This is a genomic window from Aeromonas sp. LsrichE-8G (genome assembly GCF_022869435.1).
GTDB classification, from domain to species: domain Bacteria; phylum Pseudomonadota; class Gammaproteobacteria; order Enterobacterales; family Aeromonadaceae; genus Aeromonas; species Aeromonas caviae.
In genome coordinates, this window is the sequence record NZ_JALIHH010000064.1 from 1 (window position 1) to 55,961 (window position 55,961).

Consider the following 55,961-nt stretch of genomic DNA (forward strand, 5'->3'; position numbering starts at 1 on the left):
TGTTGGGGTATCGCCAAGCGGTAAGGCAGCGGGTTTTGATCTCGCCATCCCTAGGTTCGAATCCTAGTACCCCAGCCATTTTTATGTTCTCTTCCACCTATGTGGTTGACAACAAACGGCTATGTAGCTCAGTTGGTTAGAGCATCGCACTCATAATGCGGGGGTCACAGGTTCGAATCCCGTCATAGCCACCATGTTTGAAAAACGTTCCTTCAATCATCCGATTGCAAAGAACACTGTTGGGGCATCGCCAAGCGGTAAGGCAGCGGGTTTTGATCTCGCCATACCTAGGTTCGAATCCTAGTGCCCCAGCCATTTTTGCTTGTATTCGACGCAAGTCGTGCACAAGACGGCTATGTAGCTCAGTTGGTTAGAGCATCGCACTCATAATGCGGGGGTCACAGGTTCGAATCCCGTCATAGCCACCATTATTCTTGCGGAAGTGGCGAAATTGGTAGACGCACCAGATTTAGGTTCTGGCGCCCTAGGCGTGAGAGTTCGAGTCTCTCCTTCCGCACCATCGAAAGCAGTACCAAACAGACCAGCTCAGGCTGGTTTTTTTGTATCCGGCGTTTGCCGCTCTTCTTCCCCTCTCCACGCCATCGCACGCCTGCAACGCCACCTCATGTCTCAACGGCTGAGCCTTGTGCTCTCCTCTGCGACGGCGCTATGTCCTGCTCCGGCGTGATGCCGCCCTTTTCATCTCGCAGAGCGCTGCGGGCAATAAAAAGGCGGCCCGCAGGCCGCCATATCGTTTGCTGTCGTCAGAACGGGAAGAACCAGGGGATGGCGATGACGCTGACCACCATCACCAGCAAGGTGAAGGGCACGCCGATGCGCACGAAATCCATGAACTTGTAGTTGCCCGGGCCCAGCACCAGGGTGTTGACCGGCGACGAGACCGGCGTCATGAAGGCTGCCGAGGCGGCGATGGCGATGGTCATGGCAAAGGGATAAGGCGAGACCCCCATCTGATGGGCCGTCCCCAGCGCGATGGGCGCCATCAGCACCGCCGTCGCCGTGTTGGAGATGAAGAGCCCGATGACGGCACAGAGCGCGAAGAGGCTGGCCAGCATCACCCTGGGGCCCATCTCCCCCACTGCCGAGATGAGCGCGCCGACGATGAGATCCACCCCGCCGGTCTGCTGCAATGCAAGGGCAAAGGGCAACATGCCCACGATGAGGATCAAGGTCGGCCAGTGGATGGACTTGTAGGCACTCTCCAGATCGATGCAGCGGAACTTGCCCATCAGCAGGCAGGCGATGAGCGCCGCGATGACGTTGGGCACGGGATCCGTCACCATCAGCACTATCATGACCCCGAGGGCAATCAGGGCGTGGATGGCCTGGCTGCGGGCCGGCGCCATCTCGTCCACTTCCGCAGGCAGGCCCAGCAGCAGAAAATCGCGATGATGGGTCTGCAACTGACGAATGAGGCTCCAGTTCCCCACCACCAGCAGGGTATCCCCCATCTGCAGCGCCTCGTCCACCAGCTTGCCGGTCAGCGCCTCTCCATCCCGGCGGATCCCCACCACACTCAGACCGTAACGGGAACGGAAGGTCACCTCGCGGATGCTCTTGCCGAGCAGCCGGGAGCCGGGGATGAGGGAGACCTCCGCCATGCCCACCTCCCGCGCCTGATCGGAGAAATACTCCCCGCGCAATATCATGGGCTCGAGCCGCGCCTCGCTGCAAAACTCCCGCACATCCACCTCGGGATCCGACATGTCGATGAGCAGCACGTCCTTGGCCTGGAACTCGGTCACCCCGGTGACACTGACCATCACCCGCCTGAACTTGCGCCAGCGCTCCATCCCGATGACGTTGGCCCCGAAGCGGGCACGCAATTGCAGCTCGTCCAGGGTCTGGCCGATCAGGGGGGAGTCGGGCCGGATCGCCAGTCGGCGTGCTCGCCCGGCCAGCCGGTAGTCACGGATGAGATCTCGCATGGTGCTGCGTCCCATCTGCTTGCCCTTGCCCTCTTCCCCTTCACGCACCAGACGGTTGCGCATCAGCAGCATGTAGAGGATCCCCATCCCCAGAATGATGACACCCATGGGAGTGAAGCCGAAGAAGCCGAACCCCTGGATGTCGTGGCGCATCAGTTCACTGTTCACCACCATGTTGGGAGGGGTTGCCACCAGCGTTATCATGCCGCTGATAAGGCCGGCAAAGCCGAGCGGCATCATCAGTCTGCCCGCCGGGATCCCCATCCGGTTCGCCACGCTCAGCACCACGGGGATGAAGATGGCCACCACCCCGGTCGAACTCATCACGGCCCCCAGGGTCGCCACCGCCACCATCAGCAGCACCAGCATGCGGGTTTCGCTGCTGCCGGCCACCTTCACCAGGGCATCTCCCACCTGATAGGCGATGCCGGTACGCACCAGCCCCTCCCCCACCACGAACAGGGCGGCAATCAGAATGACGTTGGGATCGCTGAATCCTGCCAGCGCCTGCGGCAGGGTCAGGGTGCCGCTCAACACGAACAGGATGATGATCAACAAGGCGACCACGTCCATGCGTACCTTGTTGGTAATAAACAGGAGAATGGCACCCACCAGCATGCTGAGCACCCAGATCAACTCGGAATTCACACTTGCTCCTTTTGTTCAACGTCAACCACGGCCCCGGACGCCATCAGACCACAGAGCCCGCCCCCCCTGATTTGTTACATATCAAGAAAGAGGAGACCGCATCATCTCACATTCAGGTTCAGTTGCGGCCATTTTACCGGTCCGTGAACGCAGTCGGTCGCCCTTCACATGTCGGGGTAAAAAGTGCTGCACGCTCCCCCCGCCCCTCCTAAAATGGGCCCGCCGCGGCCTGAGCCGCCCTCTCACCCCTTGCCCTTCGGAGACGACATGACCCAGCACACCCCGGCCTACCCGGCATTCACCTTCTTCAGCCGCTTTGTCGCCGACATCCAGGCTGGCCGAAAGACCATCACCATCCGCGACGAGAGCGAGGCAAACTGGCGGCCCGGCCAGCGCCTGGCCCTGTTCACCAACCCGGAACACCAGCCTTTTGGCACCATTGAAGTCATCTCGGTCAAGGCGGTCGCCTTTGAGGCGCTGAGCGACGAGCACGCCCGTCAGGAGAACATGACCCTCCCCGAGCTTAAAGATGTGATCCGCGATATCTACCCCACACTGCCCCCCCTCTATGTGATTGAATTCGTGCTGATTGAGGCCTGATTTTGTGAGCTGCCTCAGCTAACGCCGGTTGCGCTCACAGGCCAAAAGCGCACAATGACTGTTTTTATATACAGTCATTGGTGTCTTATGGAAAAACAACTCGAACCGGCCATCGCAGCCATGGTGGCAGACTTCATCGCCGCAGGTCGTCCCAAGGCGAGCCAGCTGAGCTGGCAGGCGCGCCGTGACGGCTACCTAGCCTCTGCCCTGTTGGGCGGTGAGCGGGAAGAGGTGGGCGCCATCGAAGAGTGGCAGGCCGATCACCACGCCATCCGCTGCTATCGGCCCGCAGACAAACCGGACCCCGCATATCCGGTGCTGATCTATTTTCACGGCGGCTGTTTTGTCAGCGGGGATTTCGAGACCCACGATCGCCAGATGCGGATGCTGTGCAACCGGGCCAGCGCCCTGATCTTCGCCGTACACACCCGCCTCGCCCCGGAACACACCTATCCTGCGGCTCACGACGATGCGCTGGCCGCCACACGGGCCATCATGGCCGAGGTGGAGAAATGGCATGGGGATCCGGCACGTCTCGCCATTGCCGGCGACAGCGCAGGGGGTCATCTCGCCCTGATCACCACCTTGCGGCTCAAGGCTGCCAACGCCCCCTTGCCCAAGGCCCTGCTGCTTCTCTATCCCATGCTGGATGCCCTCTGCGAGAGCCAAAGCTACCGCGATCTCGGTGACGACTACCTCATCACCCGGGACATGCTCGCAAGCGGTTTTCACGCCTACCTTGGCAGCCTGCCCCCCTGCCATCCCGAAGCCAGCCCGCTCCACCATCCCGCCCTGTCAGGATTACCGCCGACCCATATCGTCACGGCGGAATATGATCCGCTGCGCGACGAAGGGGAAGCCCTGTATGGCAAGCTGGTGCAGGCTGGCGTCGATGCCACTTGCCAGCGGCAGCATGGCATCATTCATGGCTACTTCCAACTGGCGGCCATCAGCCCTGCCGCTCGTCAGCTCATCGACCAGATAGCCATGATGCTCAGAAGACTCTGAGTTGGAACCGGCCCCCAAGCCGTGTTAAAAGTGTCTCTTTTGAATCATGGAGGTAACCCGAGTGTTCGAGATAGCGAGCCTGAAAGAGGGCATGATGCACGGGGTGGAGCTGTTCCAGCTGCTGCTGGAGATCATCTCCATCGCCTGCGTGGTCATCGGCCTTGGCAAGACCCTCTGGCTGGCGGCCAGAGTGCGGGATCACGAGCCCGGCTTTCCCCGTATCCGCCTCTGCTTCGGCAGCTGGCTTATCCTGGCGCTGGAGTTCCAGCTCGCCGCCGACATCCTGGCCACCACGGTGGCACCGAGCAAGGAGGAGCTGGTGCGCCTCGCCATCATCGCGGTCATCCGCACCTTCCTGAACTACTTCCTCGGCAAGGAACTCGATGCACAGGCCGAGCGCCAGCAACCCGAGCCTGTCAGGTCACCTTCCCGCCCCGACGCTCGATGAGCGGGCTGAGTGGCACAAGGCCACGACACGGAAGGAAAGGCACCAGCCTGATCCCATGAAGAGGGCTCCCCGCGGGGAGCCCTCTTTGTATCCGATAGCAACCATCAGGCGTGCTTGCTGGCCAGCTCGTGGCGCTTCAATGCCAGCAAGGTGACCAGCAGGGCGGCGGTGGCGATCAGCGCCATGCCGATATAGGTGGCGCTGAAACCGGGTGCCAGTTCGGCCGGGCTCAGGCTGGCCAGATTGGGGCTGCTGCCTGCCGGCAGGGCGGCATGGAACAACACGGCGCAGATGGCGACACCGACCGCCCCACCCAGCTCCCGGCCGAAGTTGAACAGGGACATGCCGATGCCGCGATCTTCCCGCGGCAGGGCATTTTGCACCACCACAGAGAGGGCCGGCAGCACCAGACCCAGCCCCAATCCGGCAAACCCCAGTCCCAGTCTGGCCCAGACGTCGAAGTGGATCTGCCACAGGGCCAGCGCTGCCAGGGCAAAACCTGCCACCACGAAACGCTTGTAGTGACCGGTGCGACCGATGAGCTTGCCGCCGACGAAGGCCCCCGCCGTGATGCAGACCATGAAGATCACCATGATCTCGCCACTGTCACTGGCGCTCATCCCCTTTTGCCACTGCATCTGCAACGGCAGGTAGACCAGCACGGCAAACATCAGCAACTGCGAGGCCAGCGCCAGCAGCACGCTCACCAGATAACCCGGCAGGCGCACCAGGTGGGCTGGCAGTATGGGGTCGTGCGCACGCCGCTCAGCCAGGACGAGCAGCAACAGGGCAACCCCCAGCGCAGCCGCGAGCCAGACGGCGGGCAAGGCCGCTTCCGGCGAGAGCAGCAACAGGGTGAGGGTGGTGACCGTAATGAGCAGTGCCGCTCCCTTCCAGTCGAAGCGGCTGTGGCGACGCACATTGAGGTGACCCAGATTGCGGTTCACCAGCCAGAGGGCGATGGCACCGAGAGGCAGATTGATCCAGAAGATCCAGCGCCAGCTGAGCTGCTCGGTAAAATAGCCACCGAGCAGCGGGCCTGCGATGCTGGAGACCGCATAGACCGCCGAGATATACCCCTGATACTTGCCCACCTCCCGTGGCGGAATACAGTCGGCGATGACGGTGAAGGCGAGCGCGATCAGCCCCCCGCCCCCCGCCCCCCAACCCTTGCAGTACGCGGGCGGCCAGCAGGGTTGGCAGATCCTGGGCCAGGGCGCAGGCCACTGATCCAGCCAGAAACAGGCCGATACCGATGTTGAGCATGCGTACCCGGCCGAACATGTCGCTCAACTTGCCATAGATGGGCAGGGCCGCAGTGGCCGCCAGCAGATAGGCGGTCACTACCCAGGTGAGGGCGGCACCGGCGTTCAGCTCAACCCCTATGATGGGCAAGGGCGTGGTGACGATGCTCTTTTCCAGTGAGCCCAGGGCGATCACCAGGGCCACGCTCGAGAAGACGGTTTTGGGGGACATAGGCAGGCTCGCTCATGTGAGATATCGGCACAGGGGGTGCAAGGCACATTATTGTCTCATAAATCATTAGCCGATGGTCAAAACCACTGCCAACCATGATGAAGGTCGCGACATCTGCGCGCTGGATCTGCTAGGGTGAGTCTTTGCCGAAGAGGACGCCCCCATGCCCCAGTCATCCCCCTGCGATCATCACCAGAGTGAACAGCCCCGATTCGACGAGTACGACGCCCTGATCTTCGACATGGATGGCACCCTGGTGGACTCCATGCCTCTGCACCTGGATGCCTGGGAAATCACCAGTGCCGAGTTCGGCCTGCCGTTTGATCGGGCACAGCTCAACGAGTACGGCGGCATCCCCACCCGCAAGATAGTGACCATGCTGGCAGAGCGGCACGGGATGACCATCGACGTGGAAGCCTTTGCCCGGCGCAAGGTCGCCCTCTACCTGGCACGGATCGACGACGTCCGGGTGTTTCCCGCCATGTGGGAGCTGGTCAGGCAGTACCACGACAAGGTGCCCATGGGCATAGGTACCGGCTCAACCCGGGAACATGCGGCGCACATCCTGCGTCAGACCGGGCTCGATGCCTTCATCTCCGTGCTGGTGAGTGCCGATGATGTGGTCAATCACAAGCCCCACCCGGACACCTTCCTGAAAGTGGCCGAGCAGCTCGGCGCCAACCCGGCCAACTGCCTGGTGTTTGAAGACACCCGGATAGGCATTCAGGCGGGCAAGGCCGCCGGCATGACCACCTTGCTGGCCACCGAAGGGACGCTGCAACGGGTGTGAGCGGTGCGGGACCATCCTAACCGACGGGCCCGCACCAGCTTACTCGGCCTCATTCTCCCCCTCCTTCCCACCTGCCGGTACCGGGCCGTCCGGCCGCTCAAATTCCAGATCTGACATGCAGTTGTCAAATTCCGACTCCCCCGGTTTGCCATGCTCCTTGCAGTTCTCAAACGCCGCTTTCATCTCGACCGACAGCTCGTGCGGAGGCTTGGGCGGGGTACGGCTGCCCTGATCGCCCGCTGCGGCGGTCAGAGTAGTGAGGGAAAACAGCAAAGGCAGAACAATCTTCATGGCATGACTCCAAAACGGGTGGCATACACCGGCACGGTGCGGCGATGGCCCACGGCAGCGGGCGGTATCATGCTAGCGAATCGCCGCGAACTGATGGGTTAAGGGGAGGTAAAGAGGTGTCAGGTCGGCGTAAATCCATAAAAAAACGCCCCAGGCGGGGCGTTGTTTTCATGGCGGCCATTACATGGCGTTGGTGGATTCGAAGATCTTGTCGGCCGACGCTTCGACGAAGCCAGGGTAGAGCACGCCGTCGGCCTGCGGGTAGCGCAGGGCAAACTCGTAGAAGCAGCTCGGGATGGTGCGCACGCCGTCGCTGAAGGGCACCTCGGCCTTGTCTGCCATGGTGGAGGATTGCTCCAGCATAACCTCGGGATCGCCCTTCACCTCGCCGCCAACGGTGTTGAGCACGAAGCCTGCCGCCTTGAGCGCCGCATTCACCTGCTGGATGGTGTCGAAGTCCTTCAGGCGGTTGATGTTGACGGTGAAGTGGTTGGCACGATAACCCCAGGCGGCCATCCAGGCGGCATACTCGCTCTCTGCCAGCAGGGTCTGGTAGTCGGTGTGAGAGACCTGCCAGGGCGCGCCGGCGTAGAGGAAGGCCGGGGTGTCGGTGAGGTGATCGGGTACCTGATCCACCAGCTTGTGGATGATGGCCTGGGCAACTTCGGAGAGCTCTTCCACCTTCAGCTCGCTGATGAACACCTTGGGCGCATCAGGATCTTTATGCTCGAAGTGTTTGGCATAGAGCTTCTTGGCCTTGAACACATACTCGCCCTTCTCTTCGTACCCCAGGGCGCGGAAGTGGGCCGCCAGTTTCTCGAGACCAAGCTTGGGCAGGTTGTAGGTCCGAAACGCCACGTGATCGTTGATGATGGGGGCACCGCCGCCCAGCAGTTGATGAACCTTGTGAGCACTGGGGGTGACCTGAATGTAGTTGTCCCACAGATGGCCAAACAGGGTGTCGATATCCTTTTGCATCTCTCTTTCCTTTGATTGCGGGTACAGACAGGGGCACCTGTTCAGTACCCCTCTTTTATTTTCTTGTTATCAGAAGGTCAGACCGGGAGACAGCTGATCCGGCATAGCAGCCTTGCTGTCTTCGACGGAGGCGACCGGGTAAGCACAGTAGTCGGCGGCGTAGTAGGCGCTCGCCCTGTGGTTGCCGGAGGCACCGATGCCGCCAAAGGGGGCGGCACTGGAGGCGCCGGTGATGGGCTTGTTCCAGTTGACGATACCGGCACGGATCCGCTTGAAGAAGTGGTTCCAGTCCGCTTCATTGTCACCGAGCAGGCCGGCCGAGAGACCGAAACTGGTGGCGTTCGCCTTCTCGATGGCCGCATCGAAGTCGTCGTAGCGAATGAGCTGCAGCAGCGGGCCGAAGTACTCTTCATCCGGCAGCGCGCTGACCGCGGTCACGTCTATGATGCCCGGGGAGACAAAGCCTGTGCCCGCTTCCAGGTGCTTGAGGGCAAGCAGGCTTTCACCACCGAGGCGCTGCAGGTTTGCTTGCGCCTCGACCATGCCCAGTGCGGCCTTCTCGCTGATCATGGCGCCCATGAACGGCTGCTCGGCGGCGTCATAGAGGCCGACCTTGATCTGGCCGACCACCTCCACCAGCCGCTTGACCAGGGCATCGCCCTGGGCGCCGCGCTCGACAAACAGGCGGCGCGAGCAGGTGCAGCGCTGGCCGGAGGTAATGAAGGCGGACTGCACGATGGCATGGACGGCGCCGTCGATGTCGCTCACGTCTTTCACGATCAGCGGGTTGTTACCACCCATCTCCAGTGCCAGGATCTTGCCCGGCTGGCCGGCAAACTGCTGATGCAGGAAGTGGCCGGTACGGGAGGAGCCGGTGAAGAAGAGGCCGTCGATGTCCGGATTGCCGGCCAGCGCCTTGCCGGTGTCGACCTCCCCCTGCACCAGGTTGAGCACCCCCTTGGGCAGCCCCGCCTCCTGCCACACCTTGACCATGGCTTCAGCCACCATGGGGGTCAGCTCGGAAGGCTTGAACACGACCGCATTGCCGGCGATGAGCGCTGGCACAATGTGGCCGTTGGGCAGGTGGCCCGGGAAGTTGTAGGGGCCGAACACGGCCACGACGCCATGGGGCTTGTGGCGCACGAACGCCTTGGCGCCCGGCATGGGGTTTTCCACCGTGCCGGTGCGCTCGTCATGGGCGCGGATGGAGATGGCAATCTTGCCCTGCATGGCCGCCACTTCGGTGCGGGTCTCCCACAGCGGCTTGCCGGTTTCACGGGCGATGGTCAGGGCCAGCGCCTCCTTGTGCTCGCCGAGCAGGTCGGCATAGCGGCGCACGATGGCAAGCCGCTCTTCAAGGGCCAGATCGGACCAATGGTAGAAGGCCGTGCGGGCCGCCTTGACGGCCGCATCCACCTGGGACTGGCTTGCCGCCTCACCACGCCAGATCACCTCGTTTTTGGCCGGGTCGATGGATTCGAACGGCTTGCCTTCACCGGCCAGCCACTGGCCATCGATAAACTGGACTAAAGACATCATCAATTCACTCCCTGTGGGTACGCAGGCCGCCTCGGCAGCCTGTCTCAATGCTGTGCTGCGGGGCGGGTCAATCCAGATCGACGACGCGCACCATGTCGCCATTTTCCACCTTGAGGGCGGCCGCCATCTTGGGCGGAATGATGGCTTCGTGCTTGTTCAGATCGACCCGGATGTTGCCGTAGCAGGCGCGGTATTGCTCGAACCTGGTGTTGCAGATGAGGTAGGTATGGCCGCCGATGGGCTCACCCACCAGCACCGCCAGCTTCTGGCTGCGGCGCACGCTGCGAATGTTCTTCACCTCGCATTCGACGGTGGGGCCGGCGTCGAAGATGTCGACATAACCGCGATTCACGAACCCCTCATCCTGCAGCATCTTGAGGGCAGGCCGGGTCTTTTCGTGGGTCTTGCCGATGACGGCGCGCGCCTCGTTGCTCAGCAGATTGACATAGATGGGGTACTTGGGCATCAGCTCGGCGATGAAGCGCTTCTTGCCGATGCCGGTCAGATAGTCGACGGTGGGAAAATCCATCGAGAAGAAATGTTTTTGCAGCCACTCGTAGAAGGGGCTGTGGCCGTTGCCATCGGAGACACCACGCATCTCGGCAAAGACGGTACTGTCAAACAGCTCGGGGTGTTCGGCCATGAACAGGAAACGGTGCTTGGAGAGCAGACGACCGTTGAGCCCCTCGCGGGCGCATTCACGCAGAAACAGGGTGCAGAGCTCGGAATTGCCGGTGTAGTCGTTGGAGAGGGTGAGGGTTTCCACGACATTGTAGATGCCGAGCTTGGGGGAGGAGTGCACCACCTTGCCGATGTGATAGTTGTAGAACGCCTGGGACAGGCCGACCGCCGCGTCGATGGCGCAGGTACCGACCATCTCCCCGCTCTCCAGATCCTCGGCCACGAAGAAATAGAGGCACTCGCCCTTGCCGGCGGGCTTGTCCAGGAAGGTCTGGGTCGAGGCATCGATCTTGCGTTGCAGCAGCTCGTCGTTGACCGGCAAGGATGTCATGCCGGTGCCGGATTCGATGGCACAGGTCTTGAGGCCGGCGAAGTCGCGCTGCTCGATAGGACGGATAACCAACATAAATGACAACTCCCTTTCATTGACGACAGGTGGGGTCCCGGCTCCTGCCGGGAGGGCTCCCCACCTCAATTTGGATCAGGCGTTGACCACCTGAGCGACCGCTTTCTCGAACCGTGCCAGCCCTTCCTTGATGTCCGCTTCCGGGATCACCAGGGAGGGGGCAAAACGCACCACGTTGGTACCGGCGACCAGCGCCATCAGGCCCTGATCGATGGAGGCGAGCAGGAAGTCGCGAGAGCGGCCCTTGAAGTCATCGTTGAGCACGGCGCCCAGCAGCAGGCCCTTGCCGCGCACTTCGCTGAAGCAGTGGTACTTGGCGTTGATGGCTTCCAGCCCTTCGCGGAACAGCTGCTCGCGCTGCTTGATGCCGCTCAGCACTTCCGGGGTGTTGACCACGTCGATCACCGCCTCGGCCACGGCACACGCCAGCGGGTTGCCGCCGTAGGTGGAGCCGTGAGTGCCCACTTTCAGGTGGGAGGCGATCTCGGTGGTGGTCAGCATGGCCCCGATGGGGAAGCCGCCGCCCAGCGCCTTGGCGCTGGTGAGGATGTCCGGGGTGATGCCCAGGCCCATATAGGCAAACAGCTCGCCGGTACGACCGACACCGGATTGCACCTCGTCATAAACCAGCAGGGCGTTGTGCTTGTCGCACAGCTCGCGCACCCCCTTGGCAAACTCGTCGGTGGGGCTGATGATGCCACCCTCGCCCTGCAGCGGCTCCATCACCACGGCGCAGGTGTTGTCGGAGATGACGGCAGCCAGCTCCTCCAGGTTGTTGTAGGCAACGTGGGTGATGTCGGCAGGCTTGGGACCGAAGCCATCGGAGTAGGCAGCCTGGCCGCCGACGCTGACGGTAAAGAAGGTACGGCCGTGGAAGCCCTGGTGGAAGGCGATGATCTGGGTCTTGTGGGCCCCGAACTTCTCGATGGCGTAGCGGCGGGCCAGCTTGAGGGCCGCTTCGTTCGCTTCGGCACCGGAGTTGCAGAAATAGACCTTCTCGGCGAAGGTGGCGGCGACCAGTTTCTTGGCCAGGCGCAGGGCCGGCTCGTTGGTCATCACGTTGGAGAGGTGCCACAGCTTCTCACCCTGGGATTTCAGGGCCTCGACCAGTTTGGGATGGCAATGGCCCAGGCCATTGACCGCGATCCCGCCCGCGAAATCCACATACTCGCGGCCTTCCTGATCCCAGACACGTGACCCCTCGCCGCGCACCGGGATGATTTTGGCCGGCGCATAGTTGGGAACCATCACTTCATCAAACACTTCACGTGTCACTGCCAACAACTCTGACATATTGCTCTCCTGCTATCTCGCGGCAGAATAATCCACCGCCCAAAAGTTAAATCCGTGTAAACGTGGCGGAATTATCACAGAAAAAAAGTAAAAAGTCTGTAACTTAACCGCCTATAAGGAACAATGTTCGATTGCCTTTGAGATTTTAGGCAACCGCATTGCATAACGGCTCAGGGGGTGTTGGCAAGAGATAATTTGGACAGGGAGGAGGGTGAATAAAGTCTCAGGGAAATTTTTTTTTGCCTCATGACGGTTTTGAGACAGACATCGCAATTTTTTCAGGAAACGGCCAAAAAGTTGGCCAGCAACTGGTGCCCCTGTTCGCTCAAGATGCTTTCCGGATGGAACTGCACTCCCTCCAGCGCCAGTGTTTTATGCCGCAGCCCCATGATCTCGTCCTGGCTGCCGTCGGCATGTTCGCTCCAGGCGGTGACCTCAAAACAGTCGGGCAGCGACGCCGCCTCCACCACCAGAGAATGATAGCGGGTCACCCGCAGCGGGTTGTTGAGCCCCTTGAATACCCCCTCCCCTTTGTGACGGATGAGAGAAGTCTTGCCGTGCATCACCTGACGGGCACGCACCACCCGGGCACCAAAGGCCTGTGCCAGCGACTGATGGCCGAGACAGACGCCGAGGATGGGGATCTCGCCGGCAAAACGGGAGATGGCGGCCAAAGAGATGCCCGCCTCGTTTGGCGTGCAGGGGCCGGGAGAGATCACCAGATGGCGGGGTGCAAGCCGGGCTATCTCCTCCAGGCTCAGCTCATCGTTGCGCCTGACCACCACCTCTTGCCCCAGAGCGCCGAAGTATTGCACCAGGTTCCAGGTAAAGGAGTCGTAGTTGTCGATGAGTAGCAGCATGCAAAAACCCTGGGAATAAGACAGAGACGGTGATCGGACAACCCGTTGCGAGCGCGGGCAGACAAACGCCGCGCATTCTGGCATGTCTCTTTGCGTTAATAAACCGGCGATCACCTCACCTGCTGTGCAGCCTGTCCGCTCTTCAATGGCGATCCAGGCCTGTCGACCCCACCCGGCGGTGGGCCTGTCCCCGACCGGGCAGCATCAACCACTCCATGTCAGGATGGCAAGGTAAAAGAGACGGGAGGCGACCGGGAAAAGGGCACAGGACGTGACAGGCAGATGGGAAGGAGTCACCTTGGCAAGGGCTGGCAACGGACCTCAGCGGTCCAGATAACGGCCCTGTTCCAGTTCCCGTTCCCGCTGGCACTCGGCCAGATAGATGGCAGCCGCGATGGCCGGGGTCTTGTGGTGCTTGTCGATGGCGTTGGAGACCATCAACTGCAAGGTATTGAGGCTCTTGGCCTTGCGAAACTTGCGCAGCCAGTGACCCTTGTCACCCAACTCTTCACTCAGGGTTTGTGATTCGACAGACATGCTTTCTCTTGGGGCAAAGCCCGTGTTTGACATTGGGGGAGGTTGCGACAAACCGGAAGGTGTAAAACAAAGAAAGCCAGGCATCCACCCAGCTCTCTTCTACTACACCTTCCCAGTATGTCAGGCTCGAGGAACGAAGCCGACGACATCATATACGCTGATCAGGGTTTTTTCAGCCCTTTCACGCGCCTTTTGTGCGCCAGCCGCCAAAATGGCCTGCAGATGGGCCTCATCCTGACGCAGCTCGCGGAAGCGCGCCTGGATGGGTTCCAGCAAGGCGACCACGGCATCGGCCGTTTCACTCTTGAGGTGGCCGTACATCTTGCCTTCGAAGTGCTGCTCCAGCTCCGGGATGGAGCGGCCGGTCACACCGGACATCAGGGTCAGCAGATTGGAGACCCCCGGCTTGTTTTCGGGATCGAAACGCACCACGGCCGGCTCGTCGGAGTCGGTCATCGCCCGCTTGATCTTCTTGACGATCTGCTTGGGATCTTCCAGCAAGCCGATGAAGTTGGCCTCGTTGTCGTCGGACTTGGACATCTTCTTGGTCGGGTCCTGCAGGCTCATCACCCGGGCCCCTTCGGTCGGAATGAAGGGTTCCGGCAGGGTGAAGACTTCACCATAGAGGTTGTTGAAGCGGGTGCAGATGTCGCGGGTCAGCTCCAGATGCTGCTTCTGGTCATTGCCAACTGGCACCTGATTGGCCTGATAAAGCAGAATGTCGGCCGCCATCAGCACCGGATAACCGAACAGGCCGACGTTGACGTTGTTCTCGAAACGGGCGGACTTGTCCTTGAACTGGGTCATGCGCGACAGCTCGCCCATCTGGGTGTAGCAGTTCAGGATCCAGCCGAGCTCGGCGTGCTGGGGCACGTGGGACTGGATGAAGACGGTGCTCTTGGCCGGGTCAATGCCCACCGCCAGATAGAGGGCGGCGGCGTCGAGGCACGCCTTGCGCAAGGCGGCCGGATCCTGGCGGGTGGTGATGGCGTGCAGATCGACGATGCAATAGAGGCAGTCGAAGTCATCCTGCATGCTGACCCACTGACGCAGGGCTCCCATGTAGTTGCCGATGGTCAGCTGGCCCGAGGGTTGGGCACCGCTCAATACGATTGGTTTAGTCATCAGAGTAGTAATCCTTGTTATCCGCCAGCCCGGTCGGGATCAGACCAGCAGGGCGTCGAGTTCGGCAAACTGCTCGCAAACCCAGTCGGGGCGCGAGTCTGCGATAGGGCGGCCATAGTTGTAGCCATAGGTGAGCCCCACCACCTTCATGCCGGCGGCCTGGGCGGCCAGTACGTCATTTTCGGAATCCCCCACCATCAGGGTGCGGGACGGGCTGACACCCAGCTCGTGGCAGGCGTGCAACAGCGGCTCCGGGCTTGGCTTCTTGACGGGTACGCAGTTGCCCCCGAGCCAGAGTGCGAAACAGTCGCTGATGCCGAGGGCCTCCAGAATGGGCTGCACGAAGTGACTCGGTTTGTTGGTCACCACGGCCTGCTGGTAACCCAGCCCCTGCAGACGGCGCAGGCTCCGGGCCACTCCGTCATACATGGCCAGGCCTTCCAGCAGACAGGCCTGATAGTGACGGTCGAACAGGGGGCGGGCCTTGGCAAACTGCTCCGGGGCGTCGCGGTAATCGAGAGCCCGCTGGATCAGCTTGTCGGCGCCGTTGCCGACCCAGGTACGCACCACGGACTCGTCGGCCTCGGCCAACCCCAGCTCCGCCAGGGTACGGTTGACCGCCAGCGCCAGTTGCGGGGCGCTGTCAATCAGGGTGCCATCCAGATCGAACAGCACCAGGTCAAAGGGGCGATCAGCGACGGACATGGGCAAGCTCCGCGCGCATCTGGTCGATCACCGCCTTGTAATCCGGCTTGCCGAAGATGGCAGAGCCCGCCACGAACATGTCGGCACCCGCCTCGGCAATCTCGCGAATGTTGTCGACCTTGACGCCGCCATCGATTTCCAGGCGAATGTCGCGGCCGCTCTCGTCGATCAGGCGACGCACCTGGCGCAGCTTGTCGAGGGTGCCGGGGATGAAGCTCTGACCGCCAAAACCCGGGTTGACCGACATCAGCAGGATCACGTCCAGCTTGTCCATTACGTACTCCAGGCAGGTGAGCGGGGTCGCGGGGTTCAGCACCAGACCAGCCTGGCAACCCTGCTCCTTGATGAGGCCCAGGGTGCGATCCACGTGATCGGAGGCTTCCGGGTGGAAGGTGATCAGGCTGGCACCTGCCTTGGCAAAATCAGGCACGATGCGATCCACCGGCTTGACCATCAGGTGCACGTCGATGAGCGCTTCGATACCGTAATCGCGCAGCGCCTGACAGACCATGGGGCCTATGGTCAGGTTGGGGACATAATGGTTGTCCATCACATCGAAATGGACCACGTCGGCCCCGGCGGCCAGCACCTTGGCCACATCCTCACCCAGACGGGCAAAGTCGGCGGAGAGGATAGAGGGGGCAATCAGAAAGTCTTTCATCAGCGTCATCCATTGGCAGCGTGGCAGAAAAAACGGCGCAATTTTATCGCAAAAGGGCGATGAAAACGACCCGCATCTACAGAACACGCCGCTCCGGCACCATGGCTGGCACACGATGCCAGGCGCGGCTCACGGAATACCAGCGGCAGCATCAGAAATGACAACGGCCCCCTCAGGGACCGTTGTTCACTCAGCCGACGGCAACCAGCTCCGCCTCACCGGGATAATAGCCCTGTTCGGGCTCGATGCCGGGCGGATAGAGCGCCAGCAGCTCGGCCACCTTGTTGCGACCACCGCCGTTGCGGCTGATGGTACGCTTGACCAGGATCTCGTCGAGCCGGGCGCCACGATAAAGCTCGCGGGTCAACTCGATGTCATGGTTGCTGATGAGCACGGGCACCCCTTTATGGGCGGCGGTGTGGCGAGCCAGCCTGGCCAGCAGCGCCTGATCGTCCAGGGTGAAACCGCCTGCCGAATAGGTGGTGAAACTCGCCGTGGTGGAGAGGGGGGCATAGGGCGGATCGCAGTAGATCACCCAGTCTTCCTCTGCACGGGCCATGGCGTCGGCATAGCTTTCGCAGATGAACGTCGCCTTCTGCGCCTTCTCGGCAAACGCCCACAGCTCTTTCTCCGGGAAGTAGGGTTTCTTGTAGGAACCGAAGGGAACGTTGAACCCCCCCTTCTTGTTGTAACGGCACAAGCCGTTGAAACCATGGCGATTCAAAAACAGGAACAACTGAGCCCGTTCAAACCCGGCAGCGGTCTGGTTGAACTGGGTACGCAGCCGATAATAGGCGGTCTTGTGGTTGTGCTCGGCCACGAACAGCTTGCGGGCCTCGCTGATGAAGCTGTCCGGCTGCTGCTTGAGGTGGTTGTAGAGGCCAATGAGATCCGGATTGATGTCGTTGAGCACATAGGCGTCGTAATCCGTGTTGAGAAACACGGATCCCGCCCCGACGAAGGGCTCCAGCAACACACGCCCGGCCGGCAAACGCTCGGCGATCTCTTCGACCAGGGAGTATTTTCCCCCGGCCCATTTTAAAAACGCGCGTGTTTTTTTCATGGAAGTCCGGTGTTGACAAGGCTATGCCCAAAAAAGGGGGGTGATTCTACCCCCTTCCTCGGGTGGCTGGCTATTGCTTCAATTCTTTTTGTATCTGGGCGAATGACTTGGGCCAGGGTTGTCCCTTGAGCAAGGCAGGCGACAGCTTGCGAATGGCCGCCTTGGCCTGGGCACTGCTGGCGTAGTCTCCCTGCACCACCACATACCAGGGACTGCCACGGAAACGGGTCTTGTAAACCCACACCTTGCCCGCCAAGCCATGCTCGGCCACAAAGCTGTCTACCGCCTTGGTGTTGCTCGCCCCCATCAACTGGATGCTGTAGTGATTCTTCGGCTTCTTGTTGAGAGTCGCCACCGGCGTCAACGCCACCTTGGCCGCTGGGGCCGCGACCGGCGCTGTCTGCGCGCCACTGGCCGGTTGAGCCTCTGTCCGGGCCGGGACACTGTTCGGGGCCGGATTCTTGACCTGGGCCGTCGTTCCGGTCGGGACCGCACGGGAACCACTCCCCACCAGCTCATCCACCACGGCCGTGGGCAAGGCGCCGCTGACGTTCGGCTGGTTCATCAATTTCTCGACCACTTCGTCGGAGATGACGACTCGACGCCCCTCATAGTTGGTTGACTCCGTGGTGACCGTCTCGCTCTCGACCTTCTTGGGCAAGGGCTTGGCATCGGACTGCCAATCGCGGGCAACCTGATTCCCTGACGGGATGGCAGCGGCGCCACTGCTCGCCTGAGTATTCAAGGCCCCGCTCGCCGCACCGACGTTCACAGGATCGCTTGAGACGGGATCGGGCAACGCCGTCCCCTGGGACGGTGCCTGGGCGGGGTCCTGGCCTGCACTGTCGAACAGGGGCAGATAGCTCAGGGCCAGCAACCCGCCCGCCACCAGGGCAAGCACGATCGCTATCTTCTTGACGGGCAACTCGGCCTGACGTTTCTTGGGCCTTCTGTCGGTCATGGTATCCTCCAGTAACTGCATGATGGCTGACGGATGTCCGCCCGCCCCATTCAGGATCTCTTCCACTTTCGGCTTGGGCAAGAGGGCTGTCGGGATCTTGAGCTCTTTGGCCTTCTCATACAAGAAGATACGTTGCTCAGGAGCGCTCAGTGGCGCGACTTCCAGCTCGAGGGCTGGCATGGCTCGTCCCTTGAGGAGCGCCTTCTGGTTACGACACCAGGCGTCATCACCCGAGAGCAGGATGGCCAGTTTATGAGGAGATGCCAGGGTATCGTTGTGACGACAGAGCGCCCACAACTCCCCCACCAGCTCGGCAGGCAAGGTATCGGCACGTTCGATGATGAGCAGCAGTCTGGCAGGCTTGTCACCCACCATGCGAAAGAAGCTGTCCGCCAGGGCATCCTGCGCGTTGAACAGGGGACGTGCCACCACCTGCTGCAACAGCAGCTGGCGCACATCCGCCATCTTCATGGACGGGCTGCCGATGAGGCTGGCCACCCGCACCGCATCGGGCAGTTGGGCAAGCAGCGACTCGCACAGTGTGCCACGGCCACTGCCTGGCTTGCCGGAGAGAAAAACAAAGGGGTGGTTGAACTCGATCAGGTGCAGCAGCCGGTCAACCAACTGCCGCTGAGAAGGCAGTTTGAGCAATTTATTAGTGGTCACGACCAGACTCGATCACCGCCATCAATTGCTCGTCTGTCACATCGGCCACGACCTGGGCCTGTCCGATCCCGATCGGCAGCACCAGCCTCAGTTTGCCTTCCAGCACCTTCTTGTCACGGCGCATATGGCGAATGAAGGCGGCAAAATCCATATCGGACGGTGCCTTGACCGGCAAATCGGCGGCCAACAGCAGATCGCGGACTCGCGCCACCTCTTGCGCCGTCATGTCGCCACGGGCCAGGGCCGTCTCGGCTGCCAGCATGGTTCCCGCCGCCACGGCTTCACCGTGCAGCCAGTTGCCATAACCCTTCTCCGCCTCGATGGCATGGCCGAAGGTATGTCCCAAGTTCAGCAAGGCGCGCACACCGTGCTCGGTCTCGTCCTGACCGACCACATCGGCCTTGATCTCGCAGCAGCGGCGAATGGCATAGGAGAGTGCATCACCGTCGAGGCGCTGCAGGCGGGTCATGTTGGTTTCAAGCCAGGAGAAGAAGGCGGCATCCCAGATGATGCCGTATTTGATCACCTCGGCCATGCCGGCGGCAAATTCCCGGGCAGGCAGGGTCTTGAGGCAGTCGGTATCGATGATCACATGCTTGGGCTGATAGAAGGCACCCACCATGTTCTTTCCGAGAGGATGGTTGACGGCGGTCTTGCCGCCGACGGAAGAGTCAACCTGGGAGAGCAGCGTGGTAGGCACCTGAATAAACGGAATACCTCGTTGGTAGCTTGCCGCAGCAAAGCCGACAACATCGCCTATCACACCGCCCCCCAGAGCGATCAGAGTAGTATCACGACCATGGCTGGTTTCCAGCAGAGCAGACATGATCCGCTCGAAGGTCGCCAGGGTTTTGTAGGCCTCGCCATCGGGCAGGATCAGGTGTTCCACCTGAAAACCGGACAGCAACTGAATGATCTGTTCAAGATACAAGGGCGCGACCACGGTATTGGTCACTATCATGACCCGCTTGCCCTTGATCGTCTGCGCCAGTACCTCGGGGCGTTGCAGCAGACCGGCAGCTATCTCTATCGGGTAGCTGCGTTCACCCAGTTCGACCTTCAACCTTTCCATGGACGTCCTCTAATGAATTACATACCAATCAACTTGACGATTTGATTAGCGACAACTTTGGCACTCTGGTCATCCGTCTGGATGACAAAATCGGCAACCTCTTCGTACAGGGCGTTGCGCTCTTGTGCAAGACGCTCAAGCACTTCACGGGGCGGCTCTTCGGTTTGCAGCAAGGGACGACGCTTGTCTCTCTGGGTTCGCGCCAATTGCTTTTCAATGGTGGTTTCGAGGTAGACCACGATGCCGCGTGCGGAGAGTTTGTTGCGGGTTTCACGGCTCTTGATGGCACCGCCACCCGTTGCCAGCACGATACCCTGCTGTTCGGCGAGCTCACCGATCACCTTCTCTTCGCGGATCCGGAAGCCTTCTTCGCCTTCAACATCGAACACCCAGCCGATATCGGCACCACTGCGGCGCTCAATCTCATGATCTGAGTCGAAAAACTCCATGTGCAGTTGTTCTGCCAGATGTCTACCTATGGTGCTCTTGCCCGCACCCATGGGACCTATCAGGAAAATATTGCGTTTCTCAGCCATGTCTTTTCGTTAGTAATTACAAACTGTATGGCCCCGGTAAACACTCGACCGGGGTACCTATGAACCTTATCTTGCGATGGATCAGGAGGGGGATTATCTCAGTAGAAACCAGGACTAGCAACCGCAGCCCTTACGCCCCAGCCTCATCGGGGCGTAAGGTTATATGTGTTTTACTCTCACAAGTAAAGTTTTCAGAGGGCGTCGGTCACTATCCTCGGGGTCACGAAGATCAGCAGTTCACGCTTCTTGTTTTCACTGGTGGTTTTCTTGAACAGATAGCCCAACCCGGGGATATCCCCCAGCAGCGGCACCTTGCTGACATCGCTCTTGATGGTCTGTTGATAGATGCCGCCAAGCACCAGAGTTTCACCGTTGTTGACCAACACCTGGGTGGTGATGGACTGGGCGTTGATGGACACCGCATCCCCGGTCCCGGTCGGCACGGTTTCACCCTTGGTATCCTGAGTCACGGTCAAGTCCAGGATCACCCTGTTGTCCGGGGTGATCTGCGGTGTGACCTTGAGGCTCAGCACCGCCTTCTTGAAGGTGACCGAGGTCGCCCCGCTCGAAGAGGACTCCACATAGGGGATCTCGGTCCCCTGCTCGATCAGGGCCGGCTTCTGGTTGGCCGTGGTGACACGCGGACTGGCGATGATCTCGGCCTTGCTCTCCTTTTCCAGCGCCGAGAGCTCAAGATCCAAAAGGGTGCCATTGGCAAGACGGGCAACCTGGAACGCCAGGGTGCCGGCCGCGTTGGTCACCGGCAGGTTGACGTTGAGTCTGTCTTCTACGTTGGGGCGAGTGATGGTGGAACTGCCATCATTGTTTCCGGCGCCATCATTACCCTCTATGGTGCCCGAGGTGCCGTTGCCATGACCGTCTGTCTTGGTCACACCCCAGCGCACCCCCAGTGCCTCATCGAAACCATCATCAATGGTCACCATGCGCGCCTCGATCACCACCTGCTTGACCGGGATATCGAGGATATCCAGCATCCGCTTGACGTTGCTGATGACATCCGCCGTGTCCTTGACCACCAGCACGTTGGTACGTTCATCCACGCTGACCGCCCCTCTGGGGGAGAGCAGCTTGGTACTCTCGGAGGAGAGCAGGGCCGCCACTTCCGATGCCTTGGCATAGTTGATCTGCAGATACTCGGTGTAGAGGGGAGCAAGATCCGCCACCTGGTTACGACTCTCCATCTGCTGTTTCTCGCGAGCGGCAATCTCGTCCGCCGGTGCCACCAGTAGGATGTTGTTGTCCAGCCGTTTGTCCAGCCCTCTGACCTTGAGGATGATGTCCAGCGCCTGCTCCCAGGGCACGCCATCGAGACGCAGCGTGATGTTGCCGGAGACCGAGTCCGTGGTCACCAGGTTCAGATTGTTGAAATCGGCGATGATCTGCAACACGGTACGAACAGGAATATCCTGGAAGTTCAATGAGATGGGTTTTCCTTGGTACTGCTTCGCCGCCGTGGTGGCCACCCGTTTTTTCACCTCGATGATGAACATCTTGTCGGCCTGATCGTAACGGTAGTCAAACTGGCCGTTCACCGAGAGCTCAAACAGGGTGTCATTGCCCTGGCGGAACACCTCCACTTGGGAGACCGGGGTAGCAAAGTCCTGCACATTGATGAGGTTGAGCTGATCATCAGGCACCCGGGTACCGTGGAACTTGGCCAGCACTTTCTGACCACGGCTGCTGACATCCACCGCCGCCGAACTGTTGTCCAGCGTCACAAGGAACTCCCCCTGCCCCTCCTTGCCACGACGAAAATCCACGCCCTTGACCGAGTTGAAGTAGGCGCCACCCATGTTTGCCTGAGACACGGACAACACCGGCTTGCCGGGGGCAACGGGCGAAGGAGCCACAGTAGGTGTGGAAGCCATGGCCGGCTGAGCCTGATATTGGGACTGGTTCTGGGCAACTCGCTGGGTGTCAATTAATGCAGACTGAGTCACCGGCTGGCTTCTGACGAGCGCAGACTGGCTGGCTGCAACAGGCGCCGCCGAGGAAGCGACCGGCTGCCCTGCCTTGTCTCCCAGCGCCACCAGCAATTTATTGCCCTGCTGATGGACCTGATAGGGGGTGAGCTGATCGAGGGCGATCTTGATGTCGAGCCCCTGCCCCTTCCCCTCCACCAGGAGGTTGTTCACCCCTTGCTGCTTGATGGGCAGCGGATTGACCGTCAGGGCACCGATGGCCCCGGGTACGTGCAGCAGAAGCTGATTGGGTTCATAGGTCAACCTGTCCGTAAAACCGCTGACCGGCTCGCTGAAGCTGAGCTCCAGCAGGAGTTGATCGGCCAGCAGGGGATTCACCTTGACCTCCTGCAACGCGGGTACTGCCCACACCTGAGTGCATCCGCCCAGCCAAAGCAGCGCCACACCGGTCATCCTTCTTATTGTTGTTCTCATCTCTGCTCATCCCTGATCATCCCTGATCATAGTTTTGCGTCGAGATTGGCCATGGCCAGCTGGGTTTCTCGGGTGACCCAGCATCCTTTGCCATCCGGTACCGTCTCCATCAAGTCAACATGCGTGTTCGTTATCTTGATGACCCTGCCCTGATCCAGCCCCATGTGCTGGTTGAGCCCGACGCGCACGGCTTGCCCGTCCGGGGTTTTGATCAATGCCCACAACTGCCCCTGCTTGCCGATGGAGCCTTTCATGCTCAGGCTGGCAAGCGAGTAGCGTTCCAGCACCTCCTTTTCCCGATTGGCCACTATCTGGGCACAGTCCGGCTTGGCCTTGGCATCCAGCCTGGAACTGGTTTCCGGCTGGGGTGCAATGAACGGACTACGCTGATCGCTGCGTTGATAGACCATGGGCGAGAAGGGCTTTATCTCCGGCAAAGATTCGATCGGTACCGGCTTTCTGGCCTTGGTCTGTTTGACATACTCATCCATGTCCTCCTGTCCCCCACAGGCCGTCAACAGCAGCGCCGACAAGAGAAGTACGCCCGCTCTCATGCTCATGGCTTTTTCTCCACGGTTTTGCCGTTGTACTTGTAGGTCTTGGCCTGCATGGACATACCGATCAGCTCACCCCCCTTCCCCTGGCTGAGCTGGAAAGAATCCAGGATCACGATGCGGGGCAAAGCAGCCATGTCCGCCGTGAACTTGCCAAGTTCGTGATAGGTGCCCACGACCTCGATGCGCATGGGCAGCTCGGTGGAGAACTCGTGTTTCACCTCTGGCTCCCAGTTGATCCTGTTCAATGTCAAACCGTTGTCGGTGGCAATGAAGCTGATGTCATCCAGCAAACCGGCGACTTCGTGGGTGTTGGGCAGCTGCTTGAGCTGGGTGTCGACCAGATGTTCCAGCTGGACCATCTGCTTTCTGTATGCTTCCAGGTTCGCGGCCAGCATGGCCTTGCTCTCGAATTGTCCCTTGAGCTCAGTCTCTTTTGCGGCTTCACGACCCAGGGCAGCCAGGGAATTGGCAATCACGTAGTAATAGAGTGCCCCGCCAAGCAGAGCACAGCAGAAGAAGACAAAGATGCCCTTGGCGATCGGCGGCCAGCGGGCAATGTCATTGAGATCCAGGTCGTTGAGTTGTTGCAGGTTCATTTTTGCCCCTTAGCCACGTTGGGTAGCGCCGTGGCAATCTGGAACATCATGGAGAACTGGCTCAGGGCGATGGGGGCCACCTCGGCCGTGAAAATGGTGCTGAGCTGGGATTGTGTCAGCCAGCCGGAACCGTCGATTCGGCGCATCATGCTGGCAACCCTGCCATAGGCTTCGGTCTTTCCCTTCACGTCTATCTTGTTGTTTTGCAAGGCAAGGCTATCAAGATACACCCCATTGGGGACCAGCACCGGCAGCTGATTGAACAGACGCACAGGGATGTTGCGGCGCATCTGCAACTGCTCGATGAGTTGCATGCGGTCAATCAACTCCTTGCGCCGCTCCTTGAGAAGCCTGATCTCCCCAAGCTGGGTGTCCAGGGTTGCCATCTCCTGCTGCAACCGCTGATTGCGCTGCTGCTGGTAACCGATCTGCTGCTGCACCAGCCAGTCTGCAGCAAAGGCGATGGCTGCCGTCCCCGCCAGGAACAGACCGAACAGGATACCGAATTGTTTCTTCTGACGCTGCGCCCGAGCCTGCCGCCAGGGCAGAAGGTTTATATTTGACATGGTGTGAAGCTCCTCAGTGCCAGCCCGAGCGCCGTCATGTACTTGGCCCCATGAGTCAGCCCTCCCTCTCCCTGCGGCTTACCAAAGAGTGCAAAGGGATCAGGATGCAGCACCTCGCAGTTGAGCTCGCTGCCGATTTGTCCGGCCAGCCCCGGCAGCAGGCTACCCCCTCCGGTCAGCACCAGCCTGGAGAGCTCCTTGTTCCCCGAAGAGCTGCAAAACAGCTGCACGTTGCGCCGTATCTGCAACACCAGGGTGCTGAGGTGAGGCAATAGGACATCCACCTCATGATCCGCAGGCAGGGAGCCCTGGAGCTTGGCCAGTTCCGCCTCTTCCATACTCATGCTGTAAAAAGAGGCCAATGCCTGGCTGTATTGATCACCACCAAAATTCTGCAACCGGGAATAGATGACCTGGCCCCGTAGCAGGGCGGCGAAAGTCAGGGCGCTGGCACCGATGTCGACGATGCCAACCGGTTTCTCCGAGGTTTGCAGGTCGGGCAGGCAGGCCAGCACGGCGCGTCCGAGCGCATGGGCCCCCACATCCACCACCATGGTCGTCATGCCTGCCTCCGTCAGGGCACTGACCCGGCCACTGACGCTTTCGGTCCGCGCGGCACTGAGCAGAACCTCCTGACGCCCGTTGTCGCCCGCCATGCCGAGGATCTCAAAATCCAGGCTCACTTCATCCAGGGGAAAGGGGATGAGCTGCTCTGCCTCCAGGTGAACCTGGTTCTCCAGCTCGCTCTCGTTGATGTTGGTATCGACCTGAATGATCTTGGTGATGACGTTGGAACCGGTCACGGCCGTGGCCACGTTCTGGCAATCCCCTTGCACGAACCGCTTGAGCGACTTGAGGGACTGACTGACCCGTTCAATGTCCTGAAGTTGATAGTCGACCAGCGTTCCTCTTGGCATGGGGATCTCGGCAACCGAACCGAGGTGCACCTTGCCGGGACGTCCGCTGATGGTGACGGCCTTGATGGTTTGACTGCCAAAATCAATGCCCGCCATGGAGACGAGGGATCCCTTACTTAATAGCCCAAACATATACACATCCATGCGTTATTGGGTTTTCGGACTTATTGTAGGACAGCGCGTCATGATGTGACGGCTTAACTCAATATAATGCTCTATCTATCAATGCCATAAAGTTTGTGTCAAAAGTTGACGCCCCTCTCCTTTCGGCCTTGATTGCGGCCCCCTTGGTAATTGTGCCCTGGAGTGCTACCCTCCCGCCTCTTCTCGGGGTCGCCTGTTTGCGGACAGGAAAACCTCGAATCCGCGAGGGTAAAAAGGCTATACTCTGCGCCCGTTGGCTAATTTTAAGACGATTGGTAGTTCTTCCATGCTGAAATGGCTCGTTCGCCTGTTTATTGTCATGATGCTGGGTGCTGTGCTGGGCGTTGCCAGCCTCATCGGCATCTACTTCTACATCAAGCCCCAGTTGCCGGACGTCAGCGCCCTGCGCGATGTCAAACTGGCTACCCCCATGAAGGTCTACAGCCGGGACGGGGAATTGATCTCCCAGTTTGGCGAAATTCGTCGCATCCCCCTGCGGCTGGACGAAATACCCCAGTCCATGATCGATGCCGTACTCGCCACCGAAGATGCCCGCTTCTATGAGCACCCGGGCATAGACCCCATCGGCATCATCCGTGCCGCCACCGTCTGGGCCGTCTCCGGCCAGGCGCGCCAGGGCGCCAGTACCATTACCCAGCAGGTGGCTCGCAACTTCTTCCTGAGCAACGAGAAGACCCTGGTACGCAAGATCAAGGAAGTGTTCCTCGCCTGGCGTATCGAGCAGAACCTCTCCAAGGACGAGATCCTCACCCTTTATCTCAACAAGATCCCCCTCGGCTACCGGGCATTCGGGGTCGGCGCGGCCGCCCAGGTCTACTTCGGCAAGGAGGTCAAGGATCTGACCCTGGATGAGATCGCCATCATCGCGGGTCTCCCCAAGGCCCCCTCCATGCTGAACCCGATCCGCTCCCCGGAGCGCGCCTTCGCCCGCCGCAACGTGGTGCTGGGTCGCATGCTGGAAACCGGCAAGATCACCCAGGCCCAGTATGACGAAGCCTCCAAGATGCCGGTCAAGGCCCGTTTTCACGGTGCCGAGACCACGCTGAACGCCCCTTATCTGAGCGAGATGGTGCGCCAGAAGATGGTGGAGCAGTTTGGTGAAGATGCCTACACCATGGGGCTGCACGTCTATACCACCGTCACCGCCAAGCGTCAGCGCGCCGCCCATCAGGCGCTGCTGGACGGTGTCTTCGACTACGACACCCGCCACGGCTACCGTGGCCCGACCGCCTTGCTGTGGAAAGCCGGTGAAACGGCCTGGGACTACGAACAGATCATGGCCCATCTGGCCAAGCAGCCGACCTATCAACCCCTGATGGCCGCCGTGGTCACCCAGCTCGGCGACAAGAGCGCCACCCTGGTGCTCAAGAATGGCAAACAGGCCGAACTGGGCTGGAATGGCATCAAGTGGGCGCGTGCCTTCATCACCGACGATCGCCAGGGCTTTGCCCCGAAATCGGCGCGGGATGTACTCAAAGTCGGCGCCCAGATCTGGGTCAGGGAGAAAGGGGAAGAGTTGCTGCTCTCCCAGATCCCCGACGTCAACGCCGCCCTGGTGGCCATGAACCCGCAAGACGGCGCCATCGAGGCCCTGGTCGGCGGCTTCAGCTTCGAGCTCTCCAAGTTCAACCGGGTCGATCAGGCCCGTCGTCAGGTCGGCTCCAACATCAAGCCTTTCCTCTATGCCACCGCGCTGGAGCAGGGCTATACCCTGGCGTCCCTCATCAACGATGCACCGATCAACCAGTGGGATCCTGCCAAGGGCCCCATGTGGCAGCCCAAGAACTCGCCCGCCATCTATGAAGGGCCGACCACATTGCGCCTCGGCCTTGCCAAGTCCAAGAACGTGATGTCGGTCCGCCTGATGCGCGCCATCGGGCTGGATACCTATATCGACGGCCTGACCCGCTTCGGCTTCGCCCGTGATCACATTTCCGCCAACGAATCCCTGGCGCTGGGTGCGGCGGAGTTCACCCCGCTGGAAGTGGTGCGCGGCTACTCGGTGCTGGCCAATGGCGGCTTCCAGGTCACCCCCTACTTCATTACCGAAGTGACTGACAGCTTCGGCACCCCCCTGTTCGAGGCCAACCCGGCCGCCGCCTGCCGCGACTGCGGCGTGCTGGCCGCCGCCGGTCTCGACAGCGCGGATGCCTATGCCAATACCACGGCAGACTGGAAGGCCCAGTGCCCCATCGATCCTGTCGTGCCCAACAACATGGCACCGCAGACCATCAGCGCCCAGAGCGCCTTCCTCATCACCGACACCCTGACCACCGCCATCTGGGGTGGCAATGGCTGGCGTGGTACCGGCTGGCGGGCAGCCCGTGACCTCAAGCGTCACGACATCTCGGGCAAGACGGGGACCACCAACGAATCCCGGGATGCCTGGTTCTCCGGCTATACCCCGAATCTGGTGGCCACCTCCTGGATCGGTTTTGACAACCACCAGCGCGGTCTGGGCCGGGCCGAGTTTGGCGGTGGTGCCGCCCAGCCCATCTGGATTGACTTCATGAAGACGGCTCTGCAACAGGTGCCCGAGCGCAAGATGCCGGTCCCCGAAGGGATCATGCAGGTCCGCATCGATCGTGAAACCGGTCTGCTGACCAATCGCGCCGATGGCAGTACTACGGAGGAGTTCTTCAAGGAGGGCACAGAGCCCACCCGCTACGCGAGCCAGATCTCCGATGGCAACCAGGTGTATGGCGGTGACGATGCGACCACAGACGGTCCCGTCTCCACCGACGACATCTTCTAGGTCCCCCTGGAAACAACAAAAACCGGCGCCCAGGCGCCGGTTTTTGTTTCGGGATGACGAGCGGGCTGCGTCAGCCCAGCAGGGCTTTCATCAGACTCGAGATGCGGGCCGCCAGCTCATTGAAGCAGGGGCGGCGCACCGAGTAGTGACGATAGAGCAGGGAGATGGTGCGCCCCGGCACGGGGTTGATTACCGGGCGATAGCTGACACCCCCCTCCTCCGGGTTGGCGGGCACGGCGAGCCTGGGCACCAGCGTCATGCCGCTGCCAGCGGCGACCATGTTGCGCAAGGTCTCCAGACTGGTGCCCTTGAAGCGCTGATCCTCACCGATGCCTGCGGCAAAACAGAAACCCATCGCCTGATCCCGCAGGCAGTGACCGTCGGCCAGCATCAGCAATTTCTTGCCCTTGAGATTGTGCAGGGGCACCGCCTTGGCGCTCGCCTCCGGGTGATGCTGAGGCACGGCCAGCCACATGGGCTCCTGATAGAGGGGGATGGCGCCAAACCCCTCCATCCCTTCCAGCTCCGCCAGCACGAGGCAATCCAGCTCCCCCTCCTCCAGCCGCTTGAGCAGCACTTGGGTCTGATCTTCGTAGAGGTAGAACTCCAGCTTGGGGAAGTGTTCACGCAGATCCTGGATGATGTGGGGCAGCAGGTAGGGGCCCACGGTGGGAATGAAACCGATGTGGATCTCGCCGGACATGGGCTCGGCGAAGTGCTGGCCTATGCTCTTGAGCTCTCGCGCCTCTTTGAGCACCTTGCGCGCCTGACGGGCCATGGCATCGCCGGCGGGCGTGAACAGCACCTTGCGGGAGGTGCGCTCGATGAGGATCACTCCCAGTTCATCTTCCAGCTTGCGCAGCTGGCCACTCAGGGTCGGCTGGCTGACAAAGCAGCGCTCCGCTGCCTTGCGAAAGTGTTTCTCCTCTTCCAGCGCTACCAGATATTCGAGATCGCGAAGGTTCATAGGTACTGCATCCTGCCGTTCAATGAGGCCGATAGCATGCACAAGAACGGTGCGGGGGACAAGGGAGGCGCGCAGACGGGTCTGCCCTCTCCCTCTCCTTTGACAAGCCGCAGGCGATGGGCGAGAGACTCACCCCATCAGGGAGGTGATGTGATCCGCGAACGCCGCTGGCTCTCCCAGATAGGAGGAGACAGGCAGCGCAACGACGCGCTCCCCTTGCATCAATCCCAGGGTCGGGAACCCCTGCCCGCCGAGCCGGCGCAGCCACGCCTGGCTTGTGGCCAGATGGCCCACAAGATCGACCCGACCAAAGGCCAGGGCGAATGCTTCCGGTGTCAGCCCCTGCTCCCGCGCGAGCGCCGCCAGCCGTGTCGGGGAACCGACCCATTCCCCATCCCGGTAGTGGGTTTCCTGGATGCGGTGCAACAAGGCAAGGCCGTCGCCGCCAAGCTCGCTCACCGCCAGAACGGCGCGTATGGGCGGCTCGGAGTCGAGGAGCAGTGACTCGTTGAGCAGAAGCTCGTTGAAGTAGCGCTCACCAAAGCGCTGTCCGGTGAGGGCATGGATGCGCTCGTCATGGGGGCGCACATAGTCCCGCAGGGGCTGTCCCATGGCCTGGCGCCTGGCGCCCATCCAGAGGCCCCCCCCATGCAGTTCGATGCGAAGGCCCGGGATCTCGGCAGCGGCTTTCAGCAGGGGGGCGGCGCCATAGCACCAGCCACAGAGGGGGTCATAGACATAATGGAGGGTTGTTTGCGCTTCGTTCATCATCATTCTCGCTTCAATGCTGGATAAAAAACCGGGCCCTCGGGCCCGGAAAAAAACACAGGGATGTAGGCGTCAGGGAGTTACCACTTCATCTCGCCGGTATTGACCTTGGCACCGATGGCCAGGCCATCATCGACCGGCAGGGAGGGGTAAGCCTTCTTCAGCGCTTCAATCAGCTGGCCGGAGTGCTTGGTCTTGGCCAGCTCTTGCTCAAAGCGCTGCACGTAGTCACGGGTGAAGGTCACGGCTTCGGTACCCTTGGGCGCAGTCCCCAGGAAGTGACCCGGCACCACGCGCTCAGGTTTCAGCGCCAGCAGATTGTTCAGCGCCTTGACCCAGTGGCTGCGAGCGGCCTTGGACTGGCTGTCCGCCATCCAGACGTGCACGCCGCTGTAGACCGGCACACCACCAAAGGCCGTCTTGATGGAAGGGGCCCAGAGGTAGGCATTCGGGGTGTTCATCTCTTTGATTTCAATCTTCTCGCCATCCAGCGTCAGGTGGCTGGCCGTCATCACTTGCGGCACGGTAAGGCTCTTGGGTGCATCCTTGCCCAGGATCGGGCCCCAGTAGCTCAGCTTGGCATCCTTGGTCTGCTTGATATGGTCGACCACATGCTGGTCGGCCAGCACCTTGACATCCGGGAACGCAGCCATGACGGGTTCCAGACCGAAGTAGAAGTCGGGGTCACCGGCACTGATATAGACAGTGGTCAGCTTCTTGCCGCTCTTCTTGATCATGTCCACCAGCGCCTGACCATGTTGCACGTCGAACTGGGCATCGATCAGGATGGCCCCTTTGTCACCGGTTACCAGTGAGGAGGAGACGGGGAAGATCGCCTTCTCGCCGGGGTTGTAGACGGTCACGGTCAGGGGGGCCGCCAGGGCGGAACCCGTCATCAGGAGGCTGGTCAGGGTCAGGGTACGCAGTGTGTTGTTCATCAGATAACGCTCATCGGTGTGGATTAATGGAATGAGCGCAGTTTATTGCATCACCATCGATACAAATACCGCATAATAGGCGCATCACTGTTGCATAAATCGAGCATATAGGGGCACAAGATGGATAGGCTGACCGCATTGCGGGTCTTCGTCTGCGTGGTGGAACAGGGCAGCCTGAGCGGCGCCGGGGAGAAACTGGAGATGTCCCGCGCCATGGTGTCGCGCTACCTGGCCGAGCTGGAACGCTGGATGGGGGCAAGATTGCTGCACCGCACCACCCGCCGGCTGAGCCTGACCGGGCCGGGAGAAGAGGCGCTGAACCGGGCCAGAGCCATGCTGGCCCTGGGGGAAGAGATGGAACACCTGGCCATCCGCCATGACGAGGCCCCCAAGGGGCAACTGCGCATCACCAGCAGCTACTCTCTCTCCGAAGCCCTGTTGGTCGGGGCGGCGAACGACTACCTGGCCCGTTACCCCGGCACGGCGATCGACATCCTGCTGCTGGACCGGACGGTCAATCTGGTGGAGGAGCGAATCGATCTCGCCCTGCGCATCACCAACGACCTCGATCCCAACCTGGTGGCCCGCAGGCTCGGCACCTGCCACTCGGTGGTGTGCGCCAGCCCCGCCTACCTGGCCCGCCATGCTCCGCCGCAGCAGGTGCAGGAGCTGGCACTGCACAACTGCCTCACCTACACCTATTTCGGCAAGAGCCTGTGGGAGTTTCTGGGGCCCGATGGTCCCGAATCCGTCCCGGTGAGCGGCAACCTCAGCGCCAACATCTCCAACCTGCTGCTGGCCGCCACCCTGGACGGGGCGGGGATCAGCCTGCAACCCGCCTACTCGGTTCAGCCCCATCTGGCAAGCGGCGCCCTGGTCCCCCTGCTCACCCCGTGGCAGCCCAAGCGCCTCGGCGTCTATGCCGTTTATGGCACCCGCAAACAGATGTCCCCCCTGCTGCGCAGCTTCCTCGACTTTCTCGTGGAGCGGATGGCGGACGATCCCCTGTGGCAGGAAGCCCCTCCCTCTCTCTGATCCCTGCGAGCCGCACAAAAAAGGGGCCTCTCGGCCCCTCTTTGCTCCATCCTGTGCCGGTCAGGCTTCGAAACCGAATGCCTTGACCGGGGTCTCTCCCTCCTCGGCCTCCTGATCCTCCAGATAGATGTCGTGATAGGCGGCATAGATGGAGTAGTTGATGGCAGGCAGCACCACCAGCAGGCCCACCAGCATCAGGAGTGCGCCAAAGAAGATCAGCACGGCCCCGAGCAGCCCCCACCAGAGGAAGGGCCACATGTTGCGCAGACATCCCTTGAAGCTGAGCCTGGCTGCCTGCCAGACCCCGACCTGATGGAAGAGGATAAGGGCGGGGGCGAAGGTGATGGCCATCAGCACGGGAACGAACAGTGCCAATCCCACCAGGGCACAGACGAGAAAGCCCTGTGCCTGCTCCGGGGTCAGCGCCAGGGAGCCCGGATCCGCGGACAACAGGCCGGTGAGTCCCCACTGGTGCAGCAGGAACACGCAGATCATCAGGATCCCCATGATGAAGCCGAGCACCATCAGGCCCCCCAGCATCAAGGGGGTCAACCGATGGCGAAAACCGGCAAAGAAGTCGCCAAATTGCAGCGCCTCGCCTTGGTGACCTCGCCGCGCCACCGCCACCCAGCCAGCCCCCCACACCATGTAGAGCAACTGGGAGATCAAGCCCCCCGCCGGCAGCTGATCCAGCACGATGCCCACCACAAACCAGAGCACTATCATGGCCACGCTGGCACCCATCCCCTTGTTGAAGATGTCGAATCCGGTGCGGATCCAGATCCAGCCCTGTCCTATGCCATGGCGTTTGGGTTCGTGGCGCAGGGCCCTGTCACTGTTCATCATTGACCTCGTCGAAAAATAGGGGCGAAGCGGCGTCTCCTCAGGACACGCTCACCGTGACCATGATGGGGCCGGTGCGTACTACCTGGCCCGGCAACCGGGTCGGGGAGAGCCTCATCTTGCAGTCGGTGACCTGGGTCGCCGCCGAGTAGGGTACCGCGATGGCGGTATCGAATGGAATAGGGGTCAGGGCCCCTGTCCGGCCATGCCCACCCCGACCCCGAGAAGCGGTAGCGCAGCGGCCCCCTGCTCAGGCTGGCAAGGTCGAAGGGAAAGCGGGCACCCGCAACCAGCGCATTCACCTCGCTGCAATGGCGTGTCCGTTGCGTCTTTCTGGGCCGCAGCCGACGAGTTTATCGGCCACGGTTGACGGACAGCACCGCCAGAATGTGGCATCATCTCCTCCCTCTTGCTTTCCCCCTGATCCGATGGAGCCATCATGCGCCACCTCTTCTTTCTTCTCCTGCTGCTCGGCAGCCCTGCGCTTCACGCCGAACCGGGGTTTATCAGCCGCCTGCTCAACCACCCGGTGCCGGGGGGCGTGGCCGTGGTACCACTGGGAAGCGGGGCCAAGGCGCCCGCAGTGCGCTATCAGGACAAACCTGTGCTGGTGGTACAGGAAGACGGGAAGACGTGGATTGCCATCGTCGGCATCCCGCTCAAGAGCGCGCCCGGCCCCCATCAGGTGACCACCAGCGATGGCCGCACCTTGAGTTTCACGGTCGGCACCAAGCACTACCGTGAGCAGCACATCAAGCTCAAGAACAGCCGCCAGGTCAATCCGCTGGCCGAAGACATGACCCGCATCAACCGAGAGCTTGCCGAACAGACCCGCGCCTACCAGACCTTCAGTCCGGCTCAGCCGAGCAACCTGCTGTTTGACAAGCCGGTCCAGGGCCCGCTCTCCAGTCCCTTCGGGCTGCGCCGCTTCTTCAACGGCGAGGAGCGCAACCCCCACTCCGGCCTCGACTTCGCGGTCGGAGCCGGCACTCCCATCAAGGCACCAGCCGCTGGCAAGGTCATCCTCATCGGCAACTACTTCTTCAACGGCAATACGGTGTTCGTCGACCACGGCCAGGGCCTCATCAGCATGTTCTGTCACATGTCGAAGGTGGACGTGAAGCTGGGCCAGAGCCTGCCCCGCGGCGGCATCGTCGGCCGGGTCGGCGCCACCGGCCGCGCCACCGGTCCCCACATGCACTGGAACGTCAGCCTCAACGACGCCCGCGTCGACCCCGCCATCTTTATCGGCGCCTTCAAGCCCTGAGGCCGGTGACCTGCTGCCCACAGGCAGGAGCACTCAAAATGAAAAAGGCAGCCGAGGCTGCCTTTTTCATGGACGCATGACCACATCTCAGGCAGCGCTGTGCTGGCGCCCCTCCCTGTTCATCGCCCGCCACATCACCAGGACCAGCAGAGTGCTGCAAGTGGGCAGCGCCAGCCAGACACCGGCCACTCCCCACAGGGAGGAGAAGCCCCACAGGAAACCGCCGATCAGCATCAGCTTGCCGCCGGTGAGCAGGGAGGCGATGCGGGCCCGGTTGATGGCCTGGAAATAGGTAGCCCCCACCAGCAGCAAGCCTTCCATGGGCAGCCCCCAGAAGTAGAGCCAGATACCGAGGCTGGCCACCGGCAACAGGTCAGCATTCTCCCCCGCAAACAGATAAACCACTGCCTCCGGCCACAGATACAGCGGGATCATCCCGCACAGTGCCACCGCCATGGTCACTCCCAATGCCAGGTTGCGTACCCGCAGCACTCGCGACCAGTTGCCCGCTCCGGCATTGAAGCTGGCGATAGGCTGGATGCCCATGGCGATCCCCTCGAAGATGAGATAGAAGAAGGCCTCGCTGTAGCTGATGACCCCATAGGCGGCCACGTGCAGCGAAGTGCCCACCGAGAGCAGCGCCTTGTTGTGCAGCGCCAGCACCACCGAGAGGTAGAGGTACATCAGAAAACTCGACACCCCGAGTCGCAATGTCTCCCCCATCAGCCGCCAGTCGGGCACCAGGGTATCCCAGCGAATGCGCAACTGGCTGCGGGGGGTGAAGAAGTGCCACAGGCACAGGCCCCCGGTGACCGCCTGGGAGAGCATGGTCGCGATGGCGGCCCCCGCCAGCCCCCAGGGGATCACCGCCATCAGCAGGTAGTCGAGCAGCACGTTGAGCACGCCGCCCCCCACCAGGATCCAGGTGGTGAGGCCGGGTCGCCCGTCGTTGCGCAGCAGGGCGGTAAAGGCCATGGAGAGCACCGCGAACACCCCGAGCCAGGCGTACCACTGCAGATAGGCGAAGCCTGCGTCGAAGATGACCCCCTGCGCCCCCATCCAGACAAGCATGGCCTTGCCGTAACGAATGCCAATGAAGGCGAGCAGCGCGGAGGCGATGAGCACCATCACCAGGGCATTGCCGACGATGTGGCGCGCCCTGGCCTGCTCCCCCTTGCCCAGATAGAAGGAGGCCAGCGACGAAGATCCCATGCCGATCAGGGCACCCACCGCGTAGAGCACTGCGCAGATGGGGTACGCCAGCATCATGCCGGCCAGCCCGTCCTGGCCCAGGATATGGCCGACGAAGATGCCGTCTATGGTGACATAGATGCCGGTGACCAGCATGGCGGCCACCGTGGGGGTGACGTAACGCAAGAAGAGGCGGGAAAGGGGGGCCGTGCCCAGATCGACGGAGGACATAAATTGCTCAATGAAGGGGAACGGCCAGAATAATAGCCAAACAAGACCCGGATCACCCGTTATTTGTGCCGTGGATCATTCATCTTGAGGGCTTTACCCGCCCCGGCCCCTGCTTTAGGCTAGGGCGACTTCTCCTGAACGGAAACGTGCGCCATGTTGCAACGCCTGCTCTGTCTGATGCTCTGTCTCAGCCTGTTCCCCTTCTCCGCTGTCCAGGCCGATGATGCCATCACTCAGGTAGAGGAGCTGCTGCAAAGCGTCCCCAAGACGGATACCCCGGAAAACCAGCAACTGCGGGAGAGCTACCAGCAGGCGCTGCAATATGCTCGGGATGCCCAGCGCTACCGGGAACAGGGCAAGGCCTACCAACAGATCCTCATCGACTACCCCAAGGAGTCCGCCCGTCTCAAGGAGGGGCTGCACAACTATCAGCCCCAGTCCCGCCCGTCCCTCTCCTCCCTCAAGGAGGATGCCCTGCGCCAGGCCATCAGCCTGAGCAGCAACCGCCAGCTCAACCTGCGCAAGGAGCGTCAGGCTGTGACCGACAGCCTCAACCAGCTGGAGAGCACGGGCCAGGAGTATCACCTGCGGGTCGACGAGTTGCGCAAGCAGTTGCTCCAGACCCGCTCCCTGCTCGATCGCCTGAGCTTCAGCAACGAGTCGGACAGGTTGCAGGAGGCCCAGCAACTGGCCACCCGACTCAAAGAGCAGAGCCTCTCCGACCGGATCCAGATGCTGGAGCTGGAGCAGCTCTCCGCCCAGCAGCGCAACGATCTGGGCAAGCTCAAGCTGCAGGAGCTCAACCTCGCCATCACCGACGAGGATGAGTGGCAGACCAGTCTGCTTGCCCAGCAGAACCAGCTGCGCCGGGACAAGACCGAGCAGGCCCTGGCCGAGAGTGAACGCCTGCGCCGCCAGCTCACCTCTGACCTCCCCCTCTTGCAGGAGCAACAGCAGCAAAACCAGGCCCTCTCCCTCCAACTGGGGGCCCTCGAGGACCAGATTGAACGGGTGCAGGACGAGCAACGGGGGGTGGACACCTCCCTCTCCGGGCTCAACGAGCTGGTCAATTCGGTGCGCGAACAGCTGGAGTGGTTGCAGATAAGCAACGCCTACGGCGAGAACCTGCGCAGCAAGCTGGCCGATCTGCCCGCCTACTTCCCGCTGGAGCGGCTGGAGTCAGCCATCGTCAAGGCGCGCATGGCCAAATACCAGTACGAGACCGAGCAGGATGCCCTGAAGGATCCGGTCCAGCTGCGCAACAGCCTGCTCAGTGGAGACGGCATCACCCTGGACAGGGCCCAGCGCGCCGTGCTGGACAACCTGCTCAAGGCGAGGCGGCAACTGCTTACCCGGCTCAACGATGCCTCCGATACCCTCATTCAGGAGCAGACCCGCCTCAAGCTGCTCTACAGCCGTCAGAACAGCAAGATCGACGAGATCCGCGAACTCAGCGCCAGCCATCTGTTCTGGATGCCGGACGTGCGCCCCCTGAGCCCAGCGGTGCTGCTCGGCGTCCCGGCCGCCCTCGGCCTTGCCTTCAACCCGGCCAACTGGCTGCAACTGCCCAGGGCCATCGCCGAGAACAACCCCCTGAGCCTGACCCTGGCTGGCCTCGGGCTGCTGGGGCTGGCCTGGTGCTGGCTGAAACTGGCCCGCCACCTCATTCAATACAGCCACTACATTGCCCCGCGCATCGGCAAGGTGACCCAGGACAAGTTCAGCCTCACCAGCCGGTTGCTGGTGCGCTCCGTGCTCGCCGCCCTGCCGCTGCCCGCCATGGTGCTCATGGTGCACGGCCTGCTGGACGGCGCCTGGCAATATCCCTTCGCGGTGGCGGTGGCCCGGGGCCTGGGTGAAATCTGGTTCCTGCTGCTGGCCCTGCTGGTGGCGCGCCACCTCACTCTGGAGAAGGGGATCCTCATCCTCCACTTCCGCTGGCAGAAGGAGCGGGTGCAGCGAGTATGGGGACAATTTCGTACCCTGCTGCTGGTGCTGATCCCGAGCTTCTTCGTGCAGGGCATGGCGAGCAGCTATCAGGAGCACGCCTTCTACGACTCCCTGGGACGCCTCGCCTTCATCATCGGGGCCCTCTGGCTGCTGCTCTTCTTTGCCCGCCTCAACCGGGAAAAACTGCCCCTCACCTGGGGTCAGGCAGACATGACCAAGCCCCATCTGCTGCACCACTTCATCTGGAACAGCCTGATGCTGGCCCCGCTGCTGGCGGTGCTGGGCGCCCTGTTCGGCTACTTCTACACCTCCCGCACCCTGCTGCGCCAGCTGGAGCTGAGCCTGCTGGCGGGGCTCGGCTGCCTGCTCGTCTACTATCTGGCCCACCGCTGGATGCTGATCCAGCGCCGCCGACTCGCCTTCGATCGCGCCAAGCAGAAGCGGGCCGAGATCCTGGCGCAGCGGGAGCGGGAAGAGGACGATCTCAGCTCCGAGATCCCCGATGTGGTGGAGGAGCCCGAGCTGGATCTGGATACCATCAGCGCCCAGTCCCTCGGCCTGGTGCGCACCCTGCTGATGCTGGGCTTCACCATGCTGGTGGTGGTGCAATGGTCGGATCTCAACTCGGCATTCAGCTTCCTCAGCAGCATCGAGGTGTGGCAGGTGAGCAGCAAGGTGGCCGGCATCGAGCAGCTCTCCGCCATCACCCTGCAGGATCTGATGCTGACCGTCTTCGCCTTCATCCTGACGGTGGTCACCGCCCGCAACCTGCCAGGGTTGATGGAGCTCACCCTGCTCCAGCATCTGAGCCTCTCCCCCGGCACCGGCTTCGCCCTCACCACGGTGAGCAAGTACCTGGTACTGCTGATTGGCGCCCTCACCGGCTTCTCCATGCTCGGCATCGACTGGTCCAAGACCCAGTGGCTGGTGGCGGCACTCTCCGTGGGGCTGGGCTTCGGCTTGCAGGAGATCTTCGCCAACTTCGTCTCCGGCCTCATCATCCTGTTCGAAAAACCGATCCGCCTGGGTGACACCGTCACCATCCGGGATCTCACCGGCACCGTCACCAAGATCAAGACCCGCGCCACCACCATAGTGGACTGGGACAGGAAGGAGATCATCGTCCCCAACAAGGCCTTCATCACCGAGCAGTTCATCAACTGGTCCCTGTCCGATGCCATCACCCGGGTCCGCTTGCGCATTCGCATCGGCCTGACCCAGAATCCCAAGCAGGTACAGCAACTGCTGGAGCAGAGCGTGCGCGAATCCACCCTGGTGCTGGATACGCCCGCCCCTGAGGTGTTCCTCATCGAGTTCACCGACTCGGCCCTCATCTACGAGATCCGGCTCTACGTCAACAACATGGATCACCGGATGCCCATTACGCACGAGGTACATTCCCTGATCCTGGAGAAACTCGGCCAGGTCGGCATGCATCTGCCACATCAACAGATCGACATCCGGATGAGCCGGGGATGAAGCCCCCAAAGACGACAACAGGAGCCATCATGCAGATCATTGCCCATCGCGGTGCCAGCGGCCTGGCCCCGGAGAATACCCTCAAGGCGATGAGCCTGGCGCTGGATCTGGGTGCCAAAGCCATCGAGCTGGACGTACAGTGGGCCGACGGAGAGCTCTGGGTCTTCCACGACCGGCGGCTGGAGCGCTGCACCAGCGGCCAGGGTGTGCTGACCGGGCAATCCCGGGAGTACCTGGCGAGCCTGGATGCGGGGGACGGGGAGCGGATCCCGACCCTGTGGCAGGTGATGGCACTGGTGGCGGGGCGCTGCGAACTGCACATCGAGCTCAAGGGCGCCCACACCGCCGAGCCGGTGGCCGCCCTGACCAGGCGGGCCGAGGCCGAGCTTGGCTTTACCCAGGCGCACTGGATCGTTTCCTCCTTTCATCATCCCGAGCTGTTACGCTTCAAGGGACTGCGACCGGAAATCAGGATCGGCGCCCTGACCGCCAGCCTGCCCCTCGACGGCGCCGCCTTCGCCGAGACGCTGGGGGCCTGGTCACTGAACTGCGACGTGGATTTCGTCGACGAGACCCTGGTGGCGGATGCCCATCGCCGGGGGCTCAAGATCCTGGTCTATACAGTCGACGAAGTGAGTGATGGGAGCGCCCTCGCCAGCATGGGTGTCGATGGCATCTTCACCAACCGGCCAGATCGATTCAGCTGAGTATCGGCGCGGCCTGGCAGGCCACAAGGAGGTGAAAAGAATTGAAAAAATGCGGTGCACCGGGATACATAAAGTCCATAGCCAGCCGATACAGTGTTGGCTCATAACAATAACAAACACCATGGATCTCTGACTGACGCTCACAAGGATGTAAACATGAACCTATCCATCAAGAACAAGCTGGTCCTCTCCATCGGGGCCATCATTCTGGTCATCACCGGCCTGCAGGTCTGGTACAACACCTCCCAGTTGCGCAGTGAAACCCAGCGGCTGATCTGGAGCTTCATCGACGACAGCTCGGTCGCCAACGTCAAGGGGATCTCCCGCTGGCTCGACGCCCGCATCAATCTCGTCACCGCCACCAAGGAAGCCTTCGCCAAGGAAGACGAGCCCCTCAGCCACCTGGCCCAGTCCATGAATGCGGGCAACTTCGATCTCGTCTACGTGGGCACCAAGGATGGCCGGATGATCCAGAGCAAGCCGACCGATCTGCCGGCCGGCTATGATCCGCGCCAGCGCCCCTGGTACAAGGACGCCATGGCCGCCGGCAAGCTCGCCATCACGGCTCCCTATGCCGACATCACCACCGGCCAGCTCATCATCACCATCGCCGAGCCCTTCAGTCGCGGCAACACCGACGGCGTCATCGCCGGTGACGTCTCCATCGACGGTCTGGTGAAAGACGTGCTCGCCATGAACTCGGAAGGCACCTATGCCATTCTGGTGGACAGCAACGGCACCATCATCGCCCACCCGGACAAGGATCTGACCCTCAAACCCGCCACCGCCATCTCCCCGGAACTGACGGCAGCCAAGGTCAACGAGCTGGCCCATGACAACACCATCTCCGAGATGGATATCAGCGGCAAGGCGAGCGTATTCGACCTCACCGAGATCCCCAACACCAACTGGTATTTCGGCATCGTGGTGGATGAAGCGGTCGCCTACCAGTCCGTCTCCCGCATGGTCACCTCCGACCTTATTCAGGGATTGCTGACCATCCTCATCGTGGCGGGCTTCTCCTATGTCGCCATCAACGGCTCCCTGGCGCCGCTGAAAACCCTGGGCGAGGCAATTGCCGATCTCTCCCGCGGCAACGGCGATCTCACCCGTCGCATCAAGATCGAGCGTGAAGACGAGGTCGGTACCGTCGCCAAGCACGTCAACACCTTCATCGAGCGCATCCACGTCATGGTGCAGGACATCTCCAACTCCTCCACCCAGCTCAACCAGCAGGCCAGGTCTTCCCACGACATGGCGGAGAAATCCAACCAGGGGCTGGCCCGCCAGCAAAACGAGATCTCCCAGATTGCGACCGCAGTGCACGAGATGTCCGCCACCGCCGTCGAAGTGGCCAGCAATGCCGAGCAGACCGCGGAAGCGGCCCGCAGCTCCTCCAGCAGTTGCGAGCACGGCAAGCAGGTGATTGCCCGCAACCAGCGCTCCATCACGGATCTCGCCACCCAGGTCAAGCAGGCCTCCGGCATCATTCAGGAACTGGAGAAGAACGCCCAGGAGATCAACACCATCCTCTCCACCATCCAGGGCATCGCCGAACAGACCAACCTGCTGGCGCTCAACGCCGCCATCGAGGCCGCCCGGGCTGGCGAGCAGGGGCGCGGCTTTGCGGTGGTGGCCGACGAGGTGCGGGTGCTTTCCCAGCGCACTCACAGCTCCACCGTCGAGATCCGCAGCATGATCGAGACCCTGCAGCGCAACACCCAGGGCGCCGTCAGTACCATGCACGAGGGTCAGCTGCTGGCCCAGAACAGCGTGGAAGATGCCAACGATGCGACCCAGGCCCTGGAGCAGATCACCACCTCCATCAACCAGATCTCCGACATGGCGACCCAGATCTCCAGCGCCGCCGAGGAACAGCGTGCCGTCACCGACGAGGTGAGCCGCAACATCCAGGCGGTCAAGGATGTCTCGGACGAGCTGGCAGTGGATGCGGACAGCTCCCGCAATCTGTCGGCCCAGCTTAAAAATATTTCAGGTGAATTGAATAATCAGGTCGGCATGTTCCGCATCTGATCGACCATGGGAAGAAAGGGGCCGTTCAGGCCCCTTTTTTATAAACCCTTTTTGTTTCAACGGTTATAATCCCCTTTCGAGACCCTCAACCCTGTGATCGACATCTCCTTTTGCCCATGTGTGGGAGACGGGCGCAGTCTGTCATGGCTATATTCGCATTACTTTTTTGATGCCTAATATCGATATGTCATCGTGATAATAGTTATCATTAAACTCTTTTGATAAAAAACTTAAAAACTTTATGGGTAATACCCAAAAAGAGAGGCATTTCTCATTTTTTTGAAAGAAAACTACGTATAATCTTGGAGTTAAAATCACCAGAGTAGCGAGTACGGCTGATCCAGATCACTGATGGATGGCGATAATGACGGCATTTTCATCCAAGGAATGGGGTGGTTGTAATAAAAATCACCGTTGCCAAGCACTAAAACAAAGCAGTTTGACTTGCATCAAGCCTGAATTTTTTTCATAGAGCAAAATCGTGCCCAGCAAATCTATCCCTAAGGAGGCAGATGTGGATATTATCAAGACCGATGTTGCCATCATCGGTGCCGGTGGCGGTGGCCTGCGTGCCGCAATCGCCATTGCAGAAGCCCACCCGGAGCTGGAAATCGCCCTGATTTCCAAGGTCTATCCGATGCGCAGCCACACCGTGGCCGCCGAAGGTGGCGCCGCAGGCGTCGTCCGCGATGACGACTCCCTGGAAAACCACTTCAACGACACCGTCTCCGGTGGTGACTGGTTGTGTGAGCAGGACGTAGTCGAGTACTTCGTCAACAACGCCACCAACGAGATGATCCAGCTGGAGCACTGGGGTTGCCCCTGGAGCCGCAAACCGGACGGCAAGGCCAACGTGCGCCGTTTCGGCGGGATGAAGATCCCCCGCACCTGGTTCGCCGCCGACAAGTCCGGCTTCCACATTCTGCACACCCTGTTCCAGACCTCCATCAAGTACCCGACCATCAAGCGCTTCGACGAGCACTTCTGTCTGGATCTCATCGTGGAAGATGGCCGCGTCCAGGGTGTCGTCACCTTTGACATCCAGAACGGCATCACCCGCTTCATCCAGGCCAAGTCCGTGGTGCTGGCCACCGGCGGCGCAGGTCGTGTCTATCGCTACAACACCAACGGCGGCATCGTCACCGGTGACGGCATGGCCCTGGCCTACCGCCACGGCGTACCGCTGCGGGACATGGAGTTCGTCCAGTATCACCCGACCGGTCTGCCGGGCACCGGCATCCTGATGACCGAAGGTTGCCGTGGTGAGGGTGGCATCCTGCTCAACAAGGATGGCTATCGCTACCTGCAAGATTACGGTCTGGGCCCGGAAACCCCGGTCGGCCAGCCGAAGAACAAGCACATGGAGCTGGGTCCGCGCGACCGTCTCTCCCAGGCCTTCTGGCAGGAGCAGCAAAAAGGCCGCGTGATCCAGGGCCCCATGGGCGACGTGGTTCACCTCGACCTGCGCCACCTTGGCGAGAAGTATCTGAAAGAGCGTCTGCCCTTCATCTGCGAACTGGCCAAGGCCTATGTGGGTGTGGATCCGGTAAAAGAGCCGATTCCGGTACGTCCGACCGCCCACTACACCATGGGTGGCATCGAAACCGACGGCAAGTGCGCCACTCGTCTGGCCGGTCTCTATGCCGCTGGCGAATGTGCCTCCGTCGGTCTGCACGGCGCCAACCGTCTGGGTTCCAACTCCCTGTCCGAGATCGTGGTCTTCGGCAAAGTGGCCGGTGAGCAGGCAGCCGAGTTTGCCGCCACCCAGCAACACGGCAACACCCAGGCGCTGGTCGCCAAGGCCGAGGCGCTCATCAAGCAGCACCTCTCCCTGCTGGACATCGACGGCACCGAAAACCCGGCGGATATCCGCAACGAACTGGGCATGTCCATGGAGGCCGGTGTCGGTATCTACCGTACCGAAGAGCTGATGCAGGGCACCATCGACAAGATCAACGAGCTGAAAGCCCGTTACAAGAAGATCAAGATCAACGACAAGTCCTCGGTCTTCAACACCGACCTGCTGTACGCCATCGAGCTGGGCTACATGCTGGACGTGGCGGAAGCCATGGCGCACTCCGCCATCAACCGCAAAGAGTCCCGCGGTTCCCACCAGCGTCTGGACGGTTACGAGGAGCGCGATGACGTCAACTTCCTCAAGCACACTCTCTCCTTCTACAACGGCGAAGGGGCCCCGACCATCGACTATTCCGATGTGAAGATCACTAAATCCCAACCGGCCAAGCGCGTGTACGGTTCCGAGGGTGAGAAACAAGACGAGGCTAAGAAGAATGGCTGAGATGATCGAAATTGAAATCCTGCGCTACCGTCCCGAGCAGGATAACGAGCCCTGGATGCAGACCTTCCAGGTGCCCTACCTCAAAGAGATGTCCCTGCTGGATGCGCTGCAATACATCAAGGATCATCTGGACTCTACCTTGAGCTTCCGCTGGTCCTGCCGGATGGCGATCTGCGGCTCCTGCGGCATGATGGTCAACGGCATTCCGAAACTCGGTTGCAAGACCTTCCTGCGGGATTACCTGCCGGGCAAGATGACTATCGAGCCGCTCAACAACTTCCCCATCGAGCGCGATCTGGTGGTCGACATGTCCGACTTCATCGAGAAGCTGGAGAGCATCAAGCCCTACATCATCCCGTCCGAGCCGCGCAGCCTGTGCGACGGCGAGTACACCCAGACGCCGGCTGACATGGCGAAGTATCACCAGTTCTCCATGTGCATCAACTGCGGTCTGTGCTACGCGGCCTGCCCGCAATACGGCATCAACAAGAAGTTCACCGGTCCGGCGGCCCTGGCACTGGCCTACCGCTACAACGCCGACAATCGCGACAGCGCGTCCAGGGAGCGGATGAAGATCATCAGCCAGGACGAGGGCGTCTGGGGCTGTACCTTCGTGGGCTACTGCTCCGAAGTGTGCCCGAAGGGCGTGGATCCGGCCGCCGCCATCCAGCTTGGCAAGGTCGAGAGCGCCAAGGACTACATGATCGCCATGTTCAAGCCGGATTGAGACCAGGAGTGAGACCATGAACAACACTGAGAGCAAACGTAAGCCCTACGTGCGCGAGATGAAGAAAGACTGGTGGCTGAAGAATGCCTTCTACACCGGTTACATGATCCGCGAAGGCACCAGCATCTTCGTCTCCATCTACGCCGTCGTGCTGATGTGGGGTCTGCTGCGGCTGGTACAGGGTCAGGAGGCATTCAATGGCTGGCTGGAATCCCTGCAAAGCCCCATTGCCATCCTGTTCCACGTCATCGCCCTGGCAGCCTGCCTGTTCCACGCCAAGACCTGGTTCGCACTGGCACCGAAAGCCATGCGCATCTTCCGTGGCGAAGACCTGGTGCCGGAGAAGCCGATCGTCATCGCCCAGTATGTGGCGCTGGCGGCGGTATCCCTGCTTGTCCTGATCATCGTGGCCTGAGGAGAAAACCATAAGACGTTCTGACGAACCCGGTTATTGGTGTCTGTTTGGTACCGGGCTCTCACTCAGAAACGTTGGCCACGATCACTCAATCATGATTTGAGGAAAAAATATGAGACGTTCTGACGAGCCAATTTACTGGGGTCTGTTTGGTGCGGGTGGCATGGTGGTTGCCATGCTGCTGCCGGTCATTGTCCTCATCACAGGTCTGCTGGTGCCCATGGGCATCATGGACGTGGAGACCATGAGCTACGAGCGCGTGCTGGCATTCGCCAGCTCCTGGTGGGGTGCCTGCATCCTGCTGGTGATCATCGCCCTGCCCGTCTGGCACGGCATGCACCGCATCTACCACGGCCTGCATGATCTGGGGATCCACACCACCAAGCTGCACCACTATGTGTTCTATGGCTTCGCCTTCCTGGTGTCCGCCATCACCGTCGGCCTGCTGATGGTGCTGGTGCTCCAGTAAGCACATCCTGACTGCATGACAAACCGGGCCCAGTGCCCGGTTTTTTTATGGCCCCTCGGCGGCTCATCTCCATCCGGCAGCTGGCCTGCGCGCTCGTTCGGCATCCGTCACCAGAGTCGCGGTGCCGGTTCACGGCCGTTTTCCGCGTAGTAGAGCGACGGCAGAAATTGCGCCAGATAACTGAACTCGCTGTAGCAGTGGCGCATCAGGTTCAAGCCTACCTCGTCCGGCACCTCGTCAAGCGGATTGGTGCAGGCCTTGCCCAGCAGGAAGCGGCTGCGCAGCACACAGCCGTATGGGGTATCGCGCGCCAGGTGCAACATCTCGCCATCCAGCGGCGCCCCCTGCTCATCCAGCGCCACCTCGTCGCCAAAGCCGATACGGGCGCAGATGGCGGCAGAGAGAGCCTGCGTCTCCCGCGCCTCGTGTAGCGATTGCGGGGCGAACACCTCTTCGGCACCGTGGAACTTGAGGCGAGCTGCCACCGGCGGCAGCTCGGCAAGCCACTCCACCGCCTCTATGCTGGCTCCCACGAAGCGCTCCCCTTTTTTCCAGTGATGATCCCAGCCCCGGTGCTCGACATGATCGTGGGGGTGCCACCACCTGATGTGCTGGGTCGTCTCGAAGAAGGTGAACCACCAATCCAGCATGCGCCCCTTGCAGCCGTGCAGATCGGTGCGGATGGCGACCGTCAGCAGGCCGTCGGTGCTGCGGGTCAGACCCATTTCCAGGCGAAGGGGTTGCGGACTGAGCAACTCGTTGATGTCATTGACGCCCCAGGGGGCAAACAAGGCAGAAGGATGCATGATATGACTCCCATAAATTTAGGAAACGAAGTTCGTTTCTTAAATTACGCTATGCCTGTATGCTTAGTCTGTCAATGCTTTCCAGGAGCCCATCATGTCGCACCAAACCGATGAAGAGACACGCTCACGAGGCCGCCCGCTCACCCCGGAAGCGGATCTGCGTGCCGCCCTCGCCGAGGCAACGCTGACCTTGCTGCTCAAGGGAGGATACGGCGCCGCGACCGTGGATGCGGTAGCCAAACAGGCGGGGGTTGCCAAGAAGACCCTCTACCGCTTTGCCGCCAATCGCGACGAACTGGTGGCGCAGGCGGTGCGCAGCTGGACCGATGCCTTCCAGCCGGCCTTCGAGCAGGATGCCACTCACCCAGGCGCCCTGGGGGAGATGCTGGAGCAGGGCTTGCAGGCGATTGCAGATCAGGTGCTGAGTGCTCAGGCGGTGGGCATGTTCCGGCTGCTGCAGCATGAGTTCACGGGGCGCGATGCCCTGCTGGCGGCCTATCAGGAGAACGGCATTGCGCGCGGCAGGGCGACCCTGGCCAGCTGGTTGCAACGCCAGCAGCAACTGGGCTGGCTGCGCGAGCTTGATTCAGCCCAGACCAGCGATCTGCTGCTGGCGATGACCATGGCGGAGCCGCTGCGCCAGATGGCGCTCGGCTTGCTGGCGCCAGGCAGCGACATCCGCGCGCGCATCGCCGCCGCCGTTGCTCTGGTCCTGCCCGGCCTGGTGCGAGGGTAGGCGTCCTTCCTCAGCATGCCACCTCCTGCCATTGAGCCAGCAAGGGCGCAGGGATGGCGCCGTAGCGCAGGGTCGGGGTCTGGTGCCACTGCGCCAGCTTCTGGATGGCCTTGCCCAGATCCTGGGCCAGGGTCCGGGTCACCCTGACCCCGTCTTCCAGATAGAGGCTCTTGACCTCAAACACCCCCTCCTTGCGATGGGCCTTGGCGTCCATCCTGCCCACCAGCTTGCCGCGATGCAGCAACGGCAGCACGAAATAACCGTACTGGCGCTTGGGGGCCGGGGTATAGCACTCGATGCGATAGTCAAAACCAAACAACTCGCTGGCCCGCTTGCGATCCCACACCAGCGGGTCAAAGGGCGAGAGCACGGCGGTGTGGCTCGCCTTGAGGGTGCCCGCCTGGGCCCGGACCAGCTCATCGGCCAGGGAGGCGTGAACGAAGGCTCCGTGCTGCCACCCCTCCACTCGTACCGGCAACAGCTCCCCCTCGTCCGCCAGCTGGTGGAGCAGGGCGTCGTATTTCCCCCGTTTAAGGCGATAGTAATCCGCCACCCAGCCGGTCTTGACCAGCCCCAGCGCCCGGCAACTGGCTCGCACCATGTCCCGCCGGGCGAGATCAGGACTCGGCAGATCCCGCTCGTCGTTCCACTCCGGCATGACCCGCTCGGCGAGATCGTAGACCCGCTGGAAATTGCGCCGTTCGCGCACCATCAGCTGGCCTGCGGTAAACAGCACCTCCAGGTGGCGCTTTTCGGGCTTCCAGTCCCACCAGCCGTTGCCCTTGTCCCCCTTGCGCTCGAAGTCTGCCGCCCGCACCGGGCCATCCTGGCGTATGCGCTCGACTATCTGCGCTATCTCGCCGCCGTGGGTCTTGAGCCACTGGGCGGAGAACTTCCAGCCCATGGCGGCTGGATCCAGCATGCGATGGCGCAGCAGCCGGTAATCTTCCCGGGGGACGAAACAGGCCTCATGAGCCCAGTATTCGAAGAGGTCACCATCGGCCAGCAGTTGTTCCAGCCAGCGCGGATCGTAGTGGCCGAGGCGGCTGAACAGCACCAGATAGGGGCTGCGAGCCACCACGGAGATGGTGTCTATCTGCAGCAACGCCATGCGGCGAATGCAGGCGAGCAGGTCGGCGGGGGTTGCTCTGGTGCGGCGCGGGGTCAGCAGCCCCTGGGCCGCCAGTTGCAGGTGGCGGGCGTCTTGCAATGAGAGGTGGGGGATCGACATGGAGATAGGGGCATCCGTTCCTGGGTATCAGGCCACCAGCATGCCCAACTCATGGCCAAATGAAAACGCCCGGCTCAGGGTTTGGTGAACACCGCCACATCCGCATGAGGAAACTCGACCTCTGCCTGCCAGCGGACCGCCAGGGCACGGAACGAGGCCTCGGCGAAGAAGACGATGTGGGTGGGATCGTGGCGATAGCGCCAGGTCTTGAAGCGCTCGTCCCCCAGCACCCGCTGGGTCTGCAACACCAGCACCCCGCCGGGCTTGAGGCAGCCCCAGAGCGTGTCCAGCACAGCGCGGGGGGTGGCGATGTGCTCTATCACCTCGGTGCTGGTGATGAAGTCGTATTGCCTTGTCAGGCACTCGGGGTCGTTGGCATAGAACTTGTCGTAGCCCGCCATCTCGAAGCCCGCCTCCCGCCCCATGGCGATGAGGGCAGGCCCGGGGCCGCAGCCAAAATCGAGGCCGCTGGCAGAAGGCGACACCCGGGCCAGCACCTCGCCAAAGGCACGCATCAGAAAGGCCCGGTAGCGGGGATCGTCCACCCGGTTGTCGTGCCCGTCATAGACTGCCTTCTCGGCCCCCTCGTCCAGGTGGTCCGCCTCGTCCATCCAGACCAGCTCGCACGCCAGGCAGCGGTAATAGCCCTTGCCCGCCACCGGCAGGGCATGGTGCCGAGGGGAGAGACACAGGGGACAGTGAACAGGGGATGACATGGCAGCTCCTCGGGTGGCGACAGCGGGGCAGATTGCCTGCCACGCCCGCTGCTGGCAACTGTTTTGTCTGGTGCCCCCATTGCCCACCGTTCACCCCCCGCCAGTTTTTTTCGTCTTTTTTTGCGCCTTAAGGGTTTCTTAAGTTTGCCCTTTTACTCTCATCCCATCGCAAGAGAAGGAGCCAACCATGACCATCGAGATCCAAGCCCCCTACCGGTTGATCCTGGCCGAATCCCCGCAGCAGGTCATGGCGCTGCAAACCTATATCCAGGCCGCCTACACCCTCGAGTTCAACGCCCGCATTCCCCATTTTCTGCCCTGCCTGCTCGGGCTCTACCGGGCTGATGGCGTACTGGTCGGTGCCTGCGGCCTCAATCAGGCCTGCCATGGCGAGCACGAGCAACCGCTCTATCTGGAGCAATATCTGGAGCAGCCTGTCGAGGCCGCCATCGAGACCCGTCTCGGGGTACGTCCGGCCCGCCACCGCATCATCGAAGTGGGCAATCTTGCTTGCAGCGAACCGGGTCACGCCCGCCTGATGTTTGCCGCGCTGTGTCGTCTGCTGTGTGACAACGCCCTGGACTACGTGGTGTTCACCGGCACCGCCAAGCTGCGCAACAGCTTTACCAGCCTGCGTCTCAACCCGGTGGAGCTGGCACTCGCAGAGGCCCATCAGGTGGGAGAGGATGCCAGTGCCTGGGGCGAATACTACCGTTGCCAGCCCAAGGTGATGGCAGGCGACATCAACCAGGGGCGCGAGGTGCTCGCACAGAGCAGCCTGCTGCTCAACCTGCTGGGGCCCATGCCCCGCCTTTTTAACCATGCCGACATCGACAGGAGGTGTGCGCAATGACGCTGTTCGACACCATCGCCCACCATGCCAGCCAGACCCCGCACCAGCCTGCGCTGCTAGGCAGCCAGAGTGAGCTGGATTACCAGAGCCTGTGGCAGCAGATCCAGCAACTGGCTGGCGTGCTGCAAGGGGCCGGCATCCGCCGCCTGGCCCTGCAACTCGACAACGGCCTGCCCTGGGCACTGATCGATCTCGCCTGCACCTGGGCCGGCATCGTGGTCATCCCGGTTCCCCACTTCTTCAGTCCGGCGCAGCAGACGTGGCTGCTGGAAAGCAGCGGAGCAGACGCCCTGGTCGGCCCGGAGCACCAGGGATGGCAAGCCGCCTCGCCCCTCGTGCTCATGGCAGGCAGGCCCGATGAGCAGGCCGTGCCCCTGTGGCGCCGCATCCCGGCCCGCCTCCCCGAGCTGCCTGCGGGCACCGCCAAGATCACCTATACCTCGGGCACCACGGGGCAACCCAAGGGCGTCTGCCTGTCGCTGGAACAGATGACGGCGGTCTGCGGATCCCTTGCCCTGCGGGTGGCCCCTGCCCGGGTTGAGAAACACCTGACCCTGCTGCCCCTCACCACCTTGCTGGAGAACCTGACCGGCTTGTATGTACCGCTGCTGACCGGCGCCTGCAGCCGCATCCCTTCCCTGGGGGAACTCGGCTTCTCGGGCTCCAGCAAGCTGGATCCTGCGGCCCTGGCCCAGGCACTGCTGCGCTGGCCCAGCCACAGCCTGGTGTTAGTACCCGAGTTGCTGCGCCTGCTGCTGGCCCTGTGCCTCAATACCCCTGCCCTGGCGACACAGCTCGGCACCCTGCGCTTCGTCGCCGTGGGCGGCGGCAAGGTCGCCCCCGAACTCATCGCTCACGCCCGTGCGGCGGGGCTGCCGGTCTACGAGGGATACGGTCTCTCCGAATGCGGCTCCGTGGTCGCCCTGAACGGCCCCCTGGGGGATCGCCCGGGCAGCGTCGGCCTGCCCCTGCCCCACTGCCAGGTGACGATCGCCGCAGACGGCGAAGTCATGGTCAGCGGCAGCGCCATGCTGGGCTACCTGGGGGAAGAGGGCGAGACGGGCAGCCAGATCGCCACAGGGGATCTGGGTCGGATCGACGAGGAGGGCTATCTCCATATCACGGGGCGCAAGAAGAACGTGCAGATCACCGCCTTTGGCCGCAACTTCTCCCCGGAGTGGGTGGAAGCCCAGGCCCAGCTCTGCCCGGCCATCGCCCGCATCGTCATCTTCGGTGATGGTCAGCCCGCCAACGTGGCCCTTATCCAGCCGCTGCCGGGCAGCCAGTCCCAATTGCCAGAGCAGATTGCCCGGCTCAACCAGCAGTTGCCCGATTACGCCCGCATCCATCACTGGTTGCCGGTCGCCCTGGATCAGCTCCCTGGCCTCCTGACGGCCAACGGGCGCCCCCGTCGCAACGAGATTTATCACCATTTTTCCCGGCAGATCAGCCAATGCCTCACAGGAGAGACCTCATGAGCTTCTACCAGACCCTGCAACAAGCCACCGCCTGCGAGCGCGAACGCCTGTTCAACGCCCCCATCATCGAGGCCTGCCGCCGCGGCGACATCAGCCGTGACACCTACCTCGCCTTCCTGGCACAGGCCTACTACCACGTGCGCCACACGGTGCCGCTCCTGATGGCCACCGGCGGCAAGCTGGGGCAGGAGTACGAATGGGTGCGTGGCGCCATCAGGGAGTACATCGACGAGGAGTACGGCCATCAGGAGTGGATCCTGAACGACATCCGTGCCTGCGGCGGTGATGCCGAGGCGGTGCGCCACGGCCAGCCGGGCCTGCCCATCGAGTTGATGGTGGCCTTCCTCTACGACCAGATCCAGCGCGGCAACCCCATGGGGTTCTTCGGCATGGTGCAGGTGCTGGAAGGCACCAGCGTCGCCATCGCCCTGACCGTCGCCGACCAGCTCAAGAGCGGTCTGGGTCTGCCGCCCCAGGCCATGAGCTACCTGAGCTCCCACGGGGCCCTGGACCAGGAGCACCTCAAGTTCTTCGAATCCCTGATGAACCGGGTGGAAGATGCTGCCGATCAGGCCGCCATCATTCACGCCGCCAAGGTGGTCTACCGCCTCTATGGCGACATGCTCTATCAGCTCACGGGATCATGCCAATGAAGCTTGAAGGCAAACGCATACTGCTGACTGGCGCCAGTGGCGGCATTGGTGAAGCCCTGGCCCATGAACTGGCGGCCCAGGGTGCCCATCTGCTGCTGCACGGTCGTCGGGCCAGCGCCCTGGAGCGCCTGCGCCGGGAGCTGCCTCATCCGGATCGCCACCAGACGGTGACGGCCGATCTCGGCTCTCCCCATGAGCGGGCGCAGCTGCTGCAACATCCGGCCCTGGACGAAGGGCTGGACGTGCTCATCAACAGTGCGGGCTGCAACCAGTTCGCCTGGCTGGAAGATCAGAGCAGCGAGCAGGTGACACGCCAGTTGCTGCTCAACGTCGAGGCGCCCATCCAGCTCACCCGGGCCCTGCTGCCCCGGCTGCGCAAGCCCGCCATCATCATGAACATCGGCTCCAGCCTCGGGGCCATCGGTTTTGCCGGCTACAGCGTCTATTGCGCCAGCAAGTTCGCCATGCGCGGCTTCAGCGAGTCCCTGGGGCGGGAGCTGGAGGGAACCGGCATCGAGGTGCTGCACTTTGCCCCCCGCGCCACCCGCACCCACCTCAACTCCGAGGCAGCCTATGCCATGAATGCCGAGCTCGGCACCCGGACCGACAGCCCACAGGACGTGGCCGAGGAGGCCGTCATCGCCCTGTGCAACGAGACACGCCGCCGCTGGCTCGGCTGGCCGGAAAAGCTTTTTGTGCGGCTCAACGGCCTGCTGCCCGCCTTGGTGGACATGGCCCTGGCCAAGCAGCGCCCGACCATCGAGCGCCACGCCCGCCGCACCGCCTCCCCTGCCCCCGATCACAGGAGCGATCCCGCCTGTGCGACAAACGAGAAGGAACATTGAGATGAAGCACACCACTTTCCGTCCCCGATTTGGTCACGGCCCCCTGTTGCTCGTCCTGGGAGGCCTGCTGGCAAGCGGTCTGGCACAGGCCGCCGATGCCCTGCCCACCATTCAGCAGGAGTGGGCCCACTGCCAGTACCAGCAGACCGGCAACGCCAAGGAGAGCTGCCTGGAGAGCCTGAGTGCCAAGGCCGATGAGGCGAGCGCCAAGGAGGCATTTCGCACCGATCTGCTGATCTGGTCCGCCATCGTCAAGAGCACCTGGGCGGGGGCCAAGGGCGGCCTCGGCGCCCTTGGTCTGGTGAAGGAGGCCAAGGCCAAGCTCGAGATCGCCATCAAGCAGGATCCCAAGGCGCTGGAAGGCTCGGCCTACACCAGCCTGGGCTCCCTCTACTACCAGGTACCGGGCTGGCCGGTGGGCTTTGGTGACGACGAGAAGGCGGAGAAGCTGCTCAAGCAGGCGCTGGCCATCAATCCCACCGGCATCGACCCCAACTTCTTCTACGGCGACTTCCTGCTGGATCAGGGTGACAAGGCACAGGCGAAGGTCTATCTGGACAAGGCCCTGGCCGCCCCGGCGCGCCCTGGCCGCGAGGTGGCGGACGAGGGCCGCAGAATGGAAATTCGCGAGCGTCTCGCCAAGCTGTAAACACAAGCAGCACAGTGTGCTATTTCAACTCTGCCCACCAGCTTGCATACTGGTGGGCAGTGTCGTTTGAGGGAGAGAACAATGCGGATCCTGTTGGTGGAAGATGATGTGATGCTGGGAGACGGCATGGTGGATGCCCTGCGCAGCAGCGGCTACACGGTGGACTGGCTCCAGCAGGGGATGCCGGCCCTCTCGGCACTCAAGAGCGAGGAGTTTGCCGCCCTTGTCCTGGATCTCAACCTGCCGGACATCGACGGCATCAGCCTGCTGCGCAAGTTGCGCCGGGAGGGGCAGACCCTGCCCGTGCTCATCCTGACCGCCCGTGATGCCCTGGACGACCGGGTACTGGGGCTGGATGCAGGCTCCGACGACTACATGGTCAAACCCTTCGCCCTGCAGGAGCTCAACGCCCGGCTGCGCGCCCTGGTGCGGCGCAGCAAGGGGCAGGCCCAGGCGGTGCTGGAGTACGGGGAGCTGCAGCTCTTCCCCGCGTCACAACAGGTCACCTATCGGGGCGAGCCGGTCAAGCTCACCCCCCATGAGTACAAGCTGTTGCAGGAGCTCATCACCCAGAGCGGCCGGGTATTGAGCCGGGATCAACTGCAACAGAGCCTCTACGGCTGGGACGAGGGGGCAGAGAGCAACGCGGTGGAGGTGCACATTCACCACCTGCGCAAGAAATTCTTCCCCGAGCTCATCCGCAACATTCGCGGCGTCGGTTACATCGTGCCCCAGCTCGACGTCCAGGGCGCAAGAGGAGCCTCCGCCCCATGAGCCGTGTCCGTTCCATCCGCCGTTTCCTGCTCTCCGGCATCCTGGCCCTGGTCAGCCTCAGCCTCGCCATCAGCGGCCTTATCGGCTACCTGCAGGCCAACCACGAAATGGAAGAGCTGTTTGATGCCCGTCTCGCCCAGTCCGCCCGCATCACCAACCAGTTGCTCAGCCGCTATCTCAAGCAGAGCGGCGAGCTGCCGCGCAACGGCACCGTGTACCAGGAGTGGGTGCAGGCCGTCCCCGAGACGCCCCACATCGAGAAGGGCGGCTTCTTCCAGTTCGGCCAGGACAACGAGTTCACCCCCTATGGCCATGAATTCGAGCACAACCTCTACTTCCAGTTGCTGAGCGAGCAGGGCGCCGTGCTGCTGCGCTCGCCCAATGCCCCGGCCCAACCGTTGACCACCCTGGAGCGGGGCTTCAACAGCGAGACCAAGGATCACCACGAGTGGCGCACCTTTACCCTCTACAACGAAGGTGAACAGACCTGGCTCATCGTGGCGGAGCGGGATGACGAACGCAGCGAGCTGGCCAGCAAGATGGCCACCCTCACCATGCTGCCCCTCTTCATCACCCTGCCCTTCCTGCTCGGTCTGCTGTGGTGGCTGATCACCCGGGGGCTGTCACCGCTGCACCAGCTGGCGCAAGCCATCGGCGAGCGTCATCCCGCCAACCTGAGCCCCCTCAATCTCGCCATCAAGGCCGAGGAGCTGACGCCGCTGGTGGGGGAGATCAACCGGCTGATGCACGCCCTCGCTGACACCCTGGATCGGGAGAAACAGTTCACCAACGAGGCCGCCCACGAGCTGCGCACGCCCCTCGCGGTGCTACGCATCCACAGCGAGAACGCCATGACGGCCGAGGATGATCAGAGCCGGGAGCAGGCCCTGCGCAAGATGCTCTTGGCCCTCGATCGCAGCGACCGGCTTATCCGCCAGTTGCTGACCCAGGCCCGCATCGACAACCAGCAGAGCCCGGCCCTCACCGCCCTTCCCTTGTTCCCCTTGTTGCAGGGCACCCTGGCGACCCTGGCCCCCATCGCCCTGAAAAAGGATCAGCAGCTGTCCCTGGAGGGCGCCGAACAGGTGCAGGTAATGGGACAGGCGATGTTGCTGGAGCTGATGTTCGGCAACCTCATCGACAATGCGCTGCGCTACACCCAGGTGGGCGGCGAGGTCGCCGTGGTGGTGAGCCAGGTGGGCAACCGGATCCGGGTGGATGTGCGGGACAACGGCCCCGGCATCCCCACCGCCGCCCTCTCCCGGCTGTGCGAGCGCTTCTTCCGGGTCAATCCCCAGCAGGGGGATGGCGTGGGCCTTGGCATGGCCATCGTCTCGCGCATCGCCCAGCTTCACGGAGCGGATCTCGACATCCACAACCGTCCTGAAGGGGGGCTCGAAGTGAGCGTGCTGCTGCCCGCCTCGCGCCAGGCATGACGGGTCAGCCTTTGCGCACGCCATGAAAAACGGGGGCCAGGCCCCCGTTTTTCAGGTTCTTCGCGGGATCTTGGGGAAGTGGAAGTTGACAGACAGGGTGCTGGTAAACTGGCTGTCTCCAAACACACCACCACCATCACCCTGCTGTCGCCGTGCATCATATTGATATTGCCTCCTTCTGGCCAGGTTATACCGTCA

50 protein-coding genes, 5 tRNA genes and 1 pseudogene are annotated in these 55,961 nt (G+C 61.9%); 27 read left to right on the forward strand and 29 right to left on the reverse strand.

Annotated features, from left to right (window positions below):
• Window positions 1–3 precede the first annotated feature (3 nt).
• The 5 genes from MUW49_RS11805 (at window position 4) to MUW49_RS11825 (ending at window position 520) form a co-directional block, all read left to right on the forward strand.
• Window positions 4–78: transfer RNA gene (locus MUW49_RS11805), tRNA-Gln, on the forward strand.
• A gap of 39 nt (window positions 79–117) precedes the next feature.
• Window positions 118–194, forward strand: a tRNA-Met gene (locus MUW49_RS11810).
• A gap of 46 nt (window positions 195–240) precedes the next feature.
• Window positions 241–315 (forward strand) — tRNA-Gln (locus MUW49_RS11815).
• 36 nt (window positions 316–351) lie between these two features.
• A tRNA-Met gene (locus tag MUW49_RS11820) sits at window positions 352–428 on the forward strand.
• An 8-nt stretch (window positions 429–436) separates the two neighbouring features.
• Window positions 437–520, forward strand: a tRNA-Leu gene (locus tag MUW49_RS11825).
• Window positions 521–764: 244 nt separating this feature from the next.
• Here MUW49_RS11825 and MUW49_RS11830 read toward each other — a convergent pair.
• Window positions 765–2,597: an SLC13 family permease gene (locus MUW49_RS11830; RefSeq protein WP_029314126.1), complete on the reverse strand. Its 1,833-nt coding sequence runs from the start codon at window positions 2,595–2,597 to the stop codon at window positions 765–767.
• 267 nt (window positions 2,598–2,864) lie between these two features.
• Between MUW49_RS11830 and yqfB the strand changes: the two genes are divergently transcribed.
• From yqfB to MUW49_RS11845, 3 genes are all read left to right on the forward strand, one after another.
• A complete protein-coding gene (yqfB, locus tag MUW49_RS11835) occupies window positions 2,865–3,197 on the forward strand; it encodes a N(4)-acetylcytidine aminohydrolase (RefSeq protein WP_143237213.1) in 333 nt (110 codons plus the stop codon).
• 87 nt (window positions 3,198–3,284) lie between these two features.
• Window positions 3,285–4,205, forward strand: coding sequence for an alpha/beta hydrolase (locus MUW49_RS11840; RefSeq protein WP_202042887.1), 921 nt, complete (start codon window positions 3,285–3,287; stop codon window positions 4,203–4,205).
• A 61-nt stretch (window positions 4,206–4,266) separates the two neighbouring features.
• Window positions 4,267–4,653, forward strand: a complete 387-nt coding sequence (locus tag MUW49_RS11845; RefSeq protein ID WP_010673839.1) for a DUF1622 domain-containing protein — start codon at window positions 4,267–4,269, stop codon at window positions 4,651–4,653.
• Window positions 4,654–4,757: 104 nt separating this feature from the next.
• Here MUW49_RS11845 and MUW49_RS11850 read toward each other — a convergent pair.
• A pseudogene (locus MUW49_RS11850) lies at window positions 4,758–6,129 on the reverse strand (MDR family MFS transporter).
• Between the two features lie 163 nt (window positions 6,130–6,292).
• On the opposite strand from MUW49_RS11850, the gene MUW49_RS11855 reads away from it, so the two are divergent.
• Entirely contained in the window at window positions 6,293–6,919 is a 627-nt protein-coding gene (locus tag MUW49_RS11855; protein ID WP_010673838.1) for a beta-phosphoglucomutase family hydrolase, read from the forward strand.
• Between the two features lie 39 nt (window positions 6,920–6,958).
• On the opposite strand, the gene MUW49_RS11860 is transcribed toward MUW49_RS11855, so the two are convergent.
• The 19 genes from MUW49_RS11860 to tapM all read right to left on the reverse strand — a co-directional run bounded on the left by MUW49_RS11860 (window position 6,959) and on the right by tapM (window position 25,478).
• The gene (locus tag MUW49_RS11860; RefSeq protein WP_244812818.1) at window positions 6,959–7,210 is read right to left on the reverse strand and encodes a hypothetical protein; all 252 of its coding nucleotides are present in this window, start codon (window positions 7,208–7,210) and stop codon (window positions 6,959–6,961) included.
• A 180-nt stretch (window positions 7,211–7,390) separates the two neighbouring features.
• On the reverse strand, window positions 7,391–8,188 hold the full coding sequence (locus tag MUW49_RS11865) for a DUF1338 domain-containing protein (protein WP_103259708.1): 798 nt from the start codon (window positions 8,186–8,188) through the stop codon (window positions 7,391–7,393).
• A 69-nt stretch (window positions 8,189–8,257) separates the two neighbouring features.
• Entirely contained in the window at window positions 8,258–9,727 is a 1,470-nt protein-coding gene (gene astD, locus MUW49_RS11870; protein WP_182954714.1) for a succinylglutamate-semialdehyde dehydrogenase, read from the reverse strand.
• 67 nt (window positions 9,728–9,794) lie between these two features.
• Window positions 9,795–10,814: an arginine N-succinyltransferase gene (gene astA / locus MUW49_RS11875; RefSeq protein ID WP_244812819.1), complete on the reverse strand. Its 1,020-nt coding sequence runs from the start codon at window positions 10,812–10,814 to the stop codon at window positions 9,795–9,797.
• A 75-nt stretch (window positions 10,815–10,889) separates the two neighbouring features.
• Complete coding sequence (locus MUW49_RS11880) at window positions 10,890–12,107, reverse strand: aspartate aminotransferase family protein (protein WP_041212571.1); 1,218 nt, start codon at window positions 12,105–12,107, stop codon at window positions 10,890–10,892.
• 278 nt (window positions 12,108–12,385) lie between these two features.
• Window positions 12,386–12,967, reverse strand: coding sequence for an aminodeoxychorismate synthase component II (locus MUW49_RS11885; RefSeq protein ID WP_041215622.1), 582 nt, complete (start codon window positions 12,965–12,967; stop codon window positions 12,386–12,388).
• A gap of 321 nt (window positions 12,968–13,288) precedes the next feature.
• Window positions 13,289–13,504: a hypothetical protein gene (locus MUW49_RS11890; RefSeq protein WP_010673831.1), complete on the reverse strand. Its 216-nt coding sequence runs from the start codon at window positions 13,502–13,504 to the stop codon at window positions 13,289–13,291.
• A 120-nt stretch (window positions 13,505–13,624) separates the two neighbouring features.
• The gene (trpS, locus tag MUW49_RS11895) at window positions 13,625–14,629 is read right to left on the reverse strand and encodes a tryptophan--tRNA ligase (RefSeq protein WP_010673830.1); all 1,005 of its coding nucleotides are present in this window, start codon (window positions 14,627–14,629) and stop codon (window positions 13,625–13,627) included.
• Window positions 14,630–14,668: 39 nt separating this feature from the next.
• Window positions 14,669–15,334: a phosphoglycolate phosphatase gene (locus MUW49_RS11900; protein WP_010673829.1), complete on the reverse strand. Its 666-nt coding sequence runs from the start codon at window positions 15,332–15,334 to the stop codon at window positions 14,669–14,671.
• Entirely contained in the window at window positions 15,321–15,995 is a 675-nt protein-coding gene (gene rpe / locus MUW49_RS11905; protein WP_010673828.1) for a ribulose-phosphate 3-epimerase, read from the reverse strand. The genes MUW49_RS11900 and rpe overlap by 14 nt, the downstream gene beginning before the upstream one ends.
• A gap of 190 nt (window positions 15,996–16,185) precedes the next feature.
• Window positions 16,186–17,058 carry a Dam family site-specific DNA-(adenine-N6)-methyltransferase gene (locus MUW49_RS11910; RefSeq protein ID WP_029314124.1) on the reverse strand — a complete coding sequence of 291 codons (873 nt, stop codon included), beginning with the start codon at window positions 17,056–17,058 and terminating at the stop codon, window positions 16,186–16,188.
• A 70-nt stretch (window positions 17,059–17,128) separates the two neighbouring features.
• Window positions 17,129–18,685 (reverse strand): SPOR domain-containing protein, encoded by a 1,557-nt coding sequence (locus MUW49_RS11915; RefSeq protein WP_244812820.1) that lies wholly within the window; start codon window positions 18,683–18,685, stop codon window positions 17,129–17,131.
• A complete protein-coding gene (gene aroB, locus MUW49_RS11920) occupies window positions 18,675–19,757 on the reverse strand; it encodes a 3-dehydroquinate synthase (RefSeq protein ID WP_039039582.1) in 1,083 nt (360 codons plus the stop codon). Before aroB ends, MUW49_RS11915 begins: the two co-directional genes overlap by 11 nt.
• Before the next feature lie 17 nt (window positions 19,758–19,774).
• Window positions 19,775–20,293 carry a shikimate kinase AroK gene (gene aroK, locus MUW49_RS11925; protein WP_010673824.1) on the reverse strand — a complete coding sequence of 173 codons (519 nt, stop codon included), beginning with the start codon at window positions 20,291–20,293 and terminating at the stop codon, window positions 19,775–19,777.
• 191 nt (window positions 20,294–20,484) lie between these two features.
• A complete protein-coding gene (locus MUW49_RS11930) occupies window positions 20,485–22,710 on the reverse strand; it encodes a type IV pilus secretin PilQ family protein (RefSeq protein ID WP_052814886.1) in 2,226 nt (741 codons plus the stop codon).
• Window positions 22,711–22,736: 26 nt separating this feature from the next.
• The gene (locus MUW49_RS11935) at window positions 22,737–23,264 is read right to left on the reverse strand and encodes a pilus assembly protein PilP (protein ID WP_029314119.1); all 528 of its coding nucleotides are present in this window, start codon (window positions 23,262–23,264) and stop codon (window positions 22,737–22,739) included.
• A 2-nt stretch (window positions 23,265–23,266) separates the two neighbouring features.
• The gene (tapO, locus tag MUW49_RS11940; protein WP_041212566.1) at window positions 23,267–23,863 is read right to left on the reverse strand and encodes a PilO family type IV pilus biogenesis protein TapO; all 597 of its coding nucleotides are present in this window, start codon (window positions 23,861–23,863) and stop codon (window positions 23,267–23,269) included.
• Window positions 23,860–24,429, reverse strand: a complete 570-nt coding sequence (gene tapN, locus MUW49_RS11945; protein ID WP_039039579.1) for a PilN family type IV pilus biogenesis protein TapN — start codon at window positions 24,427–24,429, stop codon at window positions 23,860–23,862. The genes tapO and tapN overlap by 4 nt, the downstream gene beginning before the upstream one ends.
• The gene (gene tapM / locus MUW49_RS11950) at window positions 24,417–25,478 is read right to left on the reverse strand and encodes a PilM family type IVa pilus assembly protein TapM (RefSeq protein WP_280520795.1); all 1,062 of its coding nucleotides are present in this window, start codon (window positions 25,476–25,478) and stop codon (window positions 24,417–24,419) included. Before tapM ends, tapN begins: the two co-directional genes overlap by 13 nt.
• A 298-nt stretch (window positions 25,479–25,776) precedes the next feature.
• On the opposite strand from tapM, the gene MUW49_RS11955 reads away from it, so the two are divergent.
• Window positions 25,777–28,266: a PBP1A family penicillin-binding protein gene (locus tag MUW49_RS11955; protein ID WP_010673818.1), complete on the forward strand. Its 2,490-nt coding sequence runs from the start codon at window positions 25,777–25,779 to the stop codon at window positions 28,264–28,266.
• A gap of 70 nt (window positions 28,267–28,336) precedes the next feature.
• Here the strand turns inward: MUW49_RS11955 and oxyR are convergent, their stop codons facing one another.
• From oxyR to MUW49_RS11970, 3 genes are all read right to left on the reverse strand, one after another.
• A complete protein-coding gene (oxyR, locus tag MUW49_RS11960; RefSeq protein ID WP_010673817.1) occupies window positions 28,337–29,233 on the reverse strand; it encodes a DNA-binding transcriptional regulator OxyR in 897 nt (298 codons plus the stop codon).
• 129 nt (window positions 29,234–29,362) lie between these two features.
• The gene (locus MUW49_RS11965; protein WP_043155970.1) at window positions 29,363–30,007 is read right to left on the reverse strand and encodes a DsbA family protein; all 645 of its coding nucleotides are present in this window, start codon (window positions 30,005–30,007) and stop codon (window positions 29,363–29,365) included.
• 74 nt (window positions 30,008–30,081) lie between these two features.
• Window positions 30,082–30,939: a Vmh family MBL fold metallo-hydrolase gene (locus MUW49_RS11970; RefSeq protein ID WP_244812822.1), complete on the reverse strand. Its 858-nt coding sequence runs from the start codon at window positions 30,937–30,939 to the stop codon at window positions 30,082–30,084.
• Between the two features lie 120 nt (window positions 30,940–31,059).
• On the opposite strand from MUW49_RS11970, the gene MUW49_RS11975 reads away from it, so the two are divergent.
• Window positions 31,060–31,974, forward strand: coding sequence for a LysR family transcriptional regulator (locus tag MUW49_RS11975; protein ID WP_201968669.1), 915 nt, complete (start codon window positions 31,060–31,062; stop codon window positions 31,972–31,974).
• Between the two features lie 60 nt (window positions 31,975–32,034).
• Here the strand turns inward: MUW49_RS11975 and MUW49_RS11980 are convergent, their stop codons facing one another.
• Window positions 32,035–32,817, reverse strand: a complete 783-nt coding sequence (locus tag MUW49_RS11980; protein WP_244812823.1) for a BPSS1780 family membrane protein — start codon at window positions 32,815–32,817, stop codon at window positions 32,035–32,037.
• A 439-nt stretch (window positions 32,818–33,256) separates the two neighbouring features.
• On the opposite strand from MUW49_RS11980, the gene MUW49_RS11985 reads away from it, so the two are divergent.
• Window positions 33,257–34,084 carry a M23 family metallopeptidase gene (locus MUW49_RS11985; protein WP_244812824.1) on the forward strand — a complete coding sequence of 276 codons (828 nt, stop codon included), beginning with the start codon at window positions 33,257–33,259 and terminating at the stop codon, window positions 34,082–34,084.
• 87 nt (window positions 34,085–34,171) lie between these two features.
• Here MUW49_RS11985 and MUW49_RS11990 read toward each other — a convergent pair whose 3' ends face one another.
• Complete coding sequence (locus MUW49_RS11990) at window positions 34,172–35,506, reverse strand: MATE family efflux transporter (protein WP_244812825.1); 1,335 nt, start codon at window positions 35,504–35,506, stop codon at window positions 34,172–34,174.
• Window positions 35,507–35,659: 153 nt separating this feature from the next.
• Between MUW49_RS11990 and mscM the strand changes: the two genes are divergently transcribed.
• From mscM to frdD, 7 genes are all read left to right on the forward strand, one after another.
• Window positions 35,660–38,935: a miniconductance mechanosensitive channel MscM gene (gene mscM, locus MUW49_RS11995; protein ID WP_223924267.1), complete on the forward strand. Its 3,276-nt coding sequence runs from the start codon at window positions 35,660–35,662 to the stop codon at window positions 38,933–38,935.
• A gap of 29 nt (window positions 38,936–38,964) precedes the next feature.
• Entirely contained in the window at window positions 38,965–39,642 is a 678-nt protein-coding gene (locus MUW49_RS12000) for a glycerophosphodiester phosphodiesterase (RefSeq protein ID WP_042880250.1), read from the forward strand.
• Between the two features lie 156 nt (window positions 39,643–39,798).
• The gene (locus MUW49_RS12005) at window positions 39,799–41,676 is read left to right on the forward strand and encodes a methyl-accepting chemotaxis protein (protein ID WP_244812826.1); all 1,878 of its coding nucleotides are present in this window, start codon (window positions 39,799–39,801) and stop codon (window positions 41,674–41,676) included.
• A gap of 514 nt (window positions 41,677–42,190) precedes the next feature.
• Window positions 42,191–43,975 carry a fumarate reductase (quinol) flavoprotein subunit gene (gene frdA / locus MUW49_RS12010; RefSeq protein WP_010673806.1) on the forward strand — a complete coding sequence of 595 codons (1,785 nt, stop codon included), beginning with the start codon at window positions 42,191–42,193 and terminating at the stop codon, window positions 43,973–43,975.
• Window positions 43,968–44,702: a succinate dehydrogenase/fumarate reductase iron-sulfur subunit gene (locus tag MUW49_RS12015; RefSeq protein ID WP_042065016.1), complete on the forward strand. Its 735-nt coding sequence runs from the start codon at window positions 43,968–43,970 to the stop codon at window positions 44,700–44,702. The genes frdA and MUW49_RS12015 overlap by 8 nt, the downstream gene beginning before the upstream one ends.
• A 16-nt stretch (window positions 44,703–44,718) precedes the next feature.
• On the forward strand, window positions 44,719–45,117 hold the full coding sequence (locus tag MUW49_RS12020; RefSeq protein WP_010673804.1) for a hypothetical protein: 399 nt from the start codon (window positions 44,719–44,721) through the stop codon (window positions 45,115–45,117).
• Window positions 45,118–45,229: 112 nt separating this feature from the next.
• Window positions 45,230–45,586, forward strand: coding sequence for a fumarate reductase subunit FrdD (gene frdD / locus MUW49_RS12025; protein ID WP_010673803.1), 357 nt, complete (start codon window positions 45,230–45,232; stop codon window positions 45,584–45,586).
• A gap of 107 nt (window positions 45,587–45,693) precedes the next feature.
• Here the strand turns inward: frdD and MUW49_RS12030 are convergent, their stop codons facing one another.
• A complete protein-coding gene (locus MUW49_RS12030) occupies window positions 45,694–46,392 on the reverse strand; it encodes a hydrolase (protein ID WP_244812827.1) in 699 nt (232 codons plus the stop codon).
• 94 nt (window positions 46,393–46,486) lie between these two features.
• Here MUW49_RS12030 and MUW49_RS12035 point away from each other — a divergent pair, with 94 nt between their 5' ends.
• Window positions 46,487–47,128, forward strand: a complete 642-nt coding sequence (locus MUW49_RS12035) for a TetR/AcrR family transcriptional regulator (RefSeq protein ID WP_128345145.1) — start codon at window positions 46,487–46,489, stop codon at window positions 47,126–47,128.
• Between the two features lie 10 nt (window positions 47,129–47,138).
• On the opposite strand, the gene MUW49_RS12040 is transcribed toward MUW49_RS12035, so the two are convergent.
• Together MUW49_RS12040 and MUW49_RS12045 are read right to left on the reverse strand one after the other, a co-directional pair.
• On the reverse strand, window positions 47,139–48,359 hold the full coding sequence (locus MUW49_RS12040; RefSeq protein WP_244812828.1) for a winged helix-turn-helix domain-containing protein: 1,221 nt from the start codon (window positions 48,357–48,359) through the stop codon (window positions 47,139–47,141).
• Between the two features lie 74 nt (window positions 48,360–48,433).
• Window positions 48,434–49,075 (reverse strand): class I SAM-dependent methyltransferase, encoded by a 642-nt coding sequence (locus tag MUW49_RS12045; RefSeq protein ID WP_202040258.1) that lies wholly within the window; start codon window positions 49,073–49,075, stop codon window positions 48,434–48,436.
• A 187-nt stretch (window positions 49,076–49,262) separates the two neighbouring features.
• Here MUW49_RS12045 and MUW49_RS12050 point away from each other — a divergent pair, with 187 nt between their 5' ends.
• The 7 genes from MUW49_RS12050 to MUW49_RS12080 all read left to right on the forward strand — a co-directional run bounded on the left by MUW49_RS12050 (window position 49,263) and on the right by MUW49_RS12080 (window position 55,763).
• Entirely contained in the window at window positions 49,263–49,928 is a 666-nt protein-coding gene (locus MUW49_RS12050; protein ID WP_202040259.1) for a thermostable hemolysin, read from the forward strand.
• Window positions 49,925–51,406, forward strand: coding sequence for an AMP-dependent synthetase/ligase (locus MUW49_RS12055; RefSeq protein ID WP_244812829.1), 1,482 nt, complete (start codon window positions 49,925–49,927; stop codon window positions 51,404–51,406). Before MUW49_RS12050 ends, MUW49_RS12055 begins: the two co-directional genes overlap by 4 nt.
• Window positions 51,403–52,059 carry an iron-containing redox enzyme family protein gene (locus tag MUW49_RS12060; RefSeq protein WP_039039563.1) on the forward strand — a complete coding sequence of 219 codons (657 nt, stop codon included), beginning with the start codon at window positions 51,403–51,405 and terminating at the stop codon, window positions 52,057–52,059. The genes MUW49_RS12055 and MUW49_RS12060 overlap by 4 nt, the downstream gene beginning before the upstream one ends.
• Window positions 52,056–52,904, forward strand: a complete 849-nt coding sequence (locus tag MUW49_RS12065; protein WP_244812830.1) for an SDR family oxidoreductase — start codon at window positions 52,056–52,058, stop codon at window positions 52,902–52,904. The genes MUW49_RS12060 and MUW49_RS12065 overlap by 4 nt, the downstream gene beginning before the upstream one ends.
• Before the next feature lies 1 nt (window position 52,905).
• Window positions 52,906–53,553 (forward strand): tetratricopeptide repeat protein, encoded by a 648-nt coding sequence (locus MUW49_RS12070; protein ID WP_045525602.1) that lies wholly within the window; start codon window positions 52,906–52,908, stop codon window positions 53,551–53,553.
• 81 nt (window positions 53,554–53,634) lie between these two features.
• Window positions 53,635–54,327 (forward strand): response regulator, encoded by a 693-nt coding sequence (locus MUW49_RS12075; RefSeq protein ID WP_041215642.1) that lies wholly within the window; start codon window positions 53,635–53,637, stop codon window positions 54,325–54,327.
• Window positions 54,324–55,763, forward strand: coding sequence for an ATP-binding protein (locus MUW49_RS12080; protein WP_045525604.1), 1,440 nt, complete (start codon window positions 54,324–54,326; stop codon window positions 55,761–55,763). Before MUW49_RS12075 ends, MUW49_RS12080 begins: the two co-directional genes overlap by 4 nt.
• Window positions 55,764–55,961: the final 198 nt, after the last annotated feature.

What these genes read in the sequence shown, in the direction of transcription:
- MUW49_RS12040 (WP_244812828.1), bottom strand. Translation starts at nt 48,359, where the DNA reads ATGTCGATCCCCCACCTCTCATTGCAAGACGCCCGCCACCTGCAACTG.
- MUW49_RS12055 (WP_244812829.1), top strand. Translation starts at nt 49,925, where the DNA reads ATGACGCTGTTCGACACCATCGCCCACCATGCCAGCCAGACCCCGCAC.
- MUW49_RS12000 (WP_042880250.1), top strand. Translation starts at nt 38,965, where the DNA reads ATGCAGATCATTGCCCATCGCGGTGCCAGCGGCCTGGCCCCGGAGAAT.
- MUW49_RS11930 (WP_052814886.1), bottom strand. Translation starts at nt 22,710, where the DNA reads ATGAGAACAACAATAAGAAGGATGACCGGTGTGGCGCTGCTTTGGCTG.
- MUW49_RS11890 (WP_010673831.1), bottom strand. Translation starts at nt 13,504, where the DNA reads ATGTCTGTCGAATCACAAACCCTGAGTGAAGAGTTGGGTGACAAGGGT.
- MUW49_RS12070 (WP_045525602.1), top strand. Translation starts at nt 52,906, where the DNA reads ATGAAGCACACCACTTTCCGTCCCCGATTTGGTCACGGCCCCCTGTTG.
- MUW49_RS11975 (WP_201968669.1), top strand. Translation starts at nt 31,060, where the DNA reads ATGGATAGGCTGACCGCATTGCGGGTCTTCGTCTGCGTGGTGGAACAG.
- MUW49_RS11910 (WP_029314124.1), bottom strand. Translation starts at nt 17,058, where the DNA reads ATGAAAAAAACACGCGCGTTTTTAAAATGGGCCGGGGGAAAATACTCC.
- MUW49_RS11860 (WP_244812818.1), bottom strand. Translation starts at nt 7,210, where the DNA reads ATGAAGATTGTTCTGCCTTTGCTGTTTTCCCTCACTACTCTGACCGCC.
- aroB (WP_039039582.1), bottom strand. Translation starts at nt 19,757, where the DNA reads ATGGAAAGGTTGAAGGTCGAACTGGGTGAACGCAGCTACCCGATAGAG.
- tapM (WP_280520795.1), bottom strand. Translation starts at nt 25,478, where the DNA reads ATGTTTGGGCTATTAAGTAAGGGATCCCTCGTCTCCATGGCGGGCATT.
- MUW49_RS11900 (WP_010673829.1), bottom strand. Translation starts at nt 15,334, where the DNA reads ATGTCCGTCGCTGATCGCCCCTTTGACCTGGTGCTGTTCGATCTGGAT.
- MUW49_RS12050 (WP_202040259.1), top strand. Translation starts at nt 49,263, where the DNA reads ATGACCATCGAGATCCAAGCCCCCTACCGGTTGATCCTGGCCGAATCC.
- rpe (WP_010673828.1), bottom strand. Translation starts at nt 15,995, where the DNA reads ATGAAAGACTTTCTGATTGCCCCCTCTATCCTCTCCGCCGACTTTGCC.
- MUW49_RS12005 (WP_244812826.1), top strand. Translation starts at nt 39,799, where the DNA reads ATGAACCTATCCATCAAGAACAAGCTGGTCCTCTCCATCGGGGCCATC.
- frdD (WP_010673803.1), top strand. Translation starts at nt 45,230, where the DNA reads ATGAGACGTTCTGACGAGCCAATTTACTGGGGTCTGTTTGGTGCGGGT.
- MUW49_RS11965 (WP_043155970.1), bottom strand. Translation starts at nt 30,007, where the DNA reads ATGATGATGAACGAAGCGCAAACAACCCTCCATTATGTCTATGACCCC.
- MUW49_RS12020 (WP_010673804.1), top strand. Translation starts at nt 44,719, where the DNA reads ATGAACAACACTGAGAGCAAACGTAAGCCCTACGTGCGCGAGATGAAG.
- MUW49_RS11840 (WP_202042887.1), top strand. Translation starts at nt 3,285, where the DNA reads ATGGAAAAACAACTCGAACCGGCCATCGCAGCCATGGTGGCAGACTTC.
- MUW49_RS12065 (WP_244812830.1), top strand. Translation starts at nt 52,056, where the DNA reads ATGAAGCTTGAAGGCAAACGCATACTGCTGACTGGCGCCAGTGGCGGC.
- MUW49_RS12080 (WP_045525604.1), top strand. Translation starts at nt 54,324, where the DNA reads ATGAGCCGTGTCCGTTCCATCCGCCGTTTCCTGCTCTCCGGCATCCTG.
- oxyR (WP_010673817.1), bottom strand. Translation starts at nt 29,233, where the DNA reads ATGAACCTTCGCGATCTCGAATATCTGGTAGCGCTGGAAGAGGAGAAA.
- MUW49_RS12060 (WP_039039563.1), top strand. Translation starts at nt 51,403, where the DNA reads ATGAGCTTCTACCAGACCCTGCAACAAGCCACCGCCTGCGAGCGCGAA.
- astD (WP_182954714.1), bottom strand. Translation starts at nt 9,727, where the DNA reads ATGATGTCTTTAGTCCAGTTTATCGATGGCCAGTGGCTGGCCGGTGAA.
- tapO (WP_041212566.1), bottom strand. Translation starts at nt 23,863, where the DNA reads ATGAACCTGCAACAACTCAACGACCTGGATCTCAATGACATTGCCCGC.
- MUW49_RS12075 (WP_041215642.1), top strand. Translation starts at nt 53,635, where the DNA reads ATGCGGATCCTGTTGGTGGAAGATGATGTGATGCTGGGAGACGGCATG.
- MUW49_RS12035 (WP_128345145.1), top strand. Translation starts at nt 46,487, where the DNA reads ATGTCGCACCAAACCGATGAAGAGACACGCTCACGAGGCCGCCCGCTC.
- MUW49_RS11980 (WP_244812823.1), bottom strand. Translation starts at nt 32,817, where the DNA reads ATGAACAGTGACAGGGCCCTGCGCCACGAACCCAAACGCCATGGCATA.
- MUW49_RS11855 (WP_010673838.1), top strand. Translation starts at nt 6,293, where the DNA reads ATGCCCCAGTCATCCCCCTGCGATCATCACCAGAGTGAACAGCCCCGA.
- MUW49_RS11885 (WP_041215622.1), bottom strand. Translation starts at nt 12,967, where the DNA reads ATGCTGCTACTCATCGACAACTACGACTCCTTTACCTGGAACCTGGTG.
- MUW49_RS12015 (WP_042065016.1), top strand. Translation starts at nt 43,968, where the DNA reads ATGGCTGAGATGATCGAAATTGAAATCCTGCGCTACCGTCCCGAGCAG.
- MUW49_RS12045 (WP_202040258.1), bottom strand. Translation starts at nt 49,075, where the DNA reads ATGTCATCCCCTGTTCACTGTCCCCTGTGTCTCTCCCCTCGGCACCAT.
- MUW49_RS11880 (WP_041212571.1), bottom strand. Translation starts at nt 12,107, where the DNA reads ATGTCAGAGTTGTTGGCAGTGACACGTGAAGTGTTTGATGAAGTGATG.
- MUW49_RS12030 (WP_244812827.1), bottom strand. Translation starts at nt 46,392, where the DNA reads ATGCATCCTTCTGCCTTGTTTGCCCCCTGGGGCGTCAATGACATCAAC.
- mscM (WP_223924267.1), top strand. Translation starts at nt 35,660, where the DNA reads ATGTTGCAACGCCTGCTCTGTCTGATGCTCTGTCTCAGCCTGTTCCCC.
- MUW49_RS11985 (WP_244812824.1), top strand. Translation starts at nt 33,257, where the DNA reads ATGCGCCACCTCTTCTTTCTTCTCCTGCTGCTCGGCAGCCCTGCGCTT.
- astA (WP_244812819.1), bottom strand. Translation starts at nt 10,814, where the DNA reads ATGTTGGTTATCCGTCCTATCGAGCAGCGCGACTTCGCCGGCCTCAAG.
- MUW49_RS11955 (WP_010673818.1), top strand. Translation starts at nt 25,777, where the DNA reads ATGCTGAAATGGCTCGTTCGCCTGTTTATTGTCATGATGCTGGGTGCT.
- MUW49_RS11935 (WP_029314119.1), bottom strand. Translation starts at nt 23,264, where the DNA reads ATGAGAGCGGGCGTACTTCTCTTGTCGGCGCTGCTGTTGACGGCCTGT.
- MUW49_RS11865 (WP_103259708.1), bottom strand. Translation starts at nt 8,188, where the DNA reads ATGCAAAAGGATATCGACACCCTGTTTGGCCATCTGTGGGACAACTAC.
- tapN (WP_039039579.1), bottom strand. Translation starts at nt 24,429, where the DNA reads ATGTCAAATATAAACCTTCTGCCCTGGCGGCAGGCTCGGGCGCAGCGT.
- MUW49_RS11970 (WP_244812822.1), bottom strand. Translation starts at nt 30,939, where the DNA reads ATGAACAACACACTGCGTACCCTGACCCTGACCAGCCTCCTGATGACG.
- trpS (WP_010673830.1), bottom strand. Translation starts at nt 14,629, where the DNA reads ATGACTAAACCAATCGTATTGAGCGGTGCCCAACCCTCGGGCCAGCTG.
- MUW49_RS11990 (WP_244812825.1), bottom strand. Translation starts at nt 35,506, where the DNA reads ATGTCCTCCGTCGATCTGGGCACGGCCCCCCTTTCCCGCCTCTTCTTG.
- yqfB (WP_143237213.1), top strand. Translation starts at nt 2,865, where the DNA reads ATGACCCAGCACACCCCGGCCTACCCGGCATTCACCTTCTTCAGCCGC.
- aroK (WP_010673824.1), bottom strand. Translation starts at nt 20,293, where the DNA reads ATGGCTGAGAAACGCAATATTTTCCTGATAGGTCCCATGGGTGCGGGC.